The 56,562-nt window shown below is 71.4% G+C and carries 54 protein-coding genes and 1 riboswitch (1 of these 55 only partly in view); of the genes, 13 read left to right on the forward strand and 41 right to left on the reverse strand.

Annotated features, from left to right (window positions below):
* The 4 genes from ribB to ribD all read right to left on the reverse strand — a co-directional run.
* Window positions 1–665 (reverse strand): 3,4-dihydroxy-2-butanone-4-phosphate synthase (gene ribB / locus G5C51_RS03700; protein ID WP_165231499.1); only part of this gene is annotated, 665 nt, incomplete at its 3' end.
* Complete coding sequence (locus G5C51_RS03705) at window positions 662–1,342, reverse strand: nicotinamide mononucleotide transporter (protein WP_165231502.1); 681 nt, start codon at window positions 1,340–1,342, stop codon at window positions 662–664. The genes G5C51_RS03705 and ribB, both read right to left, overlap by 4 nt.
* On the reverse strand, window positions 1,339–1,938 hold the full coding sequence (locus G5C51_RS03710; RefSeq protein ID WP_165231505.1) for a riboflavin synthase: 600 nt from the start codon (window positions 1,936–1,938) through the stop codon (window positions 1,339–1,341). The genes G5C51_RS03705 and G5C51_RS03710 overlap by 4 nt, the downstream gene beginning before the upstream one ends.
* Window position 1,939: 1 nt before the next feature.
* Complete coding sequence (ribD, locus tag G5C51_RS03715; protein WP_165231722.1) at window positions 1,940–3,058, reverse strand: bifunctional diaminohydroxyphosphoribosylaminopyrimidine deaminase/5-amino-6-(5-phosphoribosylamino)uracil reductase RibD; 1,119 nt, start codon at window positions 3,056–3,058, stop codon at window positions 1,940–1,942.
* Window positions 3,059–3,242: 184 nt separating this feature from the next.
* Window positions 3,243–3,373: riboswitch (FMN riboswitch) on the reverse strand.
* 185 nt (window positions 3,374–3,558) lie between these two features.
* On the opposite strand from ribD, the gene G5C51_RS03720 reads away from it, so the two are divergent.
* Together G5C51_RS03720 and G5C51_RS03725 are read left to right on the forward strand one after the other, a co-directional pair.
* Entirely contained in the window at window positions 3,559–4,128 is a 570-nt protein-coding gene (locus G5C51_RS03720; RefSeq protein ID WP_165231508.1) for a DM13 domain-containing protein, read from the forward strand.
* Window positions 4,129–4,186: 58 nt separating this feature from the next.
* The gene (locus G5C51_RS03725) at window positions 4,187–4,888 is read left to right on the forward strand and encodes a DUF5995 family protein (RefSeq protein WP_165231510.1); all 702 of its coding nucleotides are present in this window, start codon (window positions 4,187–4,189) and stop codon (window positions 4,886–4,888) included.
* Between the two features lie 10 nt (window positions 4,889–4,898).
* On the opposite strand, the gene G5C51_RS03730 is transcribed toward G5C51_RS03725, so the two are convergent.
* The 3 genes from G5C51_RS03730 to G5C51_RS03740 form a co-directional block, all read right to left on the reverse strand.
* On the reverse strand, window positions 4,899–6,605 hold the full coding sequence (locus tag G5C51_RS03730) for a flavin monoamine oxidase family protein (protein WP_165231513.1): 1,707 nt from the start codon (window positions 6,603–6,605) through the stop codon (window positions 4,899–4,901).
* 56 nt (window positions 6,606–6,661) lie between these two features.
* Window positions 6,662–7,435, reverse strand: coding sequence for a carbon-nitrogen hydrolase family protein (locus G5C51_RS03735; protein ID WP_338118004.1), 774 nt, complete (start codon window positions 7,433–7,435; stop codon window positions 6,662–6,664).
* Window positions 7,436–7,648: 213 nt separating this feature from the next.
* Complete coding sequence (locus G5C51_RS03740) at window positions 7,649–8,101, reverse strand: Lrp/AsnC family transcriptional regulator (RefSeq protein ID WP_165231519.1); 453 nt, start codon at window positions 8,099–8,101, stop codon at window positions 7,649–7,651.
* Window positions 8,102–8,156: 55 nt separating this feature from the next.
* Between G5C51_RS03740 and G5C51_RS03745 the strand changes: the two genes are divergently transcribed.
* Window positions 8,157–8,645, forward strand: a complete 489-nt coding sequence (locus G5C51_RS03745; protein ID WP_165231522.1) for a glutathione peroxidase — start codon at window positions 8,157–8,159, stop codon at window positions 8,643–8,645.
* 57 nt (window positions 8,646–8,702) lie between these two features.
* Here G5C51_RS03745 and G5C51_RS03750 read toward each other — a convergent pair whose 3' ends face one another.
* A complete protein-coding gene (locus tag G5C51_RS03750) occupies window positions 8,703–9,119 on the reverse strand; it encodes a VOC family protein (protein WP_165231525.1) in 417 nt (138 codons plus the stop codon).
* Between the two features lie 88 nt (window positions 9,120–9,207).
* On the opposite strand from G5C51_RS03750, the gene G5C51_RS03755 reads away from it, so the two are divergent.
* A complete protein-coding gene (locus G5C51_RS03755; RefSeq protein ID WP_165231528.1) occupies window positions 9,208–9,801 on the forward strand; it encodes a TetR/AcrR family transcriptional regulator in 594 nt (197 codons plus the stop codon).
* A 55-nt stretch (window positions 9,802–9,856) separates the two neighbouring features.
* Here the strand turns inward: G5C51_RS03755 and G5C51_RS03760 are convergent, their stop codons facing one another.
* Together G5C51_RS03760 and G5C51_RS03765 are read right to left on the reverse strand one after the other, a co-directional pair.
* Window positions 9,857–11,296 (reverse strand): GuaB1 family IMP dehydrogenase-related protein, encoded by a 1,440-nt coding sequence (locus tag G5C51_RS03760; RefSeq protein ID WP_165231531.1) that lies wholly within the window; start codon window positions 11,294–11,296, stop codon window positions 9,857–9,859.
* 110 nt (window positions 11,297–11,406) lie between these two features.
* On the reverse strand, window positions 11,407–12,909 hold the full coding sequence (locus G5C51_RS03765) for an LVIVD repeat-containing protein (RefSeq protein ID WP_165231534.1): 1,503 nt from the start codon (window positions 12,907–12,909) through the stop codon (window positions 11,407–11,409).
* A gap of 176 nt (window positions 12,910–13,085) precedes the next feature.
* Here G5C51_RS03765 and G5C51_RS03770 point away from each other — a divergent pair, with 176 nt between their 5' ends.
* Window positions 13,086–13,742: a DUF305 domain-containing protein gene (locus tag G5C51_RS03770; RefSeq protein ID WP_165231537.1), complete on the forward strand. Its 657-nt coding sequence runs from the start codon at window positions 13,086–13,088 to the stop codon at window positions 13,740–13,742.
* Here the strand turns inward: G5C51_RS03770 and G5C51_RS03775 are convergent.
* Complete coding sequence (locus G5C51_RS03775; protein ID WP_165231540.1) at window positions 13,720–14,625, reverse strand: Cgl0159 family (beta/alpha)8-fold protein; 906 nt, start codon at window positions 14,623–14,625, stop codon at window positions 13,720–13,722. The genes G5C51_RS03770 and G5C51_RS03775 overlap by 23 nt on opposite strands.
* On the reverse strand, window positions 14,622–15,542 hold the full coding sequence (locus tag G5C51_RS03780; protein ID WP_165231543.1) for a TIM barrel protein: 921 nt from the start codon (window positions 15,540–15,542) through the stop codon (window positions 14,622–14,624). The genes G5C51_RS03775 and G5C51_RS03780 overlap by 4 nt, the downstream gene beginning before the upstream one ends.
* Window positions 15,543–15,657: 115 nt before the next feature.
* On the opposite strand from G5C51_RS03780, the gene G5C51_RS03785 reads away from it, so the two are divergent.
* On the forward strand, window positions 15,658–16,986 hold the full coding sequence (locus G5C51_RS03785) for a C1 family peptidase (protein ID WP_165231546.1): 1,329 nt from the start codon (window positions 15,658–15,660) through the stop codon (window positions 16,984–16,986).
* Window positions 16,987–17,009: 23 nt separating this feature from the next.
* On the opposite strand, the gene G5C51_RS03790 is transcribed toward G5C51_RS03785, so the two are convergent.
* A complete protein-coding gene (locus tag G5C51_RS03790) occupies window positions 17,010–18,296 on the reverse strand; it encodes a phytase (protein ID WP_240929364.1) in 1,287 nt (428 codons plus the stop codon).
* 248 nt (window positions 18,297–18,544) lie between these two features.
* Between G5C51_RS03790 and phsA the strand changes: the two genes are divergently transcribed.
* The 3 genes from phsA to ggt all read left to right on the forward strand — a co-directional run bounded on the left by phsA (window position 18,545) and on the right by ggt (window position 23,062).
* Window positions 18,545–20,413 (forward strand): O-aminophenol oxidase PhsA, encoded by a 1,869-nt coding sequence (phsA, locus tag G5C51_RS03795; protein WP_165231552.1) that lies wholly within the window; start codon window positions 18,545–18,547, stop codon window positions 20,411–20,413.
* Between the two features lie 120 nt (window positions 20,414–20,533).
* A complete protein-coding gene (locus tag G5C51_RS03800; RefSeq protein ID WP_338118005.1) occupies window positions 20,534–21,190 on the forward strand; it encodes a M15 family metallopeptidase in 657 nt (218 codons plus the stop codon).
* A 63-nt stretch (window positions 21,191–21,253) separates the two neighbouring features.
* On the forward strand, window positions 21,254–23,062 hold the full coding sequence (gene ggt, locus G5C51_RS03805; protein WP_165231555.1) for a gamma-glutamyltransferase: 1,809 nt from the start codon (window positions 21,254–21,256) through the stop codon (window positions 23,060–23,062).
* Window positions 23,063–23,097: 35 nt separating this feature from the next.
* Here ggt and G5C51_RS03810 read toward each other — a convergent pair whose 3' ends face one another.
* Window positions 23,098–24,090 carry a sugar-binding transcriptional regulator gene (locus tag G5C51_RS03810; protein ID WP_206313389.1) on the reverse strand — a complete coding sequence of 331 codons (993 nt, stop codon included), beginning with the start codon at window positions 24,088–24,090 and terminating at the stop codon, window positions 23,098–23,100.
* Window positions 24,091–24,264: 174 nt separating this feature from the next.
* Window positions 24,265–24,951 carry a ribulose-phosphate 3-epimerase gene (gene rpe / locus G5C51_RS03815; RefSeq protein WP_165231561.1) on the reverse strand — a complete coding sequence of 229 codons (687 nt, stop codon included), beginning with the start codon at window positions 24,949–24,951 and terminating at the stop codon, window positions 24,265–24,267.
* A gap of 222 nt (window positions 24,952–25,173) precedes the next feature.
* Between rpe and G5C51_RS03820 the strand changes: the two genes are divergently transcribed.
* A complete protein-coding gene (locus G5C51_RS03820) occupies window positions 25,174–27,255 on the forward strand; it encodes an MMPL family transporter (RefSeq protein ID WP_240929365.1) in 2,082 nt (693 codons plus the stop codon).
* Here the strand turns inward: G5C51_RS03820 and G5C51_RS03825 are convergent.
* Complete coding sequence (locus G5C51_RS03825; RefSeq protein WP_165231567.1) at window positions 27,252–28,682, reverse strand: transcription antitermination factor NusB; 1,431 nt, start codon at window positions 28,680–28,682, stop codon at window positions 27,252–27,254. The two genes, G5C51_RS03820 and G5C51_RS03825, sit on opposite strands and share 4 nt — an antisense overlap.
* Before the next feature lie 28 nt (window positions 28,683–28,710).
* Entirely contained in the window at window positions 28,711–29,613 is a 903-nt protein-coding gene (fmt, locus tag G5C51_RS03830; protein ID WP_165231571.1) for a methionyl-tRNA formyltransferase, read from the reverse strand.
* A gap of 254 nt (window positions 29,614–29,867) precedes the next feature.
* On the opposite strand from fmt, the gene G5C51_RS03835 reads away from it, so the two are divergent.
* On the forward strand, window positions 29,868–30,464 hold the full coding sequence (locus G5C51_RS03835; RefSeq protein WP_165231574.1) for a hypothetical protein: 597 nt from the start codon (window positions 29,868–29,870) through the stop codon (window positions 30,462–30,464).
* Between the two features lie 225 nt (window positions 30,465–30,689).
* Here the strand turns inward: G5C51_RS03835 and G5C51_RS03840 are convergent, their stop codons facing one another.
* The 14 genes from G5C51_RS03840 to pyrR all read right to left on the reverse strand — a co-directional run bounded on the left by G5C51_RS03840 (window position 30,690) and on the right by pyrR (window position 47,133).
* On the reverse strand, window positions 30,690–32,837 hold the full coding sequence (locus tag G5C51_RS03840; RefSeq protein ID WP_165231577.1) for a primosomal protein N': 2,148 nt from the start codon (window positions 32,835–32,837) through the stop codon (window positions 30,690–30,692).
* 103 nt (window positions 32,838–32,940) lie between these two features.
* Window positions 32,941–34,149: a methionine adenosyltransferase gene (gene metK, locus G5C51_RS03845; protein WP_165231580.1), complete on the reverse strand. Its 1,209-nt coding sequence runs from the start codon at window positions 34,147–34,149 to the stop codon at window positions 32,941–32,943.
* A 171-nt stretch (window positions 34,150–34,320) separates the two neighbouring features.
* On the reverse strand, window positions 34,321–35,577 hold the full coding sequence (gene coaBC, locus G5C51_RS03850; RefSeq protein ID WP_165231583.1) for a bifunctional phosphopantothenoylcysteine decarboxylase/phosphopantothenate--cysteine ligase CoaBC: 1,257 nt from the start codon (window positions 35,575–35,577) through the stop codon (window positions 34,321–34,323).
* Between the two features lie 110 nt (window positions 35,578–35,687).
* The gene (gene rpoZ / locus G5C51_RS03855) at window positions 35,688–35,948 is read right to left on the reverse strand and encodes a DNA-directed RNA polymerase subunit omega (RefSeq protein WP_419993404.1); all 261 of its coding nucleotides are present in this window, start codon (window positions 35,946–35,948) and stop codon (window positions 35,688–35,690) included.
* Window positions 35,949–35,988: 40 nt separating this feature from the next.
* Complete coding sequence (gmk, locus tag G5C51_RS03860; RefSeq protein WP_165231589.1) at window positions 35,989–36,549, reverse strand: guanylate kinase; 561 nt, start codon at window positions 36,547–36,549, stop codon at window positions 35,989–35,991.
* Window positions 36,550–36,599: 50 nt separating this feature from the next.
* Window positions 36,600–36,923, reverse strand: a complete 324-nt coding sequence (locus tag G5C51_RS03865) for an integration host factor (RefSeq protein WP_093712873.1) — start codon at window positions 36,921–36,923, stop codon at window positions 36,600–36,602.
* Window positions 36,924–37,118: 195 nt separating this feature from the next.
* Complete coding sequence (pyrF, locus tag G5C51_RS03870; RefSeq protein WP_165231591.1) at window positions 37,119–37,967, reverse strand: orotidine-5'-phosphate decarboxylase; 849 nt, start codon at window positions 37,965–37,967, stop codon at window positions 37,119–37,121.
* Window positions 37,964–39,088, reverse strand: coding sequence for a quinone-dependent dihydroorotate dehydrogenase (locus G5C51_RS03875; RefSeq protein WP_165231594.1), 1,125 nt, complete (start codon window positions 39,086–39,088; stop codon window positions 37,964–37,966). The genes pyrF and G5C51_RS03875 overlap by 4 nt, the downstream gene beginning before the upstream one ends.
* A gap of 62 nt (window positions 39,089–39,150) precedes the next feature.
* A complete protein-coding gene (carB, locus tag G5C51_RS03880; RefSeq protein WP_165231605.1) occupies window positions 39,151–42,465 on the reverse strand; it encodes a carbamoyl-phosphate synthase large subunit in 3,315 nt (1,104 codons plus the stop codon).
* Window positions 42,458–43,585: a glutamine-hydrolyzing carbamoyl-phosphate synthase small subunit gene (gene carA, locus G5C51_RS03885; protein ID WP_165231611.1), complete on the reverse strand. Its 1,128-nt coding sequence runs from the start codon at window positions 43,583–43,585 to the stop codon at window positions 42,458–42,460. The genes carB and carA overlap by 8 nt, the downstream gene beginning before the upstream one ends.
* Window positions 43,582–44,157, reverse strand: a complete 576-nt coding sequence (locus G5C51_RS03890) for a PH-like domain-containing protein (protein ID WP_165231613.1) — start codon at window positions 44,155–44,157, stop codon at window positions 43,582–43,584. The genes carA and G5C51_RS03890 overlap by 4 nt, the downstream gene beginning before the upstream one ends.
* A complete protein-coding gene (locus tag G5C51_RS03895; RefSeq protein ID WP_165231615.1) occupies window positions 44,154–45,446 on the reverse strand; it encodes a dihydroorotase in 1,293 nt (430 codons plus the stop codon). The genes G5C51_RS03890 and G5C51_RS03895 overlap by 4 nt, the downstream gene beginning before the upstream one ends.
* Complete coding sequence (locus G5C51_RS03900) at window positions 45,443–46,468, reverse strand: aspartate carbamoyltransferase catalytic subunit (protein ID WP_165231617.1); 1,026 nt, start codon at window positions 46,466–46,468, stop codon at window positions 45,443–45,445. Before G5C51_RS03900 ends, G5C51_RS03895 begins: the two co-directional genes overlap by 4 nt.
* 92 nt (window positions 46,469–46,560) lie before the next feature.
* Complete coding sequence (pyrR, locus tag G5C51_RS03905) at window positions 46,561–47,133, reverse strand: bifunctional pyr operon transcriptional regulator/uracil phosphoribosyltransferase PyrR (RefSeq protein ID WP_165231619.1); 573 nt, start codon at window positions 47,131–47,133, stop codon at window positions 46,561–46,563.
* Between the two features lie 193 nt (window positions 47,134–47,326).
* On the opposite strand from pyrR, the gene bldD reads away from it, so the two are divergent.
* Entirely contained in the window at window positions 47,327–47,827 is a 501-nt protein-coding gene (bldD, locus tag G5C51_RS03910) for a transcriptional regulator BldD (RefSeq protein WP_165231633.1), read from the forward strand.
* A gap of 146 nt (window positions 47,828–47,973) precedes the next feature.
* Here bldD and nusB read toward each other — a convergent pair whose 3' ends face one another.
* The 4 genes from nusB to G5C51_RS03930 all read right to left on the reverse strand — a co-directional run bounded on the left by nusB (window position 47,974) and on the right by G5C51_RS03930 (window position 50,961).
* On the reverse strand, window positions 47,974–48,402 hold the full coding sequence (gene nusB / locus G5C51_RS03915) for a transcription antitermination factor NusB (RefSeq protein ID WP_165231636.1): 429 nt from the start codon (window positions 48,400–48,402) through the stop codon (window positions 47,974–47,976).
* A 2-nt stretch (window positions 48,403–48,404) separates the two neighbouring features.
* Window positions 48,405–48,971, reverse strand: coding sequence for an elongation factor P (gene efp / locus G5C51_RS03920; protein WP_165231639.1), 567 nt, complete (start codon window positions 48,969–48,971; stop codon window positions 48,405–48,407).
* A gap of 62 nt (window positions 48,972–49,033) precedes the next feature.
* Window positions 49,034–50,137, reverse strand: coding sequence for an aminopeptidase P family protein (locus G5C51_RS03925; RefSeq protein ID WP_165231642.1), 1,104 nt, complete (start codon window positions 50,135–50,137; stop codon window positions 49,034–49,036).
* A 68-nt stretch (window positions 50,138–50,205) separates the two neighbouring features.
* Complete coding sequence (locus G5C51_RS03930) at window positions 50,206–50,961, reverse strand: AAA family ATPase (RefSeq protein ID WP_165231645.1); 756 nt, start codon at window positions 50,959–50,961, stop codon at window positions 50,206–50,208.
* Between the two features lie 153 nt (window positions 50,962–51,114).
* On the opposite strand from G5C51_RS03930, the gene G5C51_RS03935 reads away from it, so the two are divergent.
* Window positions 51,115–51,633, forward strand: a complete 519-nt coding sequence (locus G5C51_RS03935) for a GNAT family N-acetyltransferase (RefSeq protein ID WP_165231649.1) — start codon at window positions 51,115–51,117, stop codon at window positions 51,631–51,633.
* 3 nt (window positions 51,634–51,636) lie between these two features.
* On the opposite strand, the gene aroQ is transcribed toward G5C51_RS03935, so the two are convergent.
* The 6 genes from aroQ to mltG form a co-directional block, all read right to left on the reverse strand.
* A complete protein-coding gene (aroQ, locus tag G5C51_RS03940) occupies window positions 51,637–52,074 on the reverse strand; it encodes a type II 3-dehydroquinate dehydratase (protein WP_165231652.1) in 438 nt (145 codons plus the stop codon).
* A complete protein-coding gene (gene aroB / locus G5C51_RS03945; RefSeq protein WP_165231654.1) occupies window positions 52,071–53,165 on the reverse strand; it encodes a 3-dehydroquinate synthase in 1,095 nt (364 codons plus the stop codon). Before aroB ends, aroQ begins: the two co-directional genes overlap by 4 nt.
* Window positions 53,162–53,683 carry a shikimate kinase gene (locus G5C51_RS03950; protein WP_165231657.1) on the reverse strand — a complete coding sequence of 174 codons (522 nt, stop codon included), beginning with the start codon at window positions 53,681–53,683 and terminating at the stop codon, window positions 53,162–53,164. Before G5C51_RS03950 ends, aroB begins: the two co-directional genes overlap by 4 nt.
* Window positions 53,680–54,864: a chorismate synthase gene (gene aroC, locus G5C51_RS03955; protein ID WP_165231660.1), complete on the reverse strand. Its 1,185-nt coding sequence runs from the start codon at window positions 54,862–54,864 to the stop codon at window positions 53,680–53,682. Before aroC ends, G5C51_RS03950 begins: the two co-directional genes overlap by 4 nt.
* 114 nt (window positions 54,865–54,978) lie before the next feature.
* Complete coding sequence (locus G5C51_RS03960) at window positions 54,979–55,815, reverse strand: shikimate dehydrogenase (RefSeq protein WP_165231663.1); 837 nt, start codon at window positions 55,813–55,815, stop codon at window positions 54,979–54,981.
* A protein-coding gene (gene mltG / locus G5C51_RS03965; RefSeq protein WP_165231666.1) for an endolytic transglycosylase MltG crosses the window boundary here: on the reverse strand, window positions 55,815–56,562 show its 3' portion. It continues 878 nt past the right edge of the window; the window shows 748 of its 1,626 coding nt (coding positions 879–1,626); its start codon lies beyond the right edge, outside the window; the stop codon is at window positions 55,815–55,817. The genes G5C51_RS03960 and mltG overlap by 1 nt, the downstream gene beginning before the upstream one ends.

Consider the following 56,562-nt stretch of genomic DNA (forward strand, 5'->3'; position numbering starts at 1 on the left):
GGCGGGCCCTCCGTGCGGCGGCGGTATTCGATCAGGTCGGCGATCGAGATGATGGCGAAGCCGTGCTGCCGCGCGAACGGCACCAGCTGCGGCAGCCGCAGCATGCTGCCGTCCTCCCCCGCGATCTCGCAGATCGCGGCGGCGGGCCGGAGCCCGGCGAGGCGGGCCAGGTCCACCGCGGCCTCGGTGTGGCCGTTACGGGTGAGCACGCCGCCGTCGCGGGCGCGCAGCGGGAAGATGTGGCCGGGCCGTACGAAGTCGCCGGTGCCCGCCGCGGGGTCGGCGAGCAGGCGCAGCGTCGTGGCGCGGTCGGCCGCGGAGATGCCGGTGGTGACGCCGTGCTCCGGCGTGCCGTCCACGGTGACGGTGAACGCGGTGCGCATCGACTCGGTGTTCTGCTCCACCATCTGCCCGAGGCCCAGCCGGTCGAGCTCCGCGCCGGTCATCGGCGCGCAGATCATGCCGCTGCACTCGCGCATCATGAAGGCGATGGTCTGCGGGGTGATCAGCTCGGACGCGGCGATCAGGTCGCCCTCGTTCTCCCGGTCCTCGTCGTCCACGACGACGACCGGACGCCCGGCGGCGATCTCCTCGATGGCGCGCTCGACGGGGTCGAGGGTGAGGTCCTCGGACTCCGGAGCGGTCCAGGTCTGCAGTGCGGTCATGCCGCGGCTCCTTCCAGGGTGGGCTGTGCCGGGTCTGCGCTGGTGACGCGAGTGCGCCGCCACCAGGAGGCGAGGCCGCACAGCACCAGGACGAGATAGACGACGTAGACCAGGCCGGAGAAGGCGAGGCCGGACGAGAAGGCGAGCGGCACGCCGACGAGGTCGACCAGCAGCCAGGCGAACCAGAACTCGACGAGCCCGCGGGCCTGCGCGTACATGGCGACGAGGGTGCCGACGAATATGTACGCGTCCGGCCAGGGGTTCCAGGACAGCGACGGGATCGCGCTGAAGAGGCCGCCGACGGCGAGGGTGCCGACCGCGGCCATGGCGGCCAGCAGCCCGCGCTCGCGCCAGGTGGCGAAGCGCACGGCGATCTTCCCGCCGTCGCCGCCGTCCCGCTCGCTCTCCTTGCGCCCGGTCTGCCAGGCCCGCCAGCCCCATACGGCCACGCCGATGACCAGCAGCTGCTTGCCGACGCCGCCGCTGAGCTGCGCGGAGGCGTAGGCGGCGACGAGGATGACGCCGGACGCGAACTGCGTCGGCCAGGTCCACAGCGAGCGCTGCCAGCCGAGGGCGAGGGCTATCAGGCCGAGAGTGTTGCCGACGATGTCGGACCAGATGAGGTGCTGCCCGAAGGCCGTGAAGGCCTCGCCGTTCAGCCAGTCGATGACGCTCACTTGGCCGCTCCCGCGGTGAGCAGCCGCTCCACGTACTTGGCGATGACGTCGACCTCGAGGTTGACCGGGTCGCCGGCCTCCTTGATGCCGAGCGTCGTCAGCGCGAGCGTGGTGGGGATCAGGCTGATGGTGAAGTAGTCGGGCCCGGCGTCGACGACGGTGAGGCTGACGCCGTCGACCGTGATGGAGCCCTTCTCGACGACGTAGCGGGTCAGGTCCGCGGGCAGCGAGATCTTGACGATCTCCCAGTTCTCGGAGGTCTTGCGCTCGACGATCGAGCCGGTGCCGTCCACGTGCCCCTGGACGATGTGCCCGCCCAGGCGCGCGCCCACGGCGGTGGGGCGCTCGAGGTTGACCCGGGAGCCGGCGCGCAGCGCGCCCAGGCTCGACCGGTTGAGGGTCTCGGCCATCACGTCGGCGGTGAACTCGTCGCCCTCGTGGTCCACGACGGTGAGGCAGACGCCGTTGACGGCGATCGAGTCGCCGTGCTTGGCGCCCTCGGTGACGACGGGGCCGCGGAGCCGGAAGCGGGACGCGTCGCCGAGTTCTTCGACGGCGACGACCTCGCCCAGTTCCTCAACGATTCCGGTGAACACGTCAGTTCTCCTTGGTGGCGGCGGTGGCGGGGACGGCGGTGATGCGCAGGTCGGGTCCGATGCGCTCGACGGTGGTCACGTCGAGGCGCAACGCCTCGCTGATCGTGCTGATTCCGGCGTCGCCGAGCGCGGCGGGCCCGGCGCCCAGCAGGACGGGGGCGAGGTAGCCGGTGACCTCGTCGACGGCACCGGCGGCGAGGAAGGCGCCGGCGAGGGTCGGGCCGCCCTCGAGGAGGACGGAGCGGACTCCGCGCTCGTACAGGGCGGCGAGCAGGTCGGGTACGGAGAGGCCGCCGCCGGCTGCCCGCGGCAGCCGGAGCACCTCGGCGCGGCCGGTCAGGTGGGACGCGTCGGCGTCGGTGGCGACGGCGATGAGGGTGGGCGCGGCGTCGTCGAGGACACGCGCGTCCGGCTTTACGGCGGTGGCATTGCTGTCGACGATCACGCGCAGCGGCTGGGTGACGCCGTCCCGTCCCCGTACGGCCAGGTGGGGGTCATCGGCACGGGCCGTGCCCGCCCCGGCCACCACCGCGTCCGCCTCGGCGCGCAGCCGGTGCACGTCGGCGCGGGACTCGGCGGAGGTGATCCAGCGGCTGGTGCCGTCGGCGGCGGCGCTGCGGCCGTCGAGGCCGGCGGCGTACTTCCAGCGCACGAAGGGGCGGCCGGTCTGTACGGCGGTGAGCCAGGCCCGGTTCCCGGCGGCGGCCTCATCCGCGAGCAGCCCGCCCTCGGCCTCGACGCCGGCCGCGGCGAGGGTGGCGGCGCCGCCGCTCGGTGCGCCCGAATGGGGCATCCCCTGCTCGGAGCTTGTCGGAGAGCTTGGGGAAGGGTCGGCGACGGCGTAGACGACGCGGCTGACGCCGGCGTCGATCAGCGCCTGGGCGCAGGGGCCGGTGCGGCCGGTGTGGTTGCAGGGCTCGAGGGTGACGACGGCGGTGCCGCCGCGGGCCCGCTCCCCGGCGTCGGCGAGCGCGTGGATCTCGGCGTGCGGGCCGCCGGCCCGCTGGTGGTAGCCCTCGCCGACCGTACGGCCATCGGCGTCGAGGATGACGCAGCCGACGACGGGGTTGGGGCTGGTGGAGCCGAGAGCGCGGGCGGCCAGCGCAATGGCGCGGCGCATCGCTGCGGTGTCGGCTGCTGCGGGGGCCACCGGGTCCTCCTGCCTGCTACGGGCAGAGACTCCGGGGCTGTCGAATGCGACAGATATACGGAAACGCGGTCACCGGGGACGGAGCCGACGGGCTGCCCCCGCTCCCATGCCGGGAGTGGGGCGCCTGGCGAGGCACCGCACCGGTGGCGATCCCGCGCGCACTGCCTCCCATCCGGACTTTAACCGTCGGTCCAGGAATTTCACCTGGTCAACCGGCCGCTGGCGGCGGACGGGTCGCGGACTGTAACCGCCGGTTCGGACTTTCACCGACCCCGGAGTGCGCTGCGTTGTCACTGGTACGTGTTCCAGTCTGCCACGTCACGGCGCGGACCAATCCCGGATGTGGGCCGGATCACGCCCTCCGGCGGGCGTCACACATCGGTAAGGCCTCAGGGGGATGAGCTCCCGCCGCCCGGCTCGTTGGATGGATGAGGGGCACCGGCCCCATTCACTTCAACACGGGAGACATCATGGGCCGACTTCGCCGTACGCTGACGAAGCCGCTGGTCGTAGGGCTGCTGCTGGCCGGGCTCGTGGCCGGGGGCGCCGGTCTGTACTGGTTCCAGCCGTGGAAGCTCTGGGTCGACGAGACGGTGCAGGACGCGGACCCCGCAGCCGCGGCATCGTCCAAGGCGCCGCCCGCCGAGGCCCCGGAAGAATCCGAATCGGCCCAGCCGCCCGCCCCGAAGGATCTCGCCACCGGCGACTTCATCACCCATGAGCACGCCACCTCGGGCTCGGTCCGGGTGATCGAGCGGCCGGACGGCTCCCGGGTGCTGCGGCTGGAGAATCTGGATACGAGCAACGGTCCCGACCTGCGGGTATGGGTCACCGACGCGCCGGTGAAGGAGGGCCGGGCGGGCTGGAAGGTCTTCGACGACGGGAAGTACCGCGAGCTCGGCAAGCTCAAGGGCAACAAGGGCAGCCAGAACTACGAGCTCCCCGCGGACGTCGACCTGGACACGTACGGCAGCGTGAGCATCTGGTGCAAGCGCTTCGCCGTCTCCTTCGGGGCCGCGGAGCTCGCCGTTCGCTCCTGAGGGTGATGCCGCATTTTCCAACGGCGGTGGGCGGCCCCGGACTGCCAAGGTGGCCCGTATGACGTCAGGGGAACGCCTCGCCGACGCGCCGCCCGCCGTCGGCGCCATCGTGGAGCGGATGCGCGCCCTCCGCGCCGCGCTGCCCGCCAGGGACGGCGTCGCGGTCTTCAACGAGCTCTACCTCTCCGTGACGGAGGAGGTGGACCAACGCCTCGCCCGCGGCGGCTATTTCGCCGACTCCGCGGCCACCGCGCACCTGTGCGCCCGCTTCGCCGAGCGGTTCCTCGACGCCGTGGCGGCCGCGTCCGCAGGCCGCCGCACCCGCGCCTGCTGGCGGCCGCTGATCCTGGCCAGGCAGCACCGCGGCGTCGCGCCGATGCAGTTCGCGCTGGCCGGGATCAACGCCCATGTGGGGCATGACCTGCCGCTCGCCGTCGTCGACACCTGCGAGGAGCTGGAGCTGCACCCGCGGGAGATCGCCGCCGACTATCAGCGCGTCGGCGACCTCCTGGAGGCCCTCGAGGAGCGCATCCGCGACGACCTGATGCCGGGCCCCGACGCCCTGGACGTCGCCGACCCGCTCACCCACCTCGCCGGCTCCTGGAGCCTGGACCGCGCCCGCGAAGGCGCCTGGTCGGCGGCGAAGGTGCTGTGGCGGCTGCGCGAACTCCCCGAGGTGGGCGAGGAGTTCGAGCAGCGCCTGGATCAGTCGATCGGCCTGGTGTCGCGCTGCCTGCTGGTGCCGCTCAACGGGCGCTAGTCAGCAGGCCCTAGTCCTCCGGCAGCTCCACCGGCGCGATCTCGTCGAAGACGTCCCCGGGCCCGGGGTTCGCCTGGTCCGTAGCCCCGCCGAAGTGGTGCATGACGCCCCAGACCGCGTTCAGCGCGGTCTGGATCGCGCCTTCCGCCCACCCCGCCGTCCACGAGATGTCGTCGCCCGCGAGGAAGAGCCCGCGCTTGTCCTCCGGCAGCCGGTCCTGCATGAAGTGGGTGAACAGCCGCCGCTGGTAGCGGTAGTGGCCGGGCAGGTTCGCCTTGAAGGCGCCCATGAAGTACGGCTCGTTCTCCCACGACACCGTCACCGGATTGCCGATGATGTGCTTACGGATGTCGACCTTCGGATAGATCTCGCCGAGCGACTTCAGCATGACCTCCATCCGCTCGGCCGCGGACAGCGGCAGCCACTTCAGGCTGTCGTCGCACCACGTGTAGGAGAGGCAGATGACGGCGGGCTTGTCCGGGCCGTCGTCGAGGAGATACGTGCCCCGCGTCATCCGGTCCGTCAGCGTCATCGACATGACGTCGCGCCCCGTCACCTCGTCCTTGTCCAGCCAGAACGGCCGGTCGACGGGCACGAAGAGCTTCGACGACTCCATGTAGTGGGTGCGCTCGACCGCCGTCCAGTGGTCGATCGGCAGCAGCTCGTCGTCGCAGTCGATCTTCGACAGCAGCATCCAGGACTGCGCGGTGAAGATCGCGGCGCGGTATGTGCGGATGTCCCCGCCGGCGTCGGTGATGGTGATCCGGTTGCCCGCGGTCCGGTTCATGCGGGTCACGGCGGGGCGCGGCATGTCCCCGGAGTGCAGCGACGCCAGCGACGTGCCCTGCGCCCAGTGCACGATCTTCTCCGGCTCCCGGGTCCACAGCCGCAGCGGCAGCTGCTGACTGCCGCCGACGATGCCGCGGTGGTGGTCGTCGGCCTCGGTGTAGACGACGCGGAGGATCTCCAGGATGGAGTTCGGGAAGTCGGTGTCCCAGCCGCCCGTACCGAAGCCGACCTGGCCGAATATCTCGCGGTGGCGGAAGGACTTGAAGGCCTCGGAGTCGCAGAGGTAGCCGTAGAAGGTCTGGTTGTCGAGCTTCTCGACCAGCCGGGCCCAGATCTCGCGGATGCGCGGGACGTCGCGCTCGCGGATGGCCTGGTTCATGTCGGAGAAGTCGGCGCCCTCCTCCAGGCAGGCGTTCCAGGCCGTGGCGACGTCGCGGTAGACGTGCGGCAGGTCCTCGATGGTCTCGGCGTAGTGCGACTCGCCCTTGAGGTCGACGACGGTCGACGGGGTGTCGGGGGCGAGCGGGTTCGGGAACGGCCTGGTCTTCAGGCCCACCAGGTCGATGTAGTGCTGCAGCGCCGTCGAGGACGGCGGGAAGCGCATCGCGCCCATTTCGGCGGTGAGTTGCGGGTCGCAGCCGGGGAAGGTCTCGGTGCGCAGCCGCCCGCCGATCTTGTCGGCCTCGTAGACGACCGGCTTCAGGCCCATCTTCATCAGCTCGTACGCGGCCACGATCCCGGAGAGACCGCCGCCGATGACGGCCACCTCGGCGCCGTGCTCGGTCGCGGGTATCTGGCCCAGGCCCGCCGGGTGCGCGAGCTGGTCGTCGTACGCGAAGGGGAAGTCGGGGCCGAACATGGTGATCGGCTTGGCGGCGGCCTCGTCTTCGCTGGTGGCGTGGACGGCGGTGGGCACCGTGGACGTCATCGGCGCGGGTCTCCTTGCAGGGGAAGGCGGTACGCAGGGGGATGGAGCGGGGTGGTTCAGCGGTAGAGCTCGGGGCGGCGGTCCGCCAGATAGGTGTTCTCCGCCCGGGAGGCGGCGAGCAGCTCCGGCTCGACATCGGCGATGATCAGGTCCTCGCCGAGCCCGGCGCGGGCGCGGACGGTCCCGTCGGGGGCGGCCAGGCAGCTCAGCCCGGCGAAGTCGTAGTCGCCCTCGCGGCCGCAGCGGTTCGCGTACGCGACGTAGAGCTGGCTCTCCCAGGCCCGGGTCGGGACCACGCTGTTGGCGACGATCTCGTACGGCCGCATCAGCGCGGTGGGCACCAGCAGCAGCTCGGTGCCGGCCAGCGCGTGCGCCCGTACGGCCTCAGGGAACTCGACGTCGTAGCAGATCAGCAGCCCGACGCAGAGGCCGTCGACGTCGGCCTGGACGACCGGGTCCGCGCCCGCGGCGAAGGTCTTCTGCTCGAAGTCGCCGAAGAGGTGGGTCTTGCGGTAGTTCGCCAGCGCGGCGCCGTGCGGGCCGATGAGCTGGACGGCGTTGTACGTGGTGCCGCCCGGGCCCGCCTCGGGGTAGCCGTACGCGATGGCCAGGCCGTGCTCGGCGGCTATGCGGGCGACGGCGTGCGCGCCGGGGCCGTTCGCGGGCTCGGCGGCGTGGTCGGTGGCGTAGCCGGTGAGGTACAGCTCGGAGGTGACCAGCAGCCGGGCCCCGCCGGCGGCGGCGCGGCGGGCGGCGGTGTCGAGGGAGCGGAGGGCGGCACGGGTGGAGGCGGGGACGCCGGGAGGGCCTTGGAACAGCGCGATGCGCACCACCGCTCACCTCCCCTTTTCGCCTGTCCGGTCAACAGATTCGAAGGTACGCAATCGGCCTGGCGGCCAGCAAGGAGCATTCTTTGCGGGCAGACCAGCGATTCGTTGCGCGCGAATGGCCGGAGACGGAGATCTGTTGCGCACGCCATAGCCCGGCCGGCGCTTGAGGCCGAGCGCCGCGTGCGCGATTTCCGCGCGCAGCGCGGCCCAGAGCTACTGCGCGGGTGCCGCGTACCGCCGCAAGAGCGGTGACAGCACCAGCACGGACTTCGTCCGGTCCACGAACTCCAGCCCGGCGATCTTCTCCAGCACCCGCTCGAAGTGCCGCACGTCAGCGGCGAAGACCTGCACCACGGCGTCGGCCTCCCCCGTCACCGTCGAGGCGGACGCCACCTCCGGGAAGCGGGCCAGCGCGTCGTGGATGTCCTCGGGCGAGGTCTTGCCGCGGCAGTAGACCTCGACCAGCGCTTCCGTGGACCACCCCAGCGCCGTCGGGTCGACCTGCACGGTGAAGCCGATGATCGCGCCGGAGTCACGCAGCCGGTCCACCCGCCGCTTCACCGCGGGGGCGGAGAGGCCGACCTCGGCGCCGATGTCGGCGTACGAGCGGCGGGCGTCCTCGGCGAGGACCCGCACGATCCGCTCGTCGAGATCGTCTAGTCGCATACGGGCAGTAGAACACGCCCGCGAACCGGCCGCGGCGCGGGTCTACGGTGGGTCCATGAGCATCTATGACATCAGCCTCAGCACCCTCACGGGCGACCCCTCGTCACTGGCGCCGTACCAGGGCAAGGCCGTCCTGGCGGTCAACGTCGCCTCGAAGTGCGGCCTCACCCCGCAGTACGCGGGCCTGGAGCGGCTCCAGGAGCGCTATGCGGAGCGCGGCTTCACGGTGGCCGGCTTCCCGTGCAACCAGTTCGGCGGCCAGGAGCCCGGCACGTCCGACGAGATCGCCACCTTCTGCTCGGCGACGTACGGCGTCACCTTCCCGATGTTCGAAAAGCTGGAGGTCAACGGGCCTGACCGGCACCCGCTCTACCAGGAGCTGACGCAGACCGCGGACGCCGACGGCGAGGCCGGCGACATCCAGTGGAACTTCGAGAAGTTCCTCATCGCCCCGTCCGGCGAGGTGGTGGCCCGCATCCGCCCGCGCACCGAGCCCGAGGACCCGGCGCTGATCGCGGCGATCGAGGCCGTGCTGCCGAGCTGACGCACGACGAAGGGGGCGCGGCCGGCGCGATGCCGGCCGCGCCCCCTTCGCATGCGCTCACCCGTCGGCGTACTTCGCCGCGAACTCCGCCGAGGGCTCGATCGGCGTGATCACGTCGATGAGCACCCCGCTCGGATCGGCCACGATGAAGTGCCGCTGCCCGAAGTCCTCGCTGCGCAGCTCCAGTTCGGGCTTGCGCCCGCCCGCCACCACGATCCGCTGCCACTCCGCGTCGACGTCCGCCACCTCGACGTTCAGCAGCAGCCCTGACACCGGGCGCCGGTAGGCCTCCGGGATCGTGAGGTGGCGGTGGTCGACCAGGGCAAGCTCGTACGCCGGGTCGCCGGGGCGGCGCAGGCTCACGTACCAGTCGTCCTCGAAGGTCACCTCGAAGCCGAGTAGCCCGGTGTAGAAGTCCCGCGACTCCTGGACGCGCTCGGTGCAGATGACGGGATACATGCTGGTCAGCTTCATGTCCGTCCCCTTTCACATACCGTCGGCATGTGAAGTACGCTATTCGCATACCGTCGGTTGGTCAACTGGGAACGGGAGCGGGAGCGCGATGGCAGGCGAGGGGATCCGGGCCCGGCAGAAGGAGCACACCCGGCAGACGCTGGTCCGGGAGGCGCGGCGGATGTTCGCGGCGAGCGGCTACGGGTCGGTGGGGCTGATGGAGATCGTCCGGGCCGCCGGGGTCACCAAGGGGGCGCTGTACCACCACTTCGACAGCAAGGAGGCGCTGTTCCGCGCCGTGCTGGCGGAGGTGCAGCAGGAGGTGGGCGCCGCGGTGGCGCGGGCGGCGGAGGCGGAGACGGAGCCGTGGGACCAGCTGACGGCGGGCTGCGCGGCCTTCCTCGCGGCGGGCACCGACCCCGAGGTCCAGCGGATCATGATGATCGACGGCCCGGCGGTGCTGGGCTGGAGCGAATGGCGGGCGCTGGACGAGGAGTCGTCGGCCCGGCATCTGGCCGAGGCGCTGCACGCCCTGGTGGCCGACGGCACCCTCCCCGACCAGCCGGTGGCCCCGCTCACCCGCCTGTTGTCGGGCGCGATGAACGAGGCGGCGCTGTGGCTGGCGACGTCCGACGATCCGGCGGACCTCCCGGCGACCCAGCGGGCGCTGCGGCGGCTGCTGTCGGCGCTGCGGGTCCCGTAAGCACGAACGACCCCGGCACCCGCCGAGGCGGGAGCCGGGGCCGTCGTGCTGCGGCTTACTGCCAGCTGGCGTGCAGCGGCTTGCCCTCGGCGTAGCCCGCGGCGGACTGGACGCCGACGACGGACTTCTCGACGAACTCGTCGATGCTGCCCGCGCCCGCATACGTGAAGGACGAGCGGACGCCCGCGATGATCGAGTCGATCAGGTCCTCGACACCCGGACGGGCCGGGTCGAGGAACATCCGCGAGGTGGAGATGCCCTCCTCGAAGAGCGCCTTGCGGGCGCGGTCGTAGGCGGACTCCTCCGAGGTACGGTTGCGCACCGCGCGGGCCGAGGCCATGCCGAACGACTCCTTGTAGAGGCGCCCGTCGGCGGCCTGCTGCAGGTCGCCAGGGGACTCGTAGGTCCCGGCGAACCACGAGCCGATCATGACGTTCGACGCGCCGGCGGCCAGCGCCATCGCGACATCGCGCGGGTGCCGTACGCCACCGTCGGCCCACACGTGCTTGCCGTGCTTACGGGCCTCCTCGGCGCACTCCAGCACCGCGGAGAACTGCGGGCGGCCGACGCCGGTCATCATGCGCGTGGTGCACATGGCGCCGGGGCCGACGCCCACCTTGACGATGTCGGCGCCGGCCTCGATGAGGTCGCGGACGCCGGCGGCGGCGACGACGTTGCCGGCCACGATCGGCACCTGCGGGTCCAGGGCGCGCACGGCCTTCAGCGCGGCGATCATCGACTCCTGGTGGCCGTGGGCGGTATCCACGACGAGGGTGTCGACGCCGGCGTCCAGCAGCACCTTCGCGCGGCCCGCCACGTCGCCGTTGATGCCGACGGCGGCGGCGATCCGCAGCTTGCCGCCCGCGTCGATGGCGGGCGTGTAGAGCGTGGCGCGCAGGGCGCCCTTGCGGGAGAGGATGCCGACCAGGCGGCCGTCCTTGTCCACGGCGGGCGCGAGCTTGCGGTGGGCGGCGTCGAGGCGGTTGAAGGCCTCGCGCGGGTCCACGTCGGCGTCGAGCAGCAGCAGCTCGCGGGACATGACCTCGGAGAGCTGCGTGAAGCGGTCGACGCCGCTCAGGTCGCTCTCGGTCACGATCCCGACGGGCTTGCCGTCCTGGACGACCACACCGGCGCCGTGGGCGCGCTTGGGCAGCAGCTGCAGCGCGTCGGCCACGGTGCTGTGCGGGTCGAGGACGATCGGGGTGTCGAGCACGTGGTGGCGCTGCTTGACCCACGACACGACCTCGGTGACCACATCGAGGGGGATGTCCTGCGGGATGACGACGAGGCCGCCGCGGCGGGCCACGGTTTCGGCCATACGGCGTCCGGCGATGGCCGTCATATTCGCGACGACCAGCGGAATGGTGGTGCCGGTCCCGTCCGGGGTGGACAGATCCACGCCCTGGCGGGAGCCGACCGCGGAGCGGCTCGGCACCATGAATACATCGTCGTACGTAAGGTCGTACGGCGGCTTCGAGTCATTGAGGAAACGCACGTACTTCAGTGTCCCATGCCGGACGCCATGCGGCTTGACGGACAAAGCTCCAGGTCACGACCTGCCCCGCTGGTGCGATCGCACGAGCGGGGCAGGCCGGGCCGCTCAGCTCAGTCGAAGTAATCCGGCTGCGTCTGAACGTTGAGCTCGTTCAGCCGGACGCGCTTCGCAGGATCGGTGCGCCTGTCGTTGATCTTCAGCACATCGAAGCCCTTGGCCATGTCGTTGGAGTAGATGTAGCCGTTGTAGTAGTACGCCGACCAGGAGCCGCCGCCCACCATGGTGTCCGCGGAGATCGGGCCGCGCTCGAAGTAGGCGATCTCCTTCGGCTTGGTGGAGTCGGTGAAGTCCCAGACCGAGACGCCGCCCTGATACCAGGCCTGGACCATGAGGTCCTTGCCCTTGACCGGGATCAGCGAGCCGTTGTGGGCGACGCAGTTCTCGGTGTCCGCCTGGTGGCGGTCGATCTTGAAGTAGGAGCGGAAGACCAGCTTGCGGTCGTCGCCCTTGCCGGTGATGTCGTAGATGCCGTCGGCGCCGCGGTTCGGGCCGATGGCCTCGTTGCAGGTGGCCGCGCCGCCGCCGCCCAGCTCATCGGTGAAGACGACCTTGTTGGCCTTCTGGTTGAAGGTCGCCGAGTGCCAGAACGCGAAGTTGACGTTGTCCTGGACCTGGTCGATGACCTTCGGGTTTTCCGGGTCCTCGATGTCCATCAGGATGCCGTCGCCCATGCAGGCGCCCGCCGCGAGGTCCTTGGAGGGCAGCACGGTGATGTCGTGGCAGCCGGTGGTCTTGGAGACGCCCGGGTTGGTGGGAGCGCCGGGGTTGCCGCCGCCGTCGGGTCCCTCGCCCGGGAAGAGCACCGGGAAGTTCACGACCGCGGCCTTCTCTGGCGCCTTGCGCGGGACCTTGATGACCGAGATGCCGTCGTGCGGCGGCTGGCAGTCGGGGAAGGTCGCGTTCGGTGAGTAGGAGGAGACGTAGATGTAGACGTTCTTGCGCTCGGGCACCAGCGAGTGGGTGTGCGAGCCGCAGGCGGACTCGACGGCGGCGACGTACTTCGGGTTCGCCTTGTCGCTGATGTCGAAGACCTTCATGCCCTCCCACGAGGCCTTCTCGGTCGCCGGCTGTGTGGTGCTGGCGCACGAGTCGTCGCTGCGGGACGAGTCGGTGGACAGGAAGAGCAGGTTCCCGGAGACCGAGATGTCATTCTGCGAGCCCGGGCACAGGACCTGGGCGACGGTCTTGGGTGCCTTCGGGTTGCTGATGTCGAAGACCCGGAAGCCGTCGTAGTTGCCCGCGAAGGCGTACTTGCCCTGGAAGGCGAGGTCCGAATTGGTCCCGCCGAGGGCGTCCTTGGGGATGTTGGTGAGATGTTCGATGTTGTCCGAGTGCACGATCTCGTTCGGCGGGGGTATCTCGCCGTCCGCGATCTGCTTCTTGACCTCTGCGGTCGTGCTGCTCGAGACGTCCTTGTCCGGCTTCGGGTTGTCACCGGGGTCGGGTGTCGCCGCGGCCGGGCCGGCTGTCAGGAGGGTGGCCACGAGTCCTGCAGCGGCCACCATCACTCCGAGGCGTCTGCGCCGCACCCGGGGTTCGTTGCTCAAAGACACTGCGTCCTCCCTAATCGCCGTTCGCACTCGAACGGTTCATGGACACCCGCAGTATCGTGCTTGCCATGCACATCCCAACAGATGGCAACGCACTTGTAATGCAAGTTTTTGATCACCGGCGCTCGGAAGCGTGCTAGGAACGGTCGCTAGCAACCCACGTACGACAGGAGGCCGTTGTGCCGACCCGCCTCAGATCGCCGCGCTCCCGCACCCTCGGCTTCACGGCCGCCCTTTCCGTCGCCGCCCTGGTCCTGGCGGGCTGCAGCTCGGACGGGGACGACAAGGCCGCTCCCAAGGACGGGCCTTCGGTGATCGCCCCCGGCAAGCCCGGCGAGGCGGCCGAGACCCTCTCCGCCAAGGACGCGGCGAAGAAGGGGGACGACGACACGCCCAACTCGGCTGACTTCGCCTACGTCCGGATGATGATCGAGCACCACACCCAGGCGCTTACGATGACCAAAGCCGCCCCGAAGCGGGCCGAATCGACGCAGCTGAAGCGGCTCGCGAAGCGGATCGCGGCAGCGCAGGAGCCGGAGATCGGTACGATGCGGGGGTGGCTGAAGCAGAACGACGGCGACAAGGCGGCCGGCGGCCATGACGAGCACGGCCCGATGCCGGGCATGGCGACCGAGGCCCAGCTCAAGTCCCTGCGCGCGGCCAAGGGCAAGGCCTTCGACAAGCTCTTCCTCAAGCTGATGATCACGCATCACGACGGCGCCGTGACGATGGCCACCGATGTGCTCGCACAGGGCAACAACGTACTGGTCGAGGAGATGGCGAATGATGTCATCGCCCAGCAGACCGCCGAGATCAACCGGATGCGCGGGATGTGATGTCCCCGCCGCCGCGATGGACCAGTCCCGCCGCGATATCGACCGCCGCGGCCACGTCGCCGTCCGGCGGATAGAGGAGCGCGCGCCCGACCACGAGGCCGTGGACCGCCGGGAGGCGCAGGGCGTCCGCCCACGCGGCGTACGTGTCGTGCGGGTCGCCCCGCGGATCGCCGCCGAGCAGCAGGGTGGGGAGCGTGGTGGCGTCCAGGACCCGTTCCAGATCGTCCACGACCGGGAGCTTGAGCCAGGTATACGCGCTGGTGGCGCCGAGGGCGGCGGCGATCTGGATGGACTTGGTAACGCTGTCGGGGTCGAGGAGATTGCGTACGCCGTCCGCGTCGTGCACCGACATGAAGGGCTCCAGCAGCGCCATCAGGCCGTACTCGGCGAGGCTGGTGACCGCGGCCGCGGCGGCTTCCAGGGTGGCCGCCGTCCCCGGATCGTCGAGGCAGATCCGGGTCAGCGCCTTGCCGCCCTCCAGGCCCTGCGCGGCGATGGCCTGCGGGGTGTACGCGGTGAAGCGGTCGTCGAGCTCGAAGACCGCGCCCTGCAGGCCGCCGCGGTTCATCGAGCCGATCGCCACCCGGTCGTCGAGCGCGCCCATCAGCAGCAGGTCGTCGAGCAGATCGGCGGTGCCGAGCACCCCGTCGACGCCGGGCCGGGACAGCGCGGTGGCCAGCCGGTCGAGCAGCTCGGTGCGGCTGGCCATGGCGCCGGCGTCGCCGCGTACGCCGAGCGCGCCGCGGCCCGGGTGGTCGGCGGCGATGATGAGCAGCCGGTCGTCGTCGCCGGTCAGCGGGCGGCGGGAGCGCTTCTGCCAGCCGCGGCCGATGAGTCCTGGCTCGCGGGCGCGCAGCGCGGTGAGCTCCGCGGCGTCCTTCATGCGGGCGTGGAGCGGGCGAGGGAGTGCAGGAACTCCAGCGAGGCCCGGATGTCGTCGAGCGGGTCGGGCGCGCCGTTCTGGCCGGGCGGCGCGGTCAGGACGGCGTCCTGCTCCAGCACGTACCAGCCGCTGTAGCCGTGCGCCTCGAGGCCGCCGACGATCGCGGCGATGTCGATGTCGCCCGCGCCCAGCGGCGCGTACATGCCGTCGGCGACGGCGCGGGTATAGGTCAGCGCGCCGCTGCGGACCCGGTCGACGAAGTCCTGCCGCACGTCCTTGAGATGGACGTGCGCGATCCGGCCGGGCGCGGCGGCGGCCAGCGCCACCGGGTCCGCGCCGCCCACCAGCAGGTGCCCGGTGTCCAGGCACAGCCCGATGCCGCTGCCGTCGAGGACCCGCCGGGTCTCCTCGGCGGTCTCGACCATGGTGCCGACGTGCGGGTGGAGGGTCGCCGTGAGGCCGGCCTCGGCGGCCGCCTTCGCGATCCGGTCGAGGTTGGCGAGCAGCACGTCCCAGCCGGCCGCGTCCAGCTCCGGGCGGTCGTCGTAGCCGTCGGCGCCGGTGGCGGCGGCGACGATGACGGTCGCCGCGCCGGCTGCCACCAGGCCGGTCATCGCGCTCTCCACCTCCGGCAGCGGGTCATGCCCTGGGTCGTGCAGGACGGCCGGCACGAACTGGCCGACGGCGCGCAGCCCGTACTCCCCCAGGGTCGCCGCCTTGTCCTCGGGCGCGTCGGGCAGAAAGCCCTCGGGGCCGAACTCGGTGGCCGCGAGCCCGATGTCCCGCATCTGGCGCAGCACCACGTCCGGCGCCAGCTGATGGCCCCAGCCGGGGACTTCGCAGACGCCCCAGGAGATCGGCGCGCCGGCGATGCGCCGGGCGATGGGTGCGGGGGCGCCGGGTGTCGTGATCTGCATACCAAGAGCTTCATCCGGCGGTTCCGCGGTGTCAATTGTTTGTCAGGACATTCTGTCTACGTCTCGGCCGGAGTACTCCGTTGACCGCCCAGAACGCCCGTGCGACGGTGAGGCCATGGACCGCAGCCTGACAAAAGAACAACTCGAGACCTTCGAGCGGGAATTCACCGCACGCCCGGCGAACCGCCTCATGCAGAACGCCGTCACCCAGACATCGGTGGACGACATCGCCCTGGACCGGCGGATCGTCACCTCGGTCGACCACTCCGTCTCCCACCACCTGGACGACTGGAAGGCCACCAACCAGAAGAAGAGCGGCCGCTGCTGGCTCTTCGCGGGGCTCAACCTGCTGCGCGTCGGCGCCGCGGAGAAGCTCGGCGTCAAGGACTTCGAGTTCTCCCAGAACTATCTGCACTGGTGGGACAAGTTCGAGCGCGCCAACCACTTCCTCGAGGGGATCATCGAGACCTCGGGGCGCGACGCCGACGACCGTACGGTGGCGCACCTGCTCTCGGACCCGATCAGCGACGGCGGGCAGTGGAACATGTTCGTGGCGCTGGTCGCCAAGCACGGCCTCGTACCGAAGTCGGCGATGCCCGAGACGAACAGCTCCTCGGCGACCGGGCCGATGAACCGGGCCCTGATGAGCCTGCTCCGCCAGGGCGCGCGCGACCTGCGCCGGCTGGCCGACGACGGCGCCGACGCGCAGCGCAAGCACAAGCGGGAGGTGCTGGCCGCGATCCACCGGGTGCTGAGCATCCACCTCGGCACGCCGCCGGAGCGGTTCCTGTGGCAGTGGCGGGACAAGGACCAGGACTTCCACCGCGACGGCTGGATGACGCCGGCCGAATTCGCCGAGGCGTACGTGCAGATACCGCTGCAGGACTACGTCTGCCTGGTCCACGACCCGCGGCCGTCCAGCCCGGTCGGGCGCACCTTCACCGTCGAATACCTCGGCAACGTCATCGAGGCGCCGCCGGTCGTCTACCTCAACGCCGGGATGGACGTGCTGAAGCAGCTCAGCATGGACGCCATCGTCGGCGGCGAGCCGGTCTGGTTCGGCTGCGACGTGGCCCAGATGATGCGCGGCGACCTCGGCATCTGGGACGCCGAGCTCTTCGACTACGAGTCGGTCTACGACGCGTCGTTCGAGATGGACAAGGCCGACCGGCTCATTCACCACGAGACCCTGATGACGCACGCCATGCTCTTCACCGGCGTCGACGTCGTCGACGGCGCCCCGCGCCGCTGGCGGGTCGAGAACAGCTGGGGCGACGAGAAGGCCGACAAGGGCTTCTGGACCATGAACGACTCGTGGTTCGGCGAGCACGTCTTCGAGGTCGCCGTCCGCCGCTCCGCGCTGCCGCCCGAGCTGGCCGCCGCCCTCGATCAGCCGCCGATCGTGCTGCCCGCCTGGGATCCGATGGGGGCGCTCGCCGGCTGACCGAGGACGGCTCGGTCCTTACGTCAGTCCACGTCGCGCGGGTCGAACGACTCGGTGTCGACCGTCAGCGGCTCGGGGAACGCGCCCGCCACGGCATCCCACCGGACGAACTTGAAGTTCGTGCCGGCCCGGTCGCCGTCGGCGGGCGTGGCCTCGCCGTCATGGGTGACCAGCAGCCCCTTGGGGAAGCGGCTGCCCACCGGGACGTTGACCACGGTGGACCCGTCGGAGTGCTGCACCCCGTCGGTGGCGCCGTCGGCGACCTCGAAGGAGCCGACGTAGCCGTTACGGCCCTCGCGCCGGTACACGGCGAAGGCGTCGTCACCCTGGCTGGACGCGAGCACATACCCGGCGCCGTCCGCCGCGTGATAGACGGTCACACCCTCCGCGTCCGCACTCAGGTGCTCACCGCCGTAGCCGGGGTCGTTCCCGCTGTCGAGGACGCACTCCTCCGCCGTGGCGTCGTACGTCCACGGAACGCCGTACTCGCGCACCTTGTCGACCAGCGCGGGCCGCTCGAACTCCGCGTCGTCGAGATCGATCCGCCACAGGCCGACGGCCTCCTGCGCGGCATACAGCACACCCTCCTCCTGATCGAAGGCCATGCCCTCGACCTGCGGCCGCTCGCCCGGATCCGCGCACGGCGTCCAGCTCTTGCCGTTCGGGAGCCGGAAGCCGGCCGGCAGATCGACGGAGTCCTCGGCCGCGTAACCGACGCGCCCGCCGCGGTCCTTGAGCCGCAGCAGCCGCAGCTTCGTCTCCTCGCGCTGCGATACGGCCACGTGGGCGCCGCCGTCGCCGTCGCCGAGGACGGTCAGCCCGTACGCGGTGCGCTGCTCGTCCACCTGCGCCTCGTCGGCGGCGAACACGGGCGCCACGGCGGGATCGGTGACGTCCTTCAGCGGCGGCTTCCCGGCCGCGACGGCCGCCGGATCGATGGCGTAGGCGCGGATACGGTCGCGGCCGCGGTCGCTGACGACGGCCAGGTCGGTCTCCTTTCCGCCGAGTTCGAATCCGTAGACGATGTCGACGTTGTTGAAGCGCCCGGGCGCGGCGTCCGCACCCGGGGCCTCGGGGGCGGCTATGTGCTGCAGCCGGCCGCCGCCGAGCCGGTGGACGTCGAGACCCGCCTCCTTCAGCGTGCCGATGACGATGCTGCGGCCGGGGTTGTCCGGATCCACCCACACCGCCGGGTCGTCGGCGTCGGCGTTGCCGCCCGCCTCGTCGTCGTACACCGCGGGCGTCTCGACGGACGCGGTGACGGACACCGGGGCGGCGGGGCCGGCCGTCAGGGCCAGGGCGGTGGTCATCGCAGTCAGGGTGCTGAAAGCGAGAATGCTCACGTTGCTCCTCATTAGGGATGGGGTCGCCGGAGAAGCTAAGGACGGCGGACGAAGGCATACGGACGTTGTCATGAACGCGATGTGAACCTTCACGGCTGAACCAGCCGTTGCCAAACCTCCCCGTCCGGATTGCCGCGTTCCTGCAACTTTGATCAGGGCGCCGGGAGTCTTCTGCGCAAGGGGAAAAGAAACCAGAACACGGGGGGTGTTCGGTCTTGACCGACATCATCGAAAGGATCACCGGGCAGACGGAAGCGGCGCAGCCGCTCGCCACCGGCGAGCTCACGCCGTACGTGGCCAAGCTGCCCGTCCCGCCGGTCGTGCGGCCGCAGTCGGACGACGCGCTCAAGGAGACGGAGATCGCCCTGCGCCCGGCCTGGGTGCGCCTGCACCCGCAGCTGCCGCCGACCCTGATGTGGGGGTACGAGGGCCAAGTTCCGGGCCCGACCATCGAGGTGTGGCGGGGGCAGCGGGTCCGCATCGCCTGGACCAACCGGATCCCGGCGGACGGCGAATACCCGGTCACGTCGGTGGAGGTGCCGCGGCGCCCGCAGGGCGCGCCGCCGGCGAGCACCGAGCCGGGCCGCGAGGGCGTCGAGCCCAACAAGGACGTCGCCGCCCTGCCGCCGTGGTCGGTGACCCACCTGCACGGCGCGCAGACCGGCGGCGGCAACGACGGCTGGGCGGACAACGCGGTCGGCTACGGGGACGCGCAGCTGGCGGAGTACCCGAACGAGCACCAGGCGGTGCAGTGGTGGTACCACGACCACGCCATGAACATCACGCGCTGGAATGTGATGGCGGGCCTGTACGGCACCTACCTGGTCCGCGACGACGAGGAGGAGTCGCTCGGCCTGCCGTGCGGCGAGCGGGAGATCCCGCTGCTGCTCGCCGACCGCAACCTCGACACCGACGAGGACGGGCGGCTCAACGGCCGGCTGCTGCACAAGACGGTGATCGTGGACCCGGCGAACCAGGAGACGGGCAAGCCGGTCTCGCTGCCGTTCACCGGCCCGTACACCACGGTCAACGGCCGGATCTGGCCGTACGCGCACGTGGCCGACGGCTGGTACCGCTTCCGGCTGGTCAACGCCTCGAACGCGCGCGTCTACGATCTCGTCCTGGTCGACGAGGACAACAACCCGGTCCCGGGCATCGTCCACCAGATCGGCAGCGACGGCGGCCTGCTGCCGCGCCCGGTCCCGGTGGACTTCGCCGGCGCGCTGCCCACGCTGACCGCGGCGCCGGCCGAGCGCTTCGACCTGCTGGTGGACTTCCGCGGCCTGGCGGGCCGCAAGCTGCGCCTGGTCAACAAGGGCCGCAACCAGCCGCCGGGGGTGCCCGACCCGGTGGGCGACGTGCGCTATCCGGCGGTCATGGAGTTCCGGGTCTACGAGAGCGGCGAGACCGACGGCTTCGAGCTGCCGGAGGTGCTCTCCGGCTCGTTCCGGCCGCTGACGCACGACGTCGGGCACGGCCACCGGCTGATCGTCCTCACCCCGCCCGCCACCAAGGGCGCCGGCGGGCACCCGGAGATCTGGGAGATGGCGGAGGTCGAGGACCCGAGCGGGATCGCCTTCCCGGCCGAGGGCGTCATCCAGGTCACCGGCAGGGATGGCGTCACCAAGACGTACCGGCGCACCGCCCGCACCTTCAACGACGGGCTCGGCTTCACCATCGCCGAGGGCAGCCACGAGCAGTGGAGCTTCCTGAACCTGTCGCCGGTCCGCCACCCGATGCACGTCCACCTGGCGGACTTCCAGCTGCTGGGCCGCGACGGGTACGACGCGTCCGGGTTCGACCCGGCGGCGGGTGGCACCAGCAAGCCGGTCGCGTATACGAGGGACGTCCCGCTGGCGCCCAATGAGCGCGGCTACAAGGACGTCTTCCTGGTGCCGGGGCCGCAAATGCTGCGCGTCATGGGGAAGTTCGACGGCGCGTACGGCCGCTTCATGTACCACTGCCACTTCCTGGAGCACGAGGACATGGGCATGATGCGGCCCTTCGTCGTCATGCCGCCCGAGGCCCTGAAGTTCGACCACGGCGGCCCGCACGGCGGCCACGGCGAGGGCAGCACGGGCTGAGCCACCCACCGGGTCCGGATGCCCGCCCCGCGCCGACGGCTCGGGGCGGGCATGCGGCTTTACGTGTGAATCTGCAGGTCACAGGCGGTGATCGCGGTCACGAGCGGTTAGGTACTCAAGGTGCCATTCACTGCGCTCACCGCCTCCGCCGCCGCCCTGCTCGCCCTCGGCCTCGCCACGCCCGCCGCGGCCGCCGCCGACCCGGACCCCGACGGCGTCGAGGCCAAGGTCTCCCGCGTGACCGCCGCCCAGCTCGGCGCCTCGCACCACGACGGCTGCCCGGTGCCGCCCGACCGGCTGCGGAAGATCGAGATGAACCACTGGGGCTTCGACGGCAAGGTCCACCGCGGCACCATGGTGGTGCGCGACGACATGGTGAAGCCGGTCACCGCGGTCTTCGAGGCGGCCTTCGACGCCCGCTTCCCGATCCGCAAGATGCGCCCGGCGTCCGAGTACGGCGGCAGCGACGAGAAGGCCATGGCCGACGACAACACCTCGGCCTTCAACTGCCGCCAGGTCACCGGCGTCCCCGGTCGCATGTCGCAGCACTCGTACGGCAACGCGGTGGACATCAACCCGCTGGAGAACCCGTACGTGGACGCGAACGGCGTCATCCACCCGCCCGCCTCCCGCGGCTACCTCGACCGCGGCCAGGACAAGCCGGGCATGATCAAGTACGGCGACGCCGTCTGGTCGGCGATGCGCGCGCAGGGCTGGCTGTGGGGCGGCCGCTGGCACCACCCGGACTACCAGCACTTCTCCAGCAACGGCGGCTGACCCAACTCGCGGGCCATTAGGCCCCCTTGGGCATTGGAGCGTTTGCTGTCAGGATCGGATGCCATGCGACTGACCGTCCGCCTCTCCGGTCCCGTGGCCCTCACCGCAGCGCTCGCCACCCTCGCCGTATCGGCACCACCGGCGGCGTACGCCGCGGACCCGCCCGCCAAGACCCCGACCGCGGTCGGCCACGGCGGGGCGGTGTCCAGCGTCGACGCGGACGCCACGGCGGCCGGCATCGAGGTGCTGCGCAAGGGCGGCAACGCGGTGGACGCCGCCGTCGCCACCGCCGCCGCGCTCGGCGTCACCGAGCCGTATTCGGCTGGCGTCGGAGGCGGCGGCTACCTCGTCTTCTACGACGCGCGCAGCGGCAAGGTCCGTACGCTCGACGGCCGCGAAACGGCCCCGCGGACGGCCGGCGCGGACTACTTCCTCGAGGACGGCAAGCCGATCCCGTTCGCCGAGGCAGTGACCAGCGGCCTGTCCGTCGGCACCCCGGGCACGCCCGCCACCTGGGAGAACGCCCTGCGCCGCTGGGGCACGCTGCGCCTCGGCGCGGCGCTGAAGCCGGCCGAGCGGCTGGCCGACCGCGGCTTCACCGTGGACGAGACCTTCCGGCAGCAGACCGCGTCCAACGAGAAGCGCTTCCGCGCCTTCCCCGCCAGCCGCGAGCTGTTCCTGCCCGGCGGCGAACTGCCGGTGGTGGGCAGCACCCTGCGGAACCCGGACCTGGCGGACACGTATCGCGAGCTGGCGAGGAAGGGCACCCGGGCGCTCTACGCGGGCGAGCTGGGCGAGGACGTCGTACGCACCGTCCGCAAGCCGCCCGTCGACCCGGCCTCGGACCTGGCCGTACGGAAGGGGCAGCTGACCGCGGACGACCTGCGCCGCTACCGCGCGCTGGAGCAGCGCCCGTCCCACCTGGACTACCGGGGCCTGGACGTCTACGGCATGGCGCCGTCGTCCTCCGGCGGCACGACGGTCGGCGAGGCGCTGAACATCCTGGAGTCCACGGATGTCCGGGACCTGTCCGGGACGCAGTATCTGCACCGCTTCCTGGAGGCTTCGCGGATCGCCTTCGCCGACCGCAACCGCTGGGTCGGCGACCCGCGCTTCGAGGACGTCCCGACGCGCGAGCTGCTGTCGCAGCGGTACGCGGACTCCCGGGCCTGCCTCATCTCCCCGGACAAGGCCCTGACCAGCCCGCTGGCCCCGGGCGACCCCCGTAACCCCGGGGACGGCTGCGAGGCCTCCGGCAAGGCGGTGCCCGAGAACCGCGAGGGCCTGAGCACGACGAGCCTCACCGCCTCCGACAAATGGGGCAACGTGGTGGCGTACACCCTCACCATCGAGTCCACCGGCGGCAGCGGCGTCACCGTCCCGGGCCGCGGCTTCCTGCTCAACAACGAGCTGACGGACTTCAACTTCATCCCGGTGACCCCGGGCGTCCCCGACCCGAACCTGCCGGGGCCCGGCAAGCGCCCGCGCTCGTCGATGGCACCGACGATCGCGGTGCAGGACGGCAAGCCGCTGCTGGCGGCGGGTTCGCCGGGCGGGGCGACGATCATCACGACGGTGCTGCAGATCCTGCTGGGCCGCATCGACCGCGACCTGTCCCTGCCGGAGGCCCTGGCCGCCCCACGGGCAAGCCAGCGCAACGCGGCGGTCACCCAGGCAGAGCCGGGCTTCCTGGCGCTGCCGGAGCGGGAGCGCCTGGAGGCGCTGGGGCATGCGTTCACGTCAACGCCGGAAATCGGCGCGGCGGCGGCGCTGGAGCGGCTGCCGGACGGTCGGTGGCTGGCAGCGGCGGAGCCGGTACGGCGAGGGGGCGGGTCGGCGGCGGTGACGCATCCCAGCCCGTCCGGCGCTTGAGGACATCGACGCGGAGCGTCGATTCGGCCGCAGCCTCAGAGCTCGTCCGGATCCGCCCGCTCGAGGGCCGGCCGCGGCCCCGCATGCGTCTCGTGGAGCAGGAAGTCCGCGGCGGCGGTGTCCGTGACCAGCGAGGTCACCAGACCCGAGCGCAGCACCGCACCGATCGCCCCGGCCTTCCGCCGCCCACCGGCGATCGCGACGACCTCGGGGATGCGCCGCAGCCGGTCGGCCTCGACCGTGATGCAGCGCTCGCCGAGGTCGCGGCCGATCCGCCGCCCCTCGGCGTCGAAGAGGTGCGCCGACATCTCAGCCGCGGCGCCGAGCGACGCGTAATGCTCCCGCTCCTCCTCGCTGAGCATGTCGTGCACGGTGGAGATCCCCGGCTCCCACGAGCCGATGGACACCGCCGCGACCGTGACCTTGTCGAAGTACTCGAAGGCCCGGGCGACCCCGGTCTGGCTGCGCAGCGCATTGGCCGTGGCCACATCGGGCAGCAGCATCGGCGCATAGATCGGGTGCGCCTCGCCCCCGGCGACCTCGGCCGCCCGCCGCACCGCCTCCACGGACCCCCGCTCCGCGGTGCCCGCGTCGTACACGCCGGTCAGCTGCACCACCGTGCACGGCGGCAGCCTCCGCAGCGCCGTGGCCATATTGATCGTGGAGCGCCCCCACGCGAGCCCCAGCACATCGCCCTCGGTGACCAGCTCGCCGAGCAGGTCAGCGGCTACGGCGCCGAGGTTCTCCGGATCGTGGTGATCCGTCACCGCGCCATCGGCCGGCGACTCCACCACCACCGCGTGCCGCAGCCCGTACCGCGCCCGCAGCGCGTCGGAGCGTTCGGCGTCGAGCTCGGCGGGGACCCGGATCTCGATGCGCACCAGGTCCCGCTCGAGCGCGGTCTCCAGCACCCGCGCCACCTTGAAGCGGCTGACCCCGAACTCCTCCGCGATCTGAATCTTGGACTTGCCCTCGAGGTAGAAGCGGCGAGCCATGGCCGCCGCCTGCACCAGCTCCGCGGGTCCCATCCGCGCAGCTGTCCGGCCCGTCGACACCGCGATCTCCTTACCGTTTTCGACGACTGAAGCTGTCGCGCCCGGCCTCGATCCGCGCGAGCGCTTGCCGTCGCCGTTCATCCTGTCAGAAGCGGGGCCCGGCGTTCAGCCCCTGGCCTCGGCTTTTGCGTGCGTGAGTATGAATGCTCAGTGTCCACAGGCCCAAGAAGCGGCGGCGGTGGCCTCCTCGGCCTGCCGCCGCAGCCCCTGGACGGCCGCCGCCGGGTCCTCCTTGCCGTAGACCGCGGAGCCCGCGACGAAGACGTCGGCGCCCGCCTCCGCGCATCGCTCGATCGTGTCGGCGGAGACGCCGCCGTCCACCTGCAGCCACATCTCCAGGCCGTGCTTGCCGATCAGCTCCCGGGTGCGGCGGATCTTCGGCAGCATGATGTCCAGGAAGGCCTGACCACCGAAACCCGGCTCCACGGTCATCACCAGCAGCATGTCGAGCTCGGGGAGCAGATCCTCGTACGGCTCGATGGGGGTGGCGGGCTTGAGCGCCATCGAGGCGCGGGCGCCCTTGGCGCGGATCTCGCGCGCGAGCCGTACGGGCGCGGCTGCCGCCTCGACGTGGAAGGTGACAGAACCGGCGCCCGCGTCGACGTAGGCCGGGGCCCAGCGGTCGGGGTCCTCGATCATCAGATGGCAGTCCAGCGGCGTGTCCGTCGCTTTGCGCAGGGACTCTACGACCGGTACCCCGAGGGTGAGGTTCGGGACGAAGTGGTTGTCCATGACGTCGACGTGCAGCCAGTCGGCGCCTTCCACCGCCTTGGCCTCCTCGGCGAGGCGGGCGAAGTCGGCGGACAGGATGCTGGGGCTGATCTGGGCGGCCATGACCTCAAGCCTGCCATGTGACAGGGGGTGATGCGGCGGCGGTACCCGTCCGGTACGTGATCATCCGCTTTCCGGGCCGTCAGGCGGAGGCGGATTGTCAGTCCCCCATGCCATGCTTTCGCCCCATACGAAGGTCCGTAAGCGATTTTGGGGGCGCTTATGTCGGACGGTAAGGGGCGGGGGGTCGCGTGGCTTGTATGCGGCCGCCGCTCGAAATGGCTGATGCTGGTCTTATGGGTGGGGGTGCTCTTCGCGCTCGGTCCGCTGGCGCAGAAGCTGACGGACGCACAGGACAATCAGACGGTCAACTGGCTGCCCAAGGAAGCCGAGTCCACGCAGGTGCTGCGGGAGTCGGAGGAGTTCCGTCCCGAGCAGATGCCGACCGTGATCGTGTATGCCCGCGAGGCGGGTCTCACGGACGCCGACCGGTCGCGCATCGAGGAGGACCTGGCCGGGCTGCGCACGCTGAGCGAGAACGGCCTGCGCGGCAAGGAAACGCCCGACCCGCAGTACGAGAAACGCGGCACCCCGCGGGCGGCGCAGGTCATCGTGCCGATGACCACGGGTGAGGACGCCTGGAAGCGGATCGTCCCGGCGGTGGACGACATCAAGGAGAAGGTCGGCGAGAGCGAGGGCGGGCTGACCGTCCATGTCACCGGACCCGGTGGGGCCAACGCCGACTTCGCCGAGGGCTTCGAAGGCATCGACTCCACGCTGCTGATCGCCGCGATGAGCGTGGTCATCATCATGCTGCTGCTGACGTACCGCAGCCCCACGCTGCTCTTCGTGCCACTGATATCGGTGGTGGTGGCGCTCACCGCGTCGCAGGCGATCGTCTATCTGCTCGCGGAGCACGCGGGCCTGACGGTGAACGGGCAGAGCGCGGGCATCCTCACGGTCCTGGTCTTCGGGGCCGGGACCGACTATGCGCTGCTGCTCGTCGCGCGCTATCGCGAGGAGCTGCGCCGGCACGAGGACCGGCATGAGGCGATGGCCCTGGCCCTGCACCGCGCGGGCCCTGCGGTGCTCGCCTCGGGTGCCACGGTGGTGGCGGCGATGATGGTGCTGATGGCCGCCGACATGAGCTCCACGGCGAGCCTCGGCCCGGTGCTGGCGATCGGCGTCGGCGTGGCGGTGCTCGCGCTGATGACGCTCTTCCCGGCGCTGCTGGTGATCGTCGGCCGGTGGATCTTCTGGCCGGTGCGGCCGGACTTCGGCTCGGCCGAGCCGACGGCGCGCGGCTTCTGGGCCCGTACGGGCAACCGCATCTCGCACCGCCCGCGGACGGTGTGGGTCGTGGGGGCGCTGGGGCTGGCGGCCCTGTCGCTGGGGCTGATGCAGCTGAAGGCGTCCGGGCTGAGCTATGAGGACTCGTTCACCAGCCGCCCCGATTCGATCAAGGGCGCCGAGGTGCAGGCGCGGTACTTCCCGGCGGGTGGCGGCGATCCCCTGGTGATCACCGCGAAGGCGGATTCCGCCGACCAGGTGAAGGCGGCCGTGGCCGGCACCCGGGGCGTGGCGGACGAACCGGTGGCCACGCCGCGCGGCATGGACCCGGTGCACAACGGCCGCGTCTATCTGGAGGCCACCCTCGCCGACAACCCGAGCGGCACCGCCGCGAAGGACACGGTCGACCGGCTGCGGGGTGAGCTGGACGAAGTCACCGGCGCGGATGCGCGGGTGGGCGGCACGACGGCGGCGATCGTCGATATGGACACGGCAGTCGCCCGTGACGACCGGGTGATCATCCCGCTGGTTCTGGTGGCGGTGTTCATCATTCTGCTGATCCTGCTGCGGGCGGTGGTCGCGCCGCTGATGCTGATGGCCACAGTGGTGTTGTCGTTCGCGGCCGCGCTGGGCATCTCCGCGCTCTTCTTCCGCCATGTCTTCGGCTTCGCGGGAGAGGACACGGCCTTCCCACTCCTGGTCTTCGTGTTCCTGGTGGCGCTGGGCATCGACTACAACATCTTCCTGGCCACCCGAATACGCGAGGAGGCGATCCGCAAGGGCACCGCCCAGGGCGCCCTCACGGGCCTGGCGGCCACCGGTGGCGTGATCACCTCGGCCGGCCTGGTGCTGGCGGGCACCTTCGCGGCGTTCGCCACGATCCCGATGGTGTCGTTCGCGGAGATCGGCTTCGCGGTGGCGGTGGGCGTCCTCCTGGACACCTTCATCGTCCGCTCGATGCTGGTCACGGCCCTGTTCCTGGATCTGGGCAAGCGCAGCTGGTGGCCGAGCGAACTGTCCAAGCGAGAGGAGGAGCAGCCGGCGGAGGAGGCCCGGGAGACCTCCCGCGCGGGCTAGCCGACCCGGCGCAGCACGGCGAGGTACATCGCGTCCGTGCCGTGCAGATGCGGCCACAACTGAACATCAGGCCCGTCCCCGAGCTCGGGCACACCCGGCATCAGCGGCCGGGCGTCGATGAGTTCGGCGGGCGGGGCGGCCTTGCTGCCGCCCGCCTTCAGGACGTCGTCGACGACGGCCCGGGTCTCGGCCAGATGCGGCGAGCAGGTGGCGTATCCGACGACGCCGCCGGGCCGTACCGACCGCAGCGCCTCGGTGAGCAGCGCGCGCTGCAGCGACGCGAAGCCGTCGAGGTCCTCCGGGCGGCGCCGCCACCGTGCCTCGGGCCGCCGCCGCAGCGCGCCGAGACCGGTGCACGGCACGTCCACCAGGACGCGGTCGAAGCTGCCCGGCTGCCAGGCGGGCCGGGTGCCATCGGCCGTAATGACCTCGTACGGGCCGGGGTTGCCGGCCAGCGCCCGCGCGACCAGCCGCGCCCGGTGCGGCTGCTTCTCGGCGGCGAGCAGCGCGGCGCCGCGCTGCGCGGCCAGCGCCGCCAGCAGCGCCGCCTTGCCGCCGGGACCGGCACAGCCGTCGAGCCAGCGCTCGTCGGGCCCGTCCAGCGGCGCGTTGGCCAGGGCGAGGGCGACCAGCTGGCTGCCCTCGTCCTGCACTCCCGCGCGCCCGTCGCGCACCGCGTCCAGGGCGCCCGGCTCACCGCCCTCGGCGAGCCGGACGGCGTACGGCGACCAGCGCCCCGGCTCCGTCTCCTCGGTGGTCAGCTCCTCGACGGTGGACCGCCCAGGACGCGCCACGAGCGTCACCTCGGGCCGCTCGTTGTCCGCCGCCAGCAGCTTCTCGATGCCCGCGCGCCCGCCGCCGAGCGCGTCCCACAGCGCGGAGACGATCCACCGGGGGTGCGAGTGCACGGCGGCGAGGTGATCCTCCGGGTCCTCGTCGTACGGCGGCGCGACGTCTTCGAGCCAGGTCTCGAGGTCCTTGGCGGCGATCCGCCGCAGCACGGCGTTGACGAACTTCGCCCGCCCGTCGCCGAGCACCACCCGCGCCAGCTCGACGGTAGCCGACACCGCGGCATGGGTGGGAATCCGCGTCCCCAGCAGCTGATGCGCCCCCAGGCTCAGCACATCCAGCACCGGCGGATCGACCTCGCGCAGCGGCCGGTCGATGCAGGCCGCGACGATCCGGTCGTACGTGCCCTGATGCCGCAGCGTCCCGTAGACCAGCTCGGTCGCCAGCGCGGCGTCCCGCCCGTCGAAGTCCCCGCGCTCCCGCGCCTTGGCGAGCAGCGGCGGCAGCACCAGATTCGCGTACGCGTCCCGCTCGTCCACCGCCCGCAGCGCGTCGAAGGCGAGGATCCGCACCGGATCCTTCTTCGGCCTCCGGTACTGCTTGGCGGGACTGCGGTTGGCGCGCGGACGATCGCTCACGTGAAAGGTGCTCCGGAATCAGCAGGAATTACCCCTGCCAGCCTACGTCCGCCGCCAGCATCGGCCGCTTCCCCTGCGCCTGCACCCACTGCAGCTCAACGGCGTGCGATCCGGTGCCCACATGCACCGACTTCTTCCCCACGGCGAGCTCCCCGGGCGCCAGCCCGTCCCGCTCGGCATCGGGCACCACCGACCGCACCTTGAGCCGCTCGCCCCGGAACACCGTCCACGCCCCCGGCGCGGGCGCGCACCCGCGCACCACCCGGTCCACCCGCAGCGCCGGCGCCGTCCAGTCGATCTGCGCGTCCGCCACCTCGATCTTCGGTGCGAGCGTCACGCCCTCGTCCGGCTGCGGCCGCGCCTGCAGCGTGCCGTCCTCGATGCCGTCCATCGTCGCGGCCAGCAGCCCGGACCCGGCGAAGGCGAGCCTGGTCAGCAGGTCGCCGCTGGTGTCCGTCGGCCGGATCGCCTCCGTCACCACCCCGTACACCGGACCGGAGTCGAGCCCCTCCTCGATCTGGAAGGTGGAGGCCCCGGTCATCTCGTCCCCGGCGAGGATCGAGTGCTGCACGGGAGCGGCGCCGCGCCACGCGGGCAGCAGCGAGAAGTGCAGGTTCACCCATCCGTGCGCCGGGATGTCGAGCGCGACCTTCGGCAGCAGCGCCCCGTACGCCACCACCGGGCAGCAGTCCGGGGCGATCTCGCGCAGCCGGGCGAGGAAGTCCTCCTCCCGCGGCCGCCCCGGCTTGAGCACCTCGATGCCCTCTTCCGCCGCCCGCTCGGCCACCGGGCTCGCCACCATCCGCCGCCCGCGCCCCGCGGGCGCGTCGGGTCGGGTGACCACGGCGACGACCTCGTGCCGCGGCGAGGCGATCAGGGCGTCGAGGGCGGGTACGGCAACCTCGGGCGTGCCGGCGAAGACGAGCCTCATCAGGGGCGTGTCACCTTTCGGGGGACGTGCGGCGGAGCGGGGCCAGTCTAAGGCGCGTACGCAGGGGCGTACGCATGACGTCAACGCGCTGCGGACAACTGTCCGCACGCCCCCGAAGCGTGACCGTGTGCGCACTGCCGCGTTGTCTAGTGAGATTGACGGATTCGGGGACAGCGCGACGCGTACGGCTCGGGACGAGGCCGCCGCCGGGTTGTCCCCGCTACGACTTCGACGCCGGTTCGAGAGGCTCTTTCATGGCCGACCACGCAACGCACGACGCCCAGGCACGGGCCAGCCTGCAGCTCCTGGTGAGGGATATCGAGCGGGTCCGCCGACAGGTGGATGCGCTGCGCACCCTGACCGCCCAGCTCGGCAATGTCTACAGGCCGCGGCGCACGGGCCCGTCCACGGGCTTCGTCGTTTACGGCCGGGCGCCCGCGCCCACAGTGCGGCTCGCGCAGGAGCTGCGGGACAGCGTGGAGACGCTGGTGACAGCCGCCGTGGACTTCGACCGTTCCCTCGGCTTCTCCTGGGACGCGGTGGGCTCCGCGCTGGGGGTCACCAAGCAGGCAGTGCACCGCCGGTACGGCGCCCGCCGCGGCACGGCGCAGCAGAGCGCCGAGACCGCAGCGCATGTGACGCCCGCTCCGGGCACCGCCGCGCCGCGGGCGCTGCCGGTCGTACCCGCAGCGCGTCCGGCTCCGAGCGAGGGCGCCACGGCACCGTCCCCGCTGCACGACCGGGGCGAGCGCAGCCCGGCCCCCTCTCCCCTGCACGACCGCGGCGACCGCGGCCCGGCCCCCTCCCCGCTGCACGACCGCAGCGAGGTCGGCGCAGCGCAGAAGTACTGAGCGCCACCACACACGACCCGGTTGGCCAACCCGCAGGCTAAGAGCCTGTGATGAAGCCCTCGCCGCACCGGCGGGAGCCTCATCACAGGCTCTTAGCCGCTCTCGGCGGCGTAAGCCGACATCCGCCGGGTCAGCCGACATCCGCCGGGTCAGCCGACATCCGCCGGATCAGCCGACATCCGCCGGATCAGCCGATACCCGCCGACTCAGCCGATACCCGCCGACTCAGCCGATATCCGCCGGATCCACCCGCACCCGCACCGGCGCCTGATCCCCCCTGGCCATCCGCGCCGCGACCGCCGTCTTCACCGCCGCCGCCAGCGCGGCCCCCCGCCCGGGCGGCACCCGCAGCAGCACCCGCTCCCAGCCGTCCGCACCGTCCGTTACGGGCCTGGGCCCCCGCCGCCCGCCGGGCGGTCCCGGCGGCGCCACCGGCACCGGACCCAGCACATCCGCCTCCTCCGGCAGCTGCACCGCCGGCACGAACTCCCGTACCGCCGCGGCCGGTCCGGCCACCGCGATCATGCGCGACACCGGCGGGAAGCCCAGCTCCGCCCGCTCCGCGAGCTCGCGGGCCGCGAAGCCCGCCGGGTCCCAGCGCACCAGCGCCTGCACCGGCCGCTGCGCCGGATCGGCGACGATCACGACCGTGCCCCCCTCGGCCTGCCCGCGGACCAGCGCGGCCGCGTCCAGCCAGCGCCGCAGCGCCTCCTCCCCGGCGCGCAGGTCGGGGCGCGAGAGCAGCGCCCAGCCGTCCAGCAGCAGGGCCGCCGCATAGCCGCCCTCGGCCACGGGCTCGGCCCCCGGCGTGCTCACCACGAGCGCCGGCTCGCCGGCGACCCGCTCCAGCACATGCTCCCGCCCGGACGTCCGCACCGGCACCTCGGGAAAGGCCCGGCCCAACTCCTCAGCGGTCCGCCGCGCGCCGACGATCTGCGCCCGCAGCCGCGTCGAACCGCACTCCACGCACGAGTAATCCGCGACGGTGTCACCGCACCACCCGCACCGCAGCGCCTCACCGCTCCCCGGACTCTCCAGCGGGCCCGCGCACTTGCGGCACCTCGCCGGCGTCCGGCACCGCTCGCACGCCAGCCGCGGCGCATACCCCCGGCGCGGCACCTGCACCAGCACCGGACCGAGCTTGAGCCCTTCGCGGACCGCCTGCCACGCCACCGTCGGCAGCCGCGCGGCCCGCGCCGCCGCGTCCCGCGCCTGATCGTTCTCCCCCACGGTCCGTACGACAGGAGCGGCCGCCCGCACCACGTCACGCGCCGCCTCGACCGGCCGCGCCCACCCGGTCTCCACCAGCTGCGCCGCCTCCACGGTCCGCGAATGCGCGCCCAGCAGAAAGCCGCACTTCTCATGCGCCGCCCGCAGCAGCAGCACCTCGCGCGCATGCGGCTGCGGCGCATGCTGCTCGCTGTGGCTGCCGTCCCCGTCGTCCCAGATCGCTACGAGCCCCAGCCGCCGCACCGGCGCGAACATCGCCGCCCGGGTGCCGACCACCGCCCGCACGGCCCCGCGATTGATGGACAGCCACCGCCGATACCGCTCCTCGGGCCCGCTCTCGGCGGCGAGCAGCACATGCTGCCCCTCCCCCACCAGCGCCTTCAGCGCGGAGTCCACCCGGGCAGCGGCCCGCCCGTCCGGTACGACGACGAGCGCCCCGCGCCCCGAAGCCAGCGTGGCGGCGACGGCCCGCGCGATCTCATCCGGCCAATGCGGCCCGGGAAGTGCGTCCCAGACGGCCCGCGGCGCATCCCCCCGCGCCAGCGCCTGCAGAAAGGACGCCCCGTCCCCGTACCGCCCCCAGGGCCCGACCGGGTCCTCGGGCGCCGGCGGCAGCGCGGGCGGCGCCGGGCTCTCCTCGCCCTCCGCCTTGGCCCGCCGCGGCGGCACGGCCAGCTGCACCACATCGGCAAGCGACCCGGCATAGCGATCGGCAACGGCCCGGCACAGACCGAGCAGTTCGGGACCCAGCACCACCTCGGGCGACAGCACCTGCGCGAGCCGCGCCAGCGGCCCCCCGTAATCGCTCTCGGCAAGCCGCTCGACGATGAACCCGTCGTGCAGCTCCCCGCCTTCACGCCGCCCCTTGACGACCCGCGCCCCGAACCGCACCCGCACCCGCACCCCGGGCTGCGCCTCGGCGTCCATGTCGGCGGGCACCGCATAGTCGAAATACCGGTCGAGGTGCGTCAGCCCCTTGTCGACCAGCACCCGCGCCACGGGCAACTCCGCGGCCAGCGGCGCCCCCCGCCACGTCCGCGGCTTGGCCCGCGGCTTCTTGGCCTCCCGCACGGTCTCGCGAATCAGCGCAAGCTGCTCGCCTCCCGGTGGGGAGGTGTCGGGCTCGTCGTCTGCGCTGCTCACGTATCCGTTCTACCGGATGGGAGTGACAGTCCGCGCACGCGGGCGCCCCGGCACCTGTTCGAGGCAGGTACCGGGGCGCCCGGTGCGTACGAAGCTCTGCGGACTACAGGCCGGAAGCCTTCCGCAGCGCGTCCGTGCGGTCCGTCTTCTCCCAGGTGAAGTCCGGGTGCTCGCGGCCGAAGTGGCCGTAAGCCGCGGTCTCGGAGTAGATCGGGCGCAGCAGGTGCAGGTCGCGGATGATCGCGGCCGGGCGGAGGTCGAAGACCTCGGAGATGGCCTGCTCGATCTTCTCCGGCTCCACCGTGGCGGTGCCGAAGGTCTCGACGAAGAGGCCGACCGGCTCGGCCTTGCCGATCGCGTAGGCGACCTGGACCTCGCAGCGGGCGGCGAGGCCGGCCGCGACGACGTTCTTGGCGACCCAGCGCATCGCGTACGCCGCGGAGCGGTCGACCTTGGACGGGTCCTTGCCGGAGAAGGCGCCGCCGCCGTGCCGGGCCATGCCGCCGTACGTGTCGATGATGATCTTCCGGCCGGTCAGGCCCGCGTCGCCCATCGGGCCGCCGACCTCGAAGCGGCCGGTGGGGTTGACCAGCAGCCGGTAGCCCTCGGTGTCGAGCTTGATGCCGTCCTCGAGCAGCGCGGCCAGCTCCGGCTCCACCACGAACTCGCGGATGTCGGGGGCGAGCAGCGAGTCCAGGTCGATGTCCGAGGCGTGCTGGGACGAGACGACGACGGTGTCCAGGCGGACCGCCTTGTCGCCGTTGTACTCGATGGTGACCTGGGTCTTGCCGTCGGGGCGCAGGTAGGGGATGGTCCCGTTCTTCCGGACCTCCGACAGCCGCTTGGACAGCCGGTGCGCCAGGTGGATCGGCAGCGGCATCAGCGACGGCGTCTCGTCGGTCGCGTAACCGAACATCAGGCCCTGGTCGCCCGCGCCCTGCTTGTCGAGCTCGTCCTCGTCGCCCTCGACGCGCTTCTCGTACGCCGTGTCGACGCCCTGCGCGATGTCGGGGGACTGCGAGCCGATGGACACCGAGACGCCACAGGAGGCGCCGTCGAAGCCCTTCTTCGACGAGTCGTAGCCGATCTCGAGGATCTTCGAGCGCACGAGGGTGGCGATGTCGGCATACGCCGTCGTCGTGACCTCTCCGGCCACATGCACCTGACCGGTGGTGATCAGCGTCTCGACCGCGACGCGGGACGCGGGGTCCTGCTGCAGGAGGGCGTCGAGGATGGTGTCGCTGATCTGGTCAGCGATCTTGTCGGGGTGACCTTCGGTCACGGACTCCGAAGTGAAAAGACGGCGGGACACATCGCTCCCTGGGTTGCAGCGGCTGCTGGCTATCAATAGTGGACCGTATCCCGGGAGAGCTCCCCCGAGGCCGATCCGGGCACAGTTTATCTGCCGGAATCCCCGTGGCCACAACCACGTCTCGATCTGTGGATGGCGTGTGACCTGGGGATCTTCCGGTTCACGCGATATTCATCGACCGTTCTGCGCTGGAGTGTCGGCTTCCGGGCCGCGCTGCAGCCGGGTGGCCACCAGGTCCCAGACGGTGTCCGCGAGGGACTCCTTGGGCCCGTACGGGACCGGCGTCTCGGAGCCGTCGGCGCCGAGGACGACGGCCTCGTTGTCCGCCGAGCCGAAGGTCTTCTTCTCCCCGACCTCATTGACGACCAGCAGGTCACAGCGCTTGCGGGCCAGCTTGGCGCGGCCGTTCGCCAGCACGTCGTCGGTCTCGGCGGCGAAGCCGACGACCACCTGGCCCTCGCGGGCCCGCTCGGCGGAGATCTCGGCGAGGATGTCGGGATTACGGGTCAGCCGGACCGGGTCCGGCTCCTGGCCGTCCTTCTTCTTGATCTTCCCGGCGCGGTATACGGCCGGGCGGAAATCGGCCACCGCCGCCGCCATCACCACGGCGTCGGCGTCCGCGGCCGCCTTCACCATCGCCTCGCGCAGCTGCAGCGCGGTCCCGACCCGGACGACGTCCGCGCCGGCCGGGACCGGCAGATCGGTGTTGGCGGCGACCAGGGTGACCTGGGCGCCGCGGGCGAGGGCGGTACGGGCGAGGGCGAAGCCCTGCTTGCCGGTGGAGCGGTTGCCGAGGTAGCGGACCGGGTCGAGCGGCTCGCGGGTGCCGCCGGCGCTGATCACGATGCGGCGGCCGATGAGGTCCTGGGCCAGGCCTGAGGCGCCGCGGGCCAGCACCCGGCGGGCGACCTCGAAGATCTCCTCCGGCTCCGGGAGCCGGCCCTTGCCGGTGTCCACGCCGGTGAGGCGGCCGACCGCGGGCTCGATGACGATGGCACCGCGGGAGCGGAGGATGGCCACATTGGTCTGGGTGGCGGGGTGCTCCCACATCTCGGTGTGCATCGCCGGGGCGAAGACGACCGGGCAGGTGGCCGTGAGCAGGGTGTTCGTCAGCAGGTCGTCGGCGAGGCCGAGGGCGGCCTTGGCGAGCATGTCGGCGGTGGCGGGGGCGACGATCACCAGGTCGGCGGAGCGGCCGATGCGGACGTGCGGGACCTCGTGGACGTTCTCCCACACCTCGGTGGCGGCCGGCTTGCCGGAGAGCGCGGACCAGGTGGCCTCGCCGACGAAGTGCAGGGCGGACGCGGTGGGCACCACCTGCACGTCGTGGCCGGACTCGGTGAGTCTGCGCAGCAGCTCGCACGCCTTGTAGGCAGCGATGCCGCCGCTCACCCCGAGCACGACCTTCGGCTTGGCTGTCTGGGTCACGTCTGGGTCCCCACCCTTCCGGTCAAACGATTCTGTACTCCCCCATCACACACCACGGGCCCGGCAGGTGCGCTGCCGGGCCCGGGAAAACGTTCTGTGCGGCGTACTGCTCAGGTCGCCGGGGCCTCCACGGCCTCGGAGGTGAGCAGGCCGGCGTTGATCTCGCGCAGGGCGATCGAGAGCGGCTTCTCGTGCACGTGGGTGTCGACGAGCGGGCCGACGTACTCAAGCAGACCCTCGCCGAGCTGCGAGTAGTACGCGTTGATCTGGCGCGCACGCTTGGCGGCGTAGATCACCAGGCTGTACTTCGAGTCGGTGGCCTCGAGCAGCTCGTCGATGGGCGGGTTAATGATGCCCTCGGGCGCGTTCATAGGAGAGGACAACTCTCAGGCCTTCCGTAAATGATCATGATCAGTCTGAAACCTGCATCAAGGCTAGCAGCTCGCGCGCAACATCCTCGACGGAGGTATTGACAAGCGTGGAGTCGAACTCACTCTCCGCCGCCAGCTCGGTCTTCGCGGCCTCGAGCCGCCGCTCGATCACCTCGGGCGGCTCGGTGCCGCGCCCGGTCAGCCGTCGGACCAGCTCGTCCCAGCTGGGCGGGGCCAGGAAGACCAGCTGCGCGTCGGGCATCGACTGGCGGACCAGCCGGGCGCCCTGCAGGTCGATCTCCAGCAGTACCGGCTCACCGTTCTCCAGCCGCTCCTGCACCGCCTTGCGCGGGGTGCCGTAGCGGTTCCCGGAGAACTCCGCCCACTCGAGCAGATCGCCATTGGCGACCAGCTTGTCGAACTCCTCGTCGGAGACGAAGTAGTACTGCACGCCGTGCTTCTCACCCGGCCGCGGATGGCGGGTGGTCGCCGAGACGGAGAGCCAGACCTCGGGGTGGACCTTGCGCATATGAGCGACGACCGTGCTCTTGCCGACCCCGGAGGGGCCGGAGAGCACGGTCAGCCGCGGACGTTCACTCATGCAGCGATTATCCCGGTTCCCAGGAGTGCCATTGACAACTGGCACGGGAATCAGGCGCTGGCGCCGCCGAACTCACGCTCGAGCGACGCAATCTGGTTGGAGCCAAGGCCACGCACCCGGCGGCTCTCGGAGATGCCGAGCCGCTCCATGATCTGCTTGGCGCGGACCTTGCCCACGCCCGGGAGCGACTCCAGCAGGGCGGAGACCTTCATCTTGCCGATGACATCGTTCTCCTGGCCCTGCTTGATGACCTCGTGCAGGGAGGCGCCGGAGTGCTTCAGTCGATTCTTGACCTCGGCGCGCTCCCGGCGAGCCGCGGCGGCCTTCTCGAGCGCGGCTGCGCGCTGTTCAGGGGTAAGGGGCGGAAGAGCCACGCCTACGTCACCTCGGATGTCGAACTTGTCGGATACGGACCGGTGTGGAACCTAGTCGCCCCGCACCTGCGGAGCAACGAGCAACGCGCTGGTGCACGCGCTCTGAAAACGGAGACTAGCGGCCGAGTCCGCTCGAGTCAGCGAGAACAGCGGAAAAGTCCTGGTCAGACTGAGATTGCTTGGCAATTCGTACGCTTATTGACCGCTTTGTCCATACGCATCCCGTACCTCGTCGGCCAGACGTGCGGCAGCCGCACGCAGGCCGTTTACGTCCGGGCCATGGCTCAGCACCCCGCGACTGACGCTGGGGAGCACATTTCGGAGCGCGGCTCCGAAGACCCCGGGAAGGTCCGCGGGAGTCGCGCCCTGGGCACCGATGCCGGGGGCGAGGAGGGGTCCGTTGACGGCGAGGTCGACGCCCGCGTCGCCGAGCGTCGCGCCGACGACCGCGCCCACGGAGCCGAGCGGGTCCGCGCCGCGGTTCTCGGCGGCGATGTGGTCGAGCATCACCTGGGCGAGGACGCGGCCGTCCGCCGCCGTGGCGCGCTGCACCTCGGCGCCCTCCGGGTTGGAGGTGAGGCCGAGGACGAAGACGCCCGCCCCGGAGACGTGCGCGGCGTCCAGCGCCGGGCGCAGCGAGCCGAAGCCGAGATACGGGCTCACGGTCAGCGCGTCCGAGAACAGCGGGCTGTCCTTGTCCAGGAAGGCGGCCGCGTACGCGCCCATGGTGGAGCCGATGTCACCGCGCTTGGCGTCCATCAGCACCAGCGCCCCGGCGGCGCGGGCGTCGGCGACGGCGCGCTCCAGGACGGCGATGCCGCGGGAGCCGAAGCGCTCGAAGAAGGCGGACTGCGGCTTGAGCACGGCCGTACGGTCGGCGAGCGCCTCGACGACGGTGTGGGTGAACCGCTCCAGGCCCGCCACGTCGTCGTTCAGGCCCCACGCGGTCAGGAGCGAGGCATGCGGGTCGATGCCCACGCACAGCGGGCCGCGGGTGTCCATGGCGGCCCGCAGGCGGGTGCCGAAGGGCTCGATGGCGCTCATGCGTCCGTCCTCACGTCGGCGCCGACAGCGTCGGCGAGGGTGGCGTACGGGGAGTCGGCCAGCAGCTCGGCAAGGCCGCGGTGGAGCTTGCGGGGCCACAGCGGGCCCTCGTAGATGAAGGCGCTGTAGCCCTGGACGAGCGTGGCGCCGGCGAGGATGCGCTCCCAGGCGTCCGCGGCGGTCTCGATGCCGCCGGCGCCGATGAGGGTCACGCCGCGGTCGCCCACGCGCCCGTACAGCCGCCGCAGGACCTCCAGCGAGCGCGCCTTCAGCGGCGCCCCGGACAGGCCGCCGGCGCCGCAGGCCTCGACCTCGCCGGCGGGGGTCTGCAGGCCCTCGCGGGAGATGGTGGTGTTCGTCGCGATGATGCCGTCGAGGCCGAGCTCGACCGCGAGGTCTGCGACCTCGTCCACGTCCTCGTCGGCGAGGTCGGGAGCGATCTTCACCAGCAGCGGAACGCGGCGCGATGTCGTACGGTCCGCGGCCTCGCGGACAGCCGTCAGCAGCGGGCGGAGGTGCTCGACGGCCTGGAGGTTGCGCAGGCCAGGGGTGTTCGGGGAGGAGACGTTCACGACGAGGTAGTCGGCGTGCCCGGCGAGGCGCTCGGTGGAGGTGACGTAGTCCGCGATTGCCTCCGTTTCGGGGACCACCTTTGTCTTGCCGATGTTGACGCCGACGATCGCGTTCGGGCGGTACGGGGTGCGCTGCCCGGCCGTGCGGCGGGCCAGGCGGGCGGCCACGGCGGCCGAGCCGTCGTTGTTGAAGCCCATGCGGTTGATCAGCGCGCGGTCGGCCGGCAGCCGGAAGAGGCGCTTCTTCTCATTGCCGGGCTGCGGCTGCCCGGTGACGGTGCCGATCTCGACGAAGTCGAAGCCCAGCATGGTCAGCCCGTCGATGCCGACGGCGTTCTTGTCGAAGCCGGCGGCCAGGCCGAAGGGGCCGGGGAGGTCGAGCCCGAGCGCCTTGATCCGCAGCGACGGGTGCTTCGGGGCGGCGGTCAGCCGCACGCCGCCGCGCACCGCCGGGGTGGCGGCCGCGGTGCGGATGGCGTTGAAGGCCAGGTGGTGGGCCTTCTCCGGGTCCATCCGCTTGAAGCCGTACTTGAAGAGGAGGGGGTACATGCGGTCCTTCTTCCGGTACGGGCCCCGCCGGCGTGGATGGCCGGCGGGGCCCGTAAAGGCGGCTACTTGGTGGCGCGGGCGGCGTTCAGGTGCTCCGCGTGGTCCTGCAGGGACCGGACGCCGACCTCGCCCCGGGTGAGCGCCTCGATTCCCTGTACGGCGGCGGCGAGGGCCTGCACCGTGGTCAGGCACGGGACGCCGCGGGCGACGGAGGCGGTGCGGATGTCGTAGCCGTCGAGGCGGCCACCCGTACCGAACGGGGTGTTGACGATCAGGTCGACCTCACCGTCGTGGATGAGCTGGACGATTGTCGGCTCGCCGTTCGGCCCGGTGCCCTCGGACTTCTTACGGACCACGGTGGCGTGGATGCCGTTGCGCTTGAGGACCTCGGCGGTGCCGGAGGTGGCCAGCAGCTCGAAGCCGTGCTGGACCAGCTCGCGGGCCGGGAAGATCATCGAGCGCTTGTCACGGTTGGCGACCGAGATGAACGCCTTGCCCTTGGTCGGCAGCGCGCCATAGGCCGCGGCCTGCGACTTGGCGTACGCCGAGCCGAAGACCTCGTCGATGCCCATGACCTCGCCGGTGGAGCGCATCTCCGGGCCGAGGATGGTGTCCACCCCGCGGCCGTGGATGTCGCGGAAGCGGGACCAGGGCAGCACGGCCTCCTTGACGGAGATCGGCGCGTCCAGCGGCAGCGTGCCGCCGTCGCCCTCGGCCGGGAGCATGCCCTCCGCGCGCAGCTCGGCGACGGTGGCGCCGAGGGAGATGCGGGCGGCGGCCTTGGCCAGCGGTACCGCGGTGGCCTTCGAGGTGAAGGGGACGGTGCGGGAGGCGCGCGGGTTGGCCTCCAGGACGTAGAGGATGTCGCCGGCCAGCGCGAACTGGATGTTGATCAGTCCGCGGACCCCGACGCCCTTCGCGATGGCCTCGGTTGAAGCCCGCAGCCGCTTGATGTCGTAGCCGCCGAGCGTGATCGGCGGCAGCGCGCACGCCGAGTCGCCGGAGTGGATGCCGGCCTCCTCGATGTGCTCCATGACGCCGCCGAGGTAGAGCTCCTCGCCGTCGTAGAGCGCGTCCACGTCGATCTCGATGGTGTCATCGAGGAAGCGGTCGATCAGGACCGGGTGCTCGGAGATCAGGCCCGCGTGCCGCTCCAGGTAGCCGGCCAGCGACGGCTCGTCGTAGACGATCTCCATGCCGCGGCCGCCGAGGACGTACGACGGACGGACCATGACCGGGTAGCCGATGCCGGACGCGATGTCCTTGGCCTCGTCGAAGGAGTACGCGGTGCCGTACTTCGGCGCCGGCAGCCCGGCCTCGGTGAGGACGCGGCCGAAGGCGCCGCGCTCCTCGGCGAGGTCGATGGCCTCGGGTGACGTGCCGACGATCGGGACGCCGTTCTCCTTGAGCGCCTTCGCCAGGCCCAGCGGGGTCTGGCCGCCGAGCTGGACGATGACCCCTGCCACCGGGCCCGCCTGCTGCTCGGCGTGCACGATCTCCAGGACGTCCTCGAGGGTGAGCGGCTCGAAGTACAGCCGGTCGGAGGTGTCGTAGTCGGTGGAGACCGTCTCCGGGTTGCAGTTGACCATGACGGTCTCGTAGCCCGCGTCGCTGAGCGCGAAGGAGGCGTGCACGCAGGAGTAGTCGAACTCGATGCCCTGGCCGATGCGGTTGGGTCCCGAGCCGAGGATGATGACGGCCGGCTTCTCGCGGGCCGCGACCTCGGTCTCCTCGTCGTAAGAGGAGTAGAAGTACGGCGTCTTGGCCGCGAACTCCGCCGCGCACGTGTCGACCGTCTTGTAGACCGGCCGGATGCCGAGCGCGTGCCGGACCTCGCGTACGACGTCCTCCCGCAAGCCGCGGATCTCCCCGATCTGGGCGTCGGAGAAGCCGTGCCGCTTGGCGTGGGCCAGCAGGTCCGGGCCGAGCTTGTCGGCCTCCGCGATCTCGTCGGCGACCTCCTTGATGAGGAAGAGCTGGTCGACGAACCACGGGTCGATCTTGGTGGCGTCGAAGACCTCCTCGGCGGTGGCGCCGGCGCGGATGGCCTGCATGACCGTGTTCAGGCGGCCGTCGGTCGGAGTCTTTGCGACCTCCAGCAGCTCGGCCTTGTCGCCGGGCTCGCCGGTGAAGGCGAACTGGCTGCCCTTCTTCTCGATCGAGCGCATCGCCTTCTGCAGCGCCTCGGTGAAGTTACGGCCCAGGGCCATGGCCTCGCCGACCGACTTCATCGTGGTGGTGAGGGTGGCGTCGGCGCTCGGGAACTTCTCGAAGGCGAAGCGCGGCACCTTCACCACGACGTAGTCGAGGGTCGGCTCGAAGGACGCCGGGGTCTCCTCGGTGATGTCGTTCGGGATCTCGTCCAGGGTGTAGCCCACGGCGAGCTTCGCGGCGATCTTGGCGATCGGGAAGCCGGTGGCCTTGGAGGCGAGGGCGGACGAGCGGGAGACGCGCGGGTTCATCTCGATGACGATGACCCGGCCGTCCTCGGGGTTGACCGCGAACTGGATGTTGCAGCCGCCGGTGTCGACGCCGACCTCGCGGATGATCGCGATGCCGACGTCCCGCAGGATCTGGTACTCCCGGTCGGTCAGCGTCATCGCCGGCGCGACCGTGATCGAGTCGCCGGTGTGCACGCCCATCGGGTCGAAGTTCTCGATGGAGCAGACGACCACGACGTTGTCGTTCTTGTCGCGCATCAGCTCCAGCTCGTACTCCTTCCAGCCGAGGATGGACTCCTCCAGGAGCACCTCGGTGGTGGGAGACAAAGTCAGACCCTGCCCGGCGATGCGGCGCAGCTCCTCCTCATCGTGCGCGAAGCCGGAGCCCGCGCCGCCCATGGTGAAGGAGGGGCGGACCACGACCGGGTAGCCGCCGAGCTCCTCGACGCCCTTGAGGACGTCGTCCATGGAGTGGCAGATGTAGGAGCGGGCGGACTCGCCGTGCCCGATCTTCTTGCGGACCTCCTCGACGACGTCCTTGAAGAGGTCGCGGTCCTCGCCCTTGTTGATGGCCTCGACGTTGGCGCCGATGAGCTCGACGCCGTACTTCTCGAGGACGCCCTGCTCGTGCATGGAGATGGCCGTGTTCAGGGCCGTCTGGCCGCCGAGGGTCGGCAGCAGCGCGTCCGGGCGCTCCTTGGCGATGATCTTCTCGACGAACTCCGGGGTGATCGGCTCGACATAGGTCGCGTCGGCGATCTCCGGGTCAGTCATGATCGTCGCCGGGTTGGAGTTGACGAGGATGACCCGCAGGCCCTCGGCCTTGAGCACGCGGCAGGCCTGGGTGCCGGAGTAGTCGAACTCGGCTGCCTGGCCGATGACGATCGGGCCGGAGCCGATGACCAGGACGGACTGGATATCGGTGCGCTTAGGCACGCTGGCCCTCCATGAGCTCTACGAAGCGGTCGAACAGGTACGCGGCGTCGTGCGGGCCCGCGGCCGCCTCGGGGTGGTACTGGACGCTGAAGGCCGGCTGGTCGAGCAGCTGCAGCCCCTCGACGACGTCGTCGTTGAGGCAGACGTGCGTGACCTCGGCGCGGCCGTAGGGGGTGTCGAAGGGGCCGTCGAGCGGGGCGTCCACGGCGAAGCCGTGGTTGTGCGCCGTGACCTCGACCTTGCCGGTCGTACGGTCCTGGACCGGCTGGTTGATGCCGCGGTGGCCGTACTTGAGCTTGAAGGTGCCCTGGCCGAGCGCGCGGCCGAAGAGCTGGTTGCCGAAGCAGATGCCGAAGAGCGGGGTCTTGCGCTCCAGCACGCCCTTGACCAGCGAGACCGGGTGGTCGGCGGTGGCGGGGTCGCCGGGGCCGTTGGAGAAGAAGACGCCGTCGGGGTTCACCGCGTAGATGTCCTCGACCGTGGCGCTGCCCGGCAGCACGTGCACCTCGATGCCGCGCTCGGCCATGCGGTGCGGGGTCATGCCCTTGATACCGAGGTCGACGGCGGCGACGGTGAAGCGCTTCTCGCCGATGGCGGGGACCACGTACGGCTCGGTGGTGGCCACCTGCTCGTACAGGCTGGCGCCCTTCATCTGCGGGGCGGCCTGGACGCGCTGGAGCAGCGCGGCGTCGTCGGCGAGGGCCTCGCCGGAGAAGATGCCGACGCGCATGGCGCCGCGCTCGCGCAGGTGCCGGGTCAGCGCGCGGGTGTCGATGCCGCTGATGCCGACGATGCCCTGCTTGGCGAGCTCCTCGTCGAGGGAGCGCTGGGCGCGCCAGTTGGAGGGCTTGCGGGCGGGGTCGCGGACCACATAACCCGCCACCCAGATCTGCCCGGACTCCGGGTCCTCGTCGTTCACGCCGGTGTTGCCGACGTGCGGGGCGGTCATGACGACCACCTGCCCCTTGTACGACGGGTCCGTCAGGGTCTCCTGGTAGCCGGTCATGCCGGTGGAGAAGACGGCCTCGCCGACGGTCTCCCCCACCGCGCCGTACGCCCGGCCGCGGAAGGTGCGGCCGTCCTCCAGGACGAGCACCGCGGGTGCCTTCGGGGTCGTCATCGTGCGCCTTCCCTCGTGTCTTGCTTGTCGTTCGAAGATGCAGCATTTACGGCCGCGACCCACTCGGGGTGCTCGGCCGCGTGGTCGGAGCGGAAGCCGGAGTCGTACTCCTTGCCGCCGTGCTCCCAGGTGATCACCAGCAGGCCGCCCTCGGTGAGGACCTTGCCGGCGATGCCCTTGTCGAGCCGGGCCTCGCGCAGCTGTCCGGCCGGGATGAAGAAGTCGGTGGCCCCGGGCCGTACGACCGCGAGCCCTTGCTCCGAAAGGGTGAGCTCGGCGCGGCTGCGGACGCCCAGGCCGTGCGCGACGATCCGGTCGAGCCACTGCCCGGCGGTGGTGGAGCCGTGGTAGCGGCCGGCCATCGTGAGCTTCGCCGGGCCCGGGTCATCGGGGATGGCCGTCAGCTCCGGCACGTCCGACTGGAGCACCTTCCGCCAGGTCCAGCCCTGCCGCATCAGCCAGTAGCAGAGCGCGATGAAGAGCAGCAGCCCCACGACCCAGCCGATGCGGGACGCCCAGTCGGTGACCTCCTGGGACTTCCGCTCGTCGGCGAGCAGGATCAGCGGGGTCACGCCAGCTCACCGCCGGAGACGGTGGCGTGGCCGCGCAGGAACGTGTGCGTGACGCGACCCGGCAGCTCGCGGCCCTCGTACGGGGTGTTGCGGCTGCGGGAGGCGAAGCCGGTGGGGTCCACGTTTCCACGGTAGGCCGGATCGACGAGGACGATATTGGCGGGCTCACCGGCGGCGACCGGCCGCCCGTGGCCGCCCAGCCGCCCGATCTCGGCGGGCCGGAAGGACATCCGGTCGGCGACCGCGGCCCAGTCCAGCATCCCGGTCTCGACCATCGTCTGCTGCACGACGGAGAGGGCGGTCTCCAGGCCGACCATGCCCATGGCCGCCGCGCCCCACTCGCAGTCCTTGTCCTCGTGCGGGTGCGGGGCGTGGTCGGTGGCGACGCAGTCGATGGTGCCGTCGGCGAGCGCCTCGCGCAGCGCCATGACGTCCTTCTCCGTACGCAGCGGCGGGTTGACCTTGTAGACCGGGTTGTACGAGCGGACCAGCTCGTCGGTCAGCAGCAGGTGGTGCGGAGTGACCTCGGCGGTGACGTTCCAGCCCTTGGACTTCGCCCAGCGGACGATCTCCACCGAACCGGCCGTGGACAGATGGCAGATGTGCACGCGCGAGCCGACGTGGGCGGCGAGCAGCACATCGCGGGAGATGATCGACTCCTCGGCGACGGCCGGCCAGCCGCCGAGCCCCAGCTCGGCGGAGACGATGCCCTCGTTCATCTGGGCGCCCTCGGTCAGCCGCGGCTCCTGCGCGTGCTGCGCGATGACGCCGTCGAAGGCCTTCACGTACTCGAGCGCCCGGCGCATGATCACGGCGTCGTCGACGCACTTGCCGTCGTCGGAGAAGACCACGACGCCGGCGGCGGAGTCGTGCATGGCGCCGAGCTCGGCGAGCTGCTTGCCCTCCAGCCCGACGGTGACGGCGCCGACCGGCTGCACGTCGCAGTAGCCGGACTCCTTGCCGAGCCGCCAGACCTGCTCGACGACGCCGGCGGTGTCGGCGACCGGGAAGGTGTTGGCCATGGCGTGCACGGCGGTGAAGCCGCCCTTGGCCGCGGCGCGGGTGCCGGTGAGGACGGTCTCGGAGTCCTCGCGGCCGGGCTCGCGGAGATGGGTGTGCAGGTCGACGAGGCCCGGCAGCAGAATCTGGCCGTCCGCCTCGATCACCTGGGCGCCGTCGGCGCTCAGCCCCGTACCCACCTCTGCGATGCGCTCGCCCTCGATGAGGACGTCCTGGACGTCGCCCCCCAGCACCTTCGCGCCGCGAATAAGGATCTTGCTCGTGCTCACTTGGGGGTCTCCTCGGTGCGGGTGGGATTGGCGGCGGCGACGGCGGGTTCGTTCCCGCCGAGCAGCAGGTACATCACGGCCATGCGGATCGAGACGCCGTTGGCGACCTGCTCCACGATGGTCGAACGGTGGGAGTCGGCGACCTCGGCGGAGATCTCCATGCCGCGGTTCATCGGCCCGGGGTGCATGACGAGCGCGTGCTCCTGCATACGGGCCATGCGGTCGCCGTCGAGGCCGTAGCGGCGCGCGTACTCCCGCTCGGTCGGGAAGAACGCGGCGTTCATCCGCTCGCGCTGCACCCGCAGCATCATCACGGCGTCGGACTTCGGGATGACGGCGTCGAGGTCGTACGAGACCTCGCACGGCCAGCTCTCGACGCCGATCGGCAGCAGGGTTGGCGGGGCGACCAGGGTCACCTCGGCGCCCAGGGTGTGCAGCAGGTGGACGTTGGAGCGGGCGACGCGGCTGTGCAGGACATCGCCGACGATGGTGATCTTGCGCCCGGCCAGGTCGCGCCCGGTGCCGTCGCCGGGGCCCTGGTGCATGGTCGGGCCGCCGTCCGCGGCACCGGCCAGGTGGCGGCGCATGGTGAAGGCGTCCAGCAGCGCCTGCGTCGGGTGCTCGTGCGTCCCGTCGCCCGCGTTGATCACGCTGCCGTCGAGCCAGCCGGAGCCGGCGAGGCGGTGCGGGGCGCCGGAGGCGTGGTGGCGCACGACCACCGCGTCCGCGCCCATGGCCTGCAGGGTCAGGGCGGTGTCCTTGAGGGACTCGCCCTTGGAGACGGAGGAGCCCTTGGCGGAGAAGTTGATGACGTCCGCCGACAGCCGCTTGGCGGCGGCCTCGAAGGAGATGCGGGTGCGGGTGGAGTCCTCGAAGAAGAGGTTCACCACGGTGCGGCCGCGCAGGGTCGGCAGCTTCTTGATGGGGCGGTCGGCGACCCGGGCCATTTCCTCGGCGGTGTCGAGGATGAGGATGGCGTCGTCCCGGCTGAGGTCAGAGGTCGAGATGAGATGGCGCTTCATCTGGGTATGCACTCCAGTTTGCGGCTTATGTCTTCGAGCGGCGGGCATGCCTGCGGGAAGGACCTCCGAGGTGGAGGCCGGACCCGAATGGGCTACTGCTCGCCTGCCGGGGCGGTCGGCTTGTCACCGAGCAGGACGGCGTCCCGGCCGTCGCCCTCGGTGAGCTGGACCTTGACCGTCTCGCGCAGCGAGGTGGGGAGGTTCTTGCCGACGTAGTCGGCGCGGATCGGCAGCTCGCGGTGGCCGCGGTCGACGAGCACGGCGAGCTGGACGGCGCGCGGCCGGCCCAGGTCGTTCAGCGCGTCGAGGGCGGCGCGGATCGTACGGCCGGAGAAGAGCACGTCGTCGACCAGGACGACGAGCTTGCCGTCGATGCCATCGGCCGGGATGTCCGTATGACCGAGCGCGCGGGCCGGGCCCTGCCGCAGGTCATCGCGGTACATGGTGATGTCGAGCGACCCGGCCGGCGTCTTGCCACCCGTAATCTGCTCGAGCTTGTCCGCCAGCCGCCGGGCGAGGAAGACCCCGCGGGTCGGAATGCCGAGAAGCACCACGTCGTCGGCGCCCTTGGCGCGCTCGACGATCTCGTGGGCGATGCGGGTGAGCACCCGCGCGATGTCCGGAGCCTCGAGTACGGGGCGTGCCGGACCTGCTGAAGCGTCCATGAAAAGGATCTCCTTCCCCGCCTCACGGGACGGGCATTAAAGGACATCAGGTCCCCACTACGGTACCAGCGGCGATCGGCGGCTTCCCACCGGGGGCGGAGCCCCGACCAGGGGCGTAATCTTCCGCTTGACGGACGCAGGTTACGCTGCGTAACCTCACAGTGAGTTACGAGCCTTAAGTCCGGGGAGCCATATGTCCAGCGAATACGCCAAACAGCTCGGGGCCAAGCTCCGCGCCATCCGCACCCAGCAGGGCCTCTCCCTTCACGGCGTCGAGGAGAAGTCGCAGGGCCGCTGGAAGGCCGTTGTGGTCGGTTCTTACGAGCGTGGCGACCGCGCCGTGACCGTGCAGCGCCTCGCAGAGCTCGCTGACTTCTACGGTGTGCCCGTCCAGGAGCTGCTGCCCGGCTCCGCCCCCGGCGGCGCCGCCGAGCCCCCGCCGAAGCTGGTGCTGGACCTGGAGCGGCTCGCCCACGTGCCGCCGGAGAAGGCCGGCCCCCTGCAGCGCTATGCGGCCACGATCCAGTCGCAGCGAGGCGACTATAACGGCAAGGTGCTCTCGATCCGCCAGGACGACCTCCGCACCCTCGCCGTCATTTACGACCAGTCCCCCTCGGTCCTCACGGAGCAGCTGATCGGCTGGGGCGTCCTGGACGCGGACGCGCGCCGCGCGGTCGCCCACGAGGACGCCTGACGGCGTCGACGCCTCCCGCAGAAACGTAACGCCGCCGGGCGGCAGGCTCCCCGTGAAGGGACCTGCCGCCCGGCGGCGTTTCTGCGTGGGCACGAAAAGGCCCCGCCCTCCCGGTGCAGGAGAACGGGGCCCGAGCCGACCGCAGGTCAGTCGCGGCGCAGCGACGGCTTCAGGTCCTTCAGCCGGCCCAGCAGGCCGTTGATGAAGGCAGGCGAGTCGTCCGTGGAGAACTCCTTCGCCAGCTGCACCGCCTCGTCGATCACCACGGCATCCGGGGTGTCGTCGTGCCAGAGCAGCTCGTACGCGCCGAGCCGCAGGATATTGCGGTCCACGACCGGCATCCGGTCGAGCGTCCAGTCCACCGAGTACTGGGAGAGCAGCTCGTCGATGCGCCGCGCATACCGCGCGTATCCCTCGACGAGATCCGCCGTGTACTCGCTGACCGGCGGCTGCCGGGTGTCGGACGCGGCGTGCCGCTTCCAGTCCCCCAGCACATCGGCGACATCGGCATCGCGCTGATCTGCCTCGAAGAGGACCTGGAATGCGCGCTTGCGCGCGTTGGTGCGAGCGGCCACGGTTAGCTGTTCACCCGGCCGAGGTACTCACCGGAGCGGGTGTCGACCTTGATCTTCTCACCGGTGGTGATGAAGAGCGGCACCTGGATCTCGTAGCCCGTCTCCAGCTCGGCCGGCTTGGAGCCGCCGGTGGAACGGTCGCCCTGCACACCCGGCTCGGTGTGCTTGATGTTCAGCTCGACGGCGGCCGGCAGCTCGATGTAGAGCACCTCGCCCTCGTGCTGCGCCACCGTGGCCTCGAAGCCCTCGATGAGGTAGTTCGCGGCGTCCCCGACGACCTTGCGGTCGACGTGCAGCTGGTCGTACGTCTGCATGTCCATGAAGACGAAGTAGTCGCCGTCCATGTACGAGAACTGCATGTCGCGACGGTCGACAGTGGCGGTCTCAACCTTCGTACCGGCGTTGAAGGTCTTGTCGACGATCTTCCCCGAGAGCACATTCTTCAGCTTCGTCCGGACGAAGGCCGGCCCCTTGCCGGGCTTGACGTGCTGGAACTCGACAACGGACCAGAGCTGGCCCCCGTCGAGCTTAAGCACCATGCCGTTCTTCAGGTCGTTCGTGCTGGCCACGTCTCGAAATCTCCTGGACTGCTGATCGGACGGCCAAGGCACGCTCGATCGACCCCCTTGAATCAGAGGGCGAGCAGCTCCTTGGTCGTGATGGTGAGTAGCTCCGGTCCGCCGTCCGCCGGTGGGCGGACGACGAGCGTGTCATCGATCCGGACTCCGCCCCGCCCGGGTAGATGAACCCCTGGCTCGACGGTGACCGGCACACAAGCGTCCAGTTTACCCATGGCCGCAGGCGACAGTTTCGGGTCCTCGTCGATTTCGAGCCCGACACCGTGTCCGGTCCATGGTCCGAGCGCCTCACCGTGCCCCGCGGCGTCCAGCACCTGCCGCGCCGCGTGGTCCACCTCGCGGTACTCGGCGCCGGGCGCCAGCGCCTCCCGCCCGGCCCGCTGCGCCGCGAAAACCATGTCGTACAGCTCGATCTGCCAGTCATCGGGAGCCGCCCCGATGACGAAGGTCCGCCCGATCTCGCACCGGTATCCGCGATACCGGGCCCCGAGGCAGACGGTCAGGAAGTCGCCCTCCTCCACCCGCCGGTCCGTGGGCACATGCCCGGCCCGCCCGGAATGCGGCCCGGTCCCGACCGCCGTCGGGAACGCCGGTCCCTGCGCCCCGTGATCGACCAGCCGCCGCTCCAGCTCCAGCGCCAGATGCCGCTCGGTACGCCCGACCAGGATCGACTCCAGCAGCTCGCCCAGCGCCTGGTCCGCGATCTCCGCCGCGATCCGCAGGCAGGCGATCTCCTCGTCGTCCTTGACCAGCCGCAGCTCCTCGACCGTGCGACCGAGATCCGCGAGCCGCAGCCGCGGCGCCACGGACGCGAGCGCCCGGTGCCGCGCCACCGTCAGGTGGTGCTCCTCGACCGCCATCGCGCCGGCCCCCGCCGCCCCCGCGAGGTCCGCCGCCGCGACGGCCGGGTCGCCGTCCGGAGCGTCGAGGGCGTGCACCCGCAGATCGTCGTCGGCCCGCGCACCGCCCTCCTCGGGCAGATCACGCGGCCGGATGAGGATGTCCTCGGCGGGCCCGACGAGCAGGACGGCCCCCGGCGGCGCGACCCCCGCCAGGTAGTGGATGTTCGCCGGCCGGGAGACCAGGGCGGCGTCGCTGCCGGTTCCGGAGCAATGGGCGCGTAGGCGCCCGCGGCGGGCGGCGTGGACGTCTGACATGTTTTGAGCGTATTTGCGCCGTGCGATGGGTGCTTGGTGAGTGCGTCCGTACGGGCGGGGATGCCCGCTTACCAGCGCGGCGGACTCATCAGGCTCCGCGCGACCACGTCATCCAGCATCCGCGCCGTCGTGACGACATCCTGGTGCGAGTTGTCGAGGATCGGCAGCCCCGATCCGTACCACCCGGCCATCCGGCCATGGATCCGCGCCACCTCCTCATCGGCCAGCCGCCGGGTCCCCGACCGCGCCGCATTGCGCTCCAGCACGACGTCCAGGCCCGGCAGCAGCACCACCGGCAGCAGCCCGGGTCCGACATGCCGCTTCCAGCCGCCGAGACCCACCACCGGCCGGTCCGGGAAGACCGCGTCGTCGAGGATGCAGGAGATCCCGTTCGCCAGATAGTTCCGCGCGGCGAAGCCACAGGTCCGCCGGGCCAGGCGGTATTGCGCCTCGGACTGGTCCGTCCACCCGGCCCGCGGGTCGGAGAATCCGGCCCTGACCCACTCCCGTACGTCATCCAGGCTGATATGCGCCGTCGGCGACCGCCGGGTGTCCGCCCAGTACCGGGCCACGGTGGTCTTCCCCGCCCCCGCGGGCCCGATCAGCAGCACCGCCACGGTCGGCGGCGGCGCCCCTACCGGCTGCGGCCCGGGCGGCGGCGACGGCAGCGGTACGAGCCCGCCCGCCGGCAGCCGTATATGACCGGTCGACTCGACGCTGTCGACCGGCGGCGGCGCCGGGGACGCCGGTGGCCGCGGAGCCGGCCCGCCGGGGTGACCCGGCCGGTGGGGCGGATGAGGAGCCCCGTGAGGCTGATGGTGCATCCGCTCCCTCTTCTTCTGGACAGCGCCCGGCCGACCCGGCCGTGCAGCGGTTAGCGCGCGACAGGAACCGTACCCGGTTCCGGCGCTTCAGTGACAACGTTTCGGCCGGTCACGGGGTGCCCCGCCGCCGAACCTGTAGTGCATGATGGCGCGATGACCTCAGAGATAGCCCTGCGTCCCGCCCGCGAAGAAGATGTGTCTCTCATCCAGGAGCACATCAACGACCCCGAGCAGTGCGGCGAGTTCTCCTGGTTCGGCTGGACGAGCGGGCTGCGGATGACCGAGCGTTGGAAGGAGAACCGGCTGCTCGGCGACGACTACAGCATCCTCATGGTCGTCCGCGGCGAGGAGCGCCTGGGCTTCGTCAACTACCGCCGCCGGCCCCTGCCCCCGAGCGGCCACAGCTGGGTGCTGGGCATCGGCATGTTCCCCGAGGCGCGCGGCTTCGGCTACGGCACCGAGGCGCACCGGCTCCTCGTCCGCTACCTCTTCGCGAACACGACCGTGCACCGCATCGAGGCCGAGACCGACGTGAAGAACCTGGCCGAGCAGAGGGCGCTGGAGAAGGCCGGCTTCAGTCGCGAGGGCGTCACCCGCGCCGCCTGCTTCCGCGACGGCGCGTGGCGGGACGGCGTGACGTACTCGATCCTGCGGACCGACCCGCTGCCCTGACCCCTAGAGCTCCTCCGCCAGCGCCCGCAGCGCCAGCCGGTACGACCCGAGGCCGAAGCCCGCGATCGTCCCCGACGCCACCTCCGCGATCACCGAGGTGTGCCGGAACTGCTCCCGCGCGTGCGGGTTGGAGATGTGCACCTCGATGAGCGGCGCCGTGCGCTGGGACGCGGCGTCGCGCATGCCGTACGAATAGTGCGTGAAGGCACCGGGGTTGATGACGACGGGGATCGAGCCGTCCGCGGCTTCGTGCAGCCAGCGGATCATCTCGCCCTCGTCGTTCGTCTCCCGGACGTCGACATCGAAGCCGAGCTCCTTGCCCAGCACCGTGCACTGCTCGACGAGTCCGGCGTACGACGTCGCGCCGTACACATCCGGCTCCCGCGACCCGAGCCGCCCGAGGTTCGGCCCGTTGAGTACGTAGACCTTCCGGGCGCTCACGCGGCGATCTCCGCGTGCGCGGCCAGCAGCATCGCCGGGTCGGGACCCTCGAGCACGGTCGGCTTCGCCAGCCCGTCGAGCACGATGAACCGCAGCCGGTCGCCGCGCGACTTCTTGTCGACCTTCATCGTCTCCACCAGCTTCGGCCACTGATCACCGCGGTACGTCACCGGCAGCCCCACCGACTCGAGGATCTTCCGGTGCCGGTCCGCCGTGGCGTCGTCCAGCCGCCCTGCGATCCGCCCCAGCTCGGCGGCGAAGACCATGCCGACCGAAACGGCCGCGCCGTGCCGCCAGTTGTACCGCTCGTTCTTCTCGATCGCGTGCGCCAGGGTGTGCCCGTAATTCAGGATCTCGCGGAGCCCGGACTCCTTCAGATCGGCCGACACCACCTCGGCCTTGACCCGGATGGAACGCTCCAGCAGCTCGGCCGTGTGCGGCCCCGACGGCGTACGGGCGCCCTCCGGGTCCGCCTCCACCAGGTCGAGGATCTTCGGGTCGGCGATGAAGCCCGCCTTGATGACCTCGGCCATGCCGGAGACGTAGTCGTGCACGCCGAGCGATTCGAGCGCGGCCAGATCGCAGAGCACGCCCGCCGGGGGGTGGAATGCGCCCACCAGGTTCTTGCCCTCGGCGGTGTTGATCCCGGTCTTCCCGCCGACCGCGGCGTCCACCATGCCCAGCACGGTCGTCGGCACGGCGATCCACCGCACCCCGCGCAGCCAGCTGGCGGCGACGAACCCGGCGACATCGGTGGTCGCCCCGCCCCCGACGCCGACGATCACATCCGTCCGCGTGAAGCCGGACTGCCCGAGCGCCTTCCAGCAATACGCCGCGACCTCGGCCGTCTTGGCCTCCTCCGCGTTGGGCACCTGGATGGCGACGGCCTCGTACCCGCTGTCCGCGAGCTCGGCGCGCAGCGCCTCCCCCGTGGCCTCCAGCGCCTCGGGATGGATGACGGCCACCCGCTTGGCGTCCGTCCCGATCAGCCCGGGCAGCTCGCCGAGCAGCTGCCGGCCGATCAGCACGTCGTACGGATCGGTGCCCGCGGTCCCACCGACGTGGACGCGGGTGACGGTCTCTTCAGTCATGCGGTGCGGAGCTCCAATGCTTCCAGTACGGCCTCGACGACCTCGTCCGGGCTGCGGTCGGCGGTGCTGATGGTGACGCGGGCGACCTCGGTGTACAGCGGGCGGCGCTTCTCCATCAACTGCCGCCAGGCCTGCCGCGGGTTGACCGCGAGCAGCGGCCGGGGGGCGTCGAGGCCGACGCGCTTGACCGCGTCCGCGAGCTCGACCTCCAGGAATACGACCGGGTGCCCGGCGAGCAGCTCCCGCGTGGCGTCGTCCATGACGGCGCCGCCGCCGAGGGACAGCACGCCGTCGTGCTCGGCCAGCGCGGCCCGGACGGCGGCTCGCTCCAGCTCGCGGAAGTACGGCTCGCCTTCGTCGTAGAAGATCTCCGGGATCGGCTTCCCGGCCTTCGCCTCGATGTCGACGTCGGTGTCGCGCAGGCCGACGCCCAGCCGCTCGGCGAGCAGCGCGCCGACCGTCGACTTCCCGGCGCCGGGCGGCCCGACGAGGACGACGGCGGGACGGGTGCCCGTCATCGGATCTGCAGGTTCTCGAGGTACGAGGTGGCGTTGCGCGCGGTCTCGCCGACCGAGTCGCCGCCGAACTTCTCCGCGACGGCGTCCGCCAGCACCAGCGCCACCATCGCCTCGGCGACGATGCCGGCCGCCGGGACGGCGCACACGTCGGACCGCTGGTGGTGCGCCTTGGTCGCCTCGCCGGTGGTCACATCGACGGTGGCCAGCGCCTTCGGCACGGTCGCGATCGGCTTCATCGCGGCCCGCACCCGCAGCAGCTCGCCGGTGCTCAGCCCGCCCTCCGTACCGCCGGAGCGCCCGGTGGAGCGGCGGATGCCGTCCTCGGTGCCGACGATCTCGTCATGCGCCTTGGACCCCGGCACCCGGGCCAGCTCGAAGCCGTCGCCGAGCTCGACACCCTTGATCGCCTGGATGCCCATGAGGGCGGCGGCGAGGCGGGAGTCGAGCCGCCGGTCCCAGTGCACATGGCTGCCGAGTCCGACCGGGACGCCGTACGCGCACACCTCGACGACGCCGCCGAGGGTGTCGCCGTCCTTATGCGCCTGGTCGATCTCGGCGACCATCGCCTTCGACGCACCCTCGTCCAGGCACCGCACCGGATCGGCGTCGAGCTTCTCGACGTCACTGGGCTCCGGCACGACGCCGTACGGCGCCTTGGCCGCGCCCAGCTCCACGACGTGCGAGACGATCTCGATCCCGACCGTCTCCTTCAGATACGACCGGGCCACCGCGCCGAGCGCCACCCGGGCCGCGGTCTCGCGCGCGGAGGCGCGCTCCAGGACCGGCCGGGCCTCGTCAAAGCCGTACTTCTGCATGCCGGCCAGGTCGGCATGGCCGGGGCGCGGGCGGGTCAGCGGCGCGTTACGGGCCAAGGCGGCCAGCTCGGCGGGATCCACCGGATCCGCCGCCATGACCTTCTCCCACTTCGGCCACTCGGTGTTGCCCACCATGATCGCGACCGGCGATCCCATCGTGAGCCCGTGCCGTACGCCGCCGAGGAAGGTGATCTCGTCGCGCTCGAACTTCATCCGCGCGCCGCGGCCATAGCCAAGACGCCGCCGCGCCAGATGGTCCGCGACCATCTCGGTGGTGACGGGCACGCCCGCGGGCAGCCCCTCCAGCGTCGCGACGAGTGCGGGGCCGTGCGACTCCCCTGCGGTCAGCCAGCGCAACCTGCTCAACGGTGCTCCCTCTTCCCGAATGGCCTGCATGCGGCCTCCGGCCGAATCTGCCGGGTTCGATCCTCCCATGACCGGGAGCACGGTCCGGGAAGTGGTCCACCTTGTGGACGGCCGCTAGCGCCCCCGCAGCGCCGCTTCGCCCGCCGCCCGCATCGCCGCGAGCGGCGCCGGGCTGCGGCCGGTCATCTGCTCCACCTGCAGCACCGCCTGGTGCACCAGCAGGTCGAGCCCGCCGACCACCGCCCCGCCGCGGGCGGCCCAGGCGCCGGCGAGCGGGGTCGGCCACGGGTCGTAAAGGACGTCGAAGAGCGTCGCCGGGCTCTCGGGGACGGCCGCCGCGAGCTCGTCGGTCACGCCGGCCGGCGTCGTCGCGACGACCAGCGGCGCGCCGAGCGCCTCCGCCGCGACCGTCCAGGGCGCGATACGGACCGGCACGCCGAGCCGCTCGCCCCACTCGCGCATCTCCGCCGCCCGCGCCTCACTGCGCACATACGCCGTGACCTCGCCGCTGCACAGCTCGCCGAGCGCCGCCAGCGCCGACGACGCGGTGGCACCCGCGCCGAGGATCGCGGCCGCCGGGACCTTGTCGACGCCGCGCTCGCGCAGGGCCGCGCGCATCCCGGGGATGTCGGTGTTGTCGCCGGTCTTCTGCCCGTCTGGCTGGAAGACGACGGTGTTGACCGCCTCCACCGAGCGCGCGGTGGCACTCACCTCGTCCAGCAGCGGCATCACCGCGCGCTTGAGCGGCATGGTCAGCGACAGCCCCGCCCACTCCCCCGCGTCCAGCTCGGCGAGGAAGCCGGGCAGGGCGTCCTCGTCGACCTCGAAGCGGTCGTACGTCCAGCCGTCCAGGCCGAGCGCCGCATAGGCCGCGCGGTGCAGGACGGGCGAGAGGGAGTGGGCGATCGGCGATCCGAGGACCGCCGCCCGCCGCTGACTCGGCTGCGGCATCAGTCGCTGTGCTCCCGCTGGTAGCGGTTGAACTCCGCCACGTTCTTGTCGTGCTCCGCCTTGCTCGCGGTGAACTTCGTGACGCCGGGCCGGACGGTCACGAAGTACATCCAGTCACCCTTCGCCGGGTTCAGCGCGGCCTTGATCGCCTCCGGGCTCGGGTTGTCGATCGGGCCGGGCGGCAGACCGGCGTGCAGATAGGTGTTGTACGGCGAGTCGAACTGGGTGTCCTTGGTGCTGATGTCCAGGTTCGACTGGCCCTTGGCGTAGTTGATGGTGGAGTCCATGTCGAGCTTGCCGTTGGTCTCCGTATTGCCGGGCTTGAGCCGGTTGTAGATGACCGTGGCGACCTTCTCGAACTCCTCCTTGTTGCCGCCCTCCGCCTGGACGAGGCTGGCAATGGTGAGGATCTCGTACGGGGTCCGGTTCAGCTTCTTCGCACCGTTGACGATGTTGTCGCGGGTGTACTCGGCGTTGGCGCGCTTGACCATCTGCTTGAGCACGGTCTCCGGCTTGGTGCCCTTCGACGCGCTGTAGCGGGACGGGTAGAGGAAGCCCTCCGGGTTGCCCTTGGCCCAGCTGGGCAGGCCGAGGTCGCCCTTCTCCGCAGCCTTCTTCGTGGTGCCCTCGGCCAGGCCGAGGTGGCTGTCGATCTTCTCGTAGACCCGGGTGGCCCGCCAACCCTCCGGAATGATCAGGGCGTTGAAGGTCTTCGGGTCGGTCATCATCTCGATGGCCGCGGCCGCC

This window comes from Streptomyces coryli (assembly GCF_011044975.1).
Classification (GTDB): domain Bacteria; phylum Actinomycetota; class Actinomycetes; order Streptomycetales; family Streptomycetaceae; genus Streptomyces; species Streptomyces coryli.

Bases quoted from the DNA above. Each gene is read 5' to 3' on its own strand.
- ribD (WP_165231722.1), bottom strand. From the start codon at position 3,058: ATGCGCCGCGCCATTGCGCTGGCCGCCCGCGCTCTCGGCTCCACCAGC.
- G5C51_RS03720 (WP_165231508.1), top strand. From the start codon at position 3,559: ATGGGCCGACTTCGCCGTACGCTGACGAAGCCGCTGGTCGTAGGGCTG.
- G5C51_RS03725 (WP_165231510.1), top strand. From the start codon at position 4,187: ATGACGTCAGGGGAACGCCTCGCCGACGCGCCGCCCGCCGTCGGCGCC.
- G5C51_RS03730 (WP_165231513.1), bottom strand. From the start codon at position 6,605: ATGACGTCCACGGTGCCCACCGCCGTCCACGCCACCAGCGAAGACGAG.
- G5C51_RS03740 (WP_165231519.1), bottom strand. From the start codon at position 8,101: ATGCGACTAGACGATCTCGACGAGCGGATCGTGCGGGTCCTCGCCGAG.
- G5C51_RS03745 (WP_165231522.1), top strand. From the start codon at position 8,157: ATGAGCATCTATGACATCAGCCTCAGCACCCTCACGGGCGACCCCTCG.
- G5C51_RS03750 (WP_165231525.1), bottom strand. From the start codon at position 9,119: ATGAAGCTGACCAGCATGTATCCCGTCATCTGCACCGAGCGCGTCCAG.
- G5C51_RS03755 (WP_165231528.1), top strand. From the start codon at position 9,208: ATGGCAGGCGAGGGGATCCGGGCCCGGCAGAAGGAGCACACCCGGCAG.
- G5C51_RS03775 (WP_165231540.1), bottom strand. From the start codon at position 14,625: ATGAAGGACGCCGCGGAGCTCACCGCGCTGCGCGCCCGCGAGCCAGGA.
- G5C51_RS03780 (WP_165231543.1), bottom strand. From the start codon at position 15,542: ATGCAGATCACGACACCCGGCGCCCCCGCACCCATCGCCCGGCGCATC.
- G5C51_RS03785 (WP_165231546.1), top strand. From the start codon at position 15,658: ATGGACCGCAGCCTGACAAAAGAACAACTCGAGACCTTCGAGCGGGAA.
- G5C51_RS03790 (WP_240929364.1), bottom strand. From the start codon at position 18,296: ATGACCACCGCCCTGGCCCTGACGGCCGGCCCCGCCGCCCCGGTGTCC.
- ggt (WP_165231555.1), top strand. From the start codon at position 21,254: ATGCGACTGACCGTCCGCCTCTCCGGTCCCGTGGCCCTCACCGCAGCG.
- G5C51_RS03810 (WP_206313389.1), bottom strand. From the start codon at position 24,090: ATGGGACCCGCGGAGCTGGTGCAGGCGGCGGCCATGGCTCGCCGCTTC.
- rpe (WP_165231561.1), bottom strand. From the start codon at position 24,951: ATGGCCGCCCAGATCAGCCCCAGCATCCTGTCCGCCGACTTCGCCCGC.
- G5C51_RS03820 (WP_240929365.1), top strand. From the start codon at position 25,174: ATGCTGGTCTTATGGGTGGGGGTGCTCTTCGCGCTCGGTCCGCTGGCG.
- fmt (WP_165231571.1), bottom strand. From the start codon at position 29,613: ATGAGGCTCGTCTTCGCCGGCACGCCCGAGGTTGCCGTACCCGCCCTC.
- G5C51_RS03835 (WP_165231574.1), top strand. From the start codon at position 29,868: ATGGCCGACCACGCAACGCACGACGCCCAGGCACGGGCCAGCCTGCAG.
- rpoZ (WP_419993404.1), bottom strand. From the start codon at position 35,948: ATGAACGCGCCCGAGGGCATCATTAACCCGCCCATCGACGAGCTGCTC.
- gmk (WP_165231589.1), bottom strand. From the start codon at position 36,549: ATGAGTGAACGTCCGCGGCTGACCGTGCTCTCCGGCCCCTCCGGGGTC.
- pyrF (WP_165231591.1), bottom strand. From the start codon at position 37,967: ATGAGCGCCATCGAGCCCTTCGGCACCCGCCTGCGGGCCGCCATGGAC.
- G5C51_RS03875 (WP_165231594.1), bottom strand. From the start codon at position 39,088: ATGTACCCCCTCCTCTTCAAGTACGGCTTCAAGCGGATGGACCCGGAG.
- carA (WP_165231611.1), bottom strand. From the start codon at position 43,585: ATGACGACCCCGAAGGCACCCGCGGTGCTCGTCCTGGAGGACGGCCGC.
- G5C51_RS03900 (WP_165231617.1), bottom strand. From the start codon at position 46,468: ATGAAGCGCCATCTCATCTCGACCTCTGACCTCAGCCGGGACGACGCC.
- pyrR (WP_165231619.1), bottom strand. From the start codon at position 47,133: ATGGACGCTTCAGCAGGTCCGGCACGCCCCGTACTCGAGGCTCCGGAC.
- bldD (WP_165231633.1), top strand. From the start codon at position 47,327: ATGTCCAGCGAATACGCCAAACAGCTCGGGGCCAAGCTCCGCGCCATC.
- G5C51_RS03925 (WP_165231642.1), bottom strand. From the start codon at position 50,137: ATGTCAGACGTCCACGCCGCCCGCCGCGGGCGCCTACGCGCCCATTGC.
- G5C51_RS03930 (WP_165231645.1), bottom strand. From the start codon at position 50,961: ATGCACCATCAGCCTCACGGGGCTCCTCATCCGCCCCACCGGCCGGGT.
- G5C51_RS03935 (WP_165231649.1), top strand. From the start codon at position 51,115: ATGACCTCAGAGATAGCCCTGCGTCCCGCCCGCGAAGAAGATGTGTCT.
- aroB (WP_165231654.1), bottom strand. From the start codon at position 53,165: ATGACTGAAGAGACCGTCACCCGCGTCCACGTCGGTGGGACCGCGGGC.
- G5C51_RS03950 (WP_165231657.1), bottom strand. From the start codon at position 53,683: ATGACGGGCACCCGTCCCGCCGTCGTCCTCGTCGGGCCGCCCGGCGCC.
- G5C51_RS03960 (WP_165231663.1), bottom strand. From the start codon at position 55,815: ATGCCGCAGCCGAGTCAGCGGCGGGCGGCGGTCCTCGGATCGCCGATC.